Source organism: Rhodococcus sp. PBTS 1, from assembly GCF_001620025.1.
GTDB classification, from domain to species: Bacteria; Actinomycetota; Actinomycetes; order Mycobacteriales; family Mycobacteriaceae; genus Rhodococcoides; species Rhodococcoides kroppenstedtii.
Window position 1 is genome coordinate 681384 of the sequence record NZ_CP015219.1, and the last position, 57671, is coordinate 739054.

Sequence of the window (57671 nt, forward strand, 5' to 3'; positions counted from 1 at the left end):
CTTCACCGCGGTGATCGCCAAGGCCGCCGACGTCGGCTACAAGTTCGTCATCGTTCTCTCCGGCATCCACAACGGCCTCCGTAAGCAGACGCAGGAACGCCTGGACGAGCAGCTCCACCAGCTGACACCCGCCAAGTGGAAGCAACTGACCAACGCGGGCGGCGACTTCGAGGCTCCGACGATGCAGTCCACGTCACTGCTGCACGTCGACGACAGCGGTGTGATCCTGGCCGTGGTGAAGAAGAACGCCGCGGTACTGAAGCGCCTGGACAAGTGGCTTCAGCCCGCCGTGAAACAACGCGCACTCGGGGACGTCCCGACCTTGGTTATCGACGACGAAGCGGATCAGGCGAGCGTCGAGACTCGCATCATCAATCCGCTCATCAGGGGCATCATTGCCAAGCTGCCGAAGAGCACCTACATCGGATACACTGCGACGCCCTTCGCCAACGTGCTGATCGACCCGGGTGCCGGTGACCTCTATCCGAAGGACTTCATCCTCAATCTGCCCGAGCCGGACGGCTACTTCGGTACCGAGAGAATCTTCGGCAGAGACGTGGTCGAAGGCGACGAGGCGAACGGGGTCGAACTCGACGGGTCAAATATGGTCCGAATCATTCCGGACGAGGATGTCGACGACGTCCGCCCGTCGGGCAAGAGTGCTGCGAAGGCGTTCATCCCGTCGATACCGCCCACTCTCGACGACGCCCTGACGTGGTTCGTCCTGGCGACCGCCGCTCGACGTGCCCGCGGCGACGAGGGCCACGCGACGATGCTGATCCACACGTCGGTGAAGACCGACATCCACGATCACTTCCGGGGACCCCTCGGCGCCTTCGTCTCCGGACTCGCGAAGAAGTGGGAGACCGGAGATTCCGCCACGGTGGAACGACTGACATCACACTGGGACAGGGAAATCGCGCTGGTGACGGCCGGAACGTTCGGGCTGGCCCCCCTGGCGTTCGACGATCTTCGTCCGTTCGTCGGTGACGTCCTGGGTCGATGCCGCATCGTCATCGACAACTTCCGCAGTGACGACCGTCTGGACTATTCCGAGGACGGTCAGGTGGCGATCGCGGTAGGCGGCAACACCCTGAGCCGAGGGTTGACTCTGGAGGGGCTGACCGTCAGCTACTTCGTTCGGGCAGCGGGAGCGTACGACACCCTGTTGCAGATGGCTCGGTGGTTCGGCTTCCGGTTCGGGTACGAGGATTTACCCCGTATCTGGATGACCGAGGAGCTGCGGCAATGGTTCCGGCATCTCGCGACCGTCGAACGAGAAATCAGGCTCGACATCGAACGGTACGAATCCGAAGACCTGACACCCACCGAGTTCGGTGTTCGGATCCGGACGCATCCCACACTGCGGATCACCGCCAAGATGGGTGCCGCCATTCCTGCATACGCCTCGTACGGCGGGCGGCGGGTGCAGACCCGGTATTTTCGCACGCAGGACGAAGACTGGCTGCTGCGTAACGTCGACGCTGCAGACGGTCTACTGTCTCGCGTCAGGACCAAGGGAATCGAGCCCAGAACAGTCGACTCGGGGGCTGTGTTGTTCGAGGGTGTCGACGCCGACGACGTGCTGAGCTTCCTGAACAGCTATGTCGTGCATCCCGATTCGCCGGATCTCGATGCAGACTTGATCGGCAAGTACGTTGCCAAGCAGCGCCGTCGAGGGAGTCTCGACACGTGGAACCTCGCCGTGATGGCGGCCAAACCGGGCTCGGAGCGTGGAATGGTGCGTCTCGGCGGCATGGAGTTCGGCCGCATCGTGCGATCGCAACTGAAGGTGGACGGGGTCGAACGCGCCGACATCAAGACGCTGATGTCCAAGGACCATCGTGCGGTCGACTTCCTCGACCAATCGGTGGCCCGGAAGATGAGTGAGAACGCGCTGATGGACGCGCGTGACAAGCATGCGGAGGTCAAGTCGAAGGGGCTGATACTCCTGTATCCCATCGACCCCACGTCGGAGCCGGACAAGGCGAACAAGGACTCGAGGAATCCCCTGAACGCGGCTGCCGATGTCATCGGCATCGCGCTGGTGTTCCCCGGGTCGGCGAACGACGACAGCAAGGTCAGCCAGACGTATGTCAGCGTCGATCTCACGGATGCCGAGATCGAATCCGACGACGGCGAACTGGTTGCGTTGACGGGATCCGACGGGTGAGTTCGATGACCGCCTCGACCGGGGCCACATGGTGGTCGCAGCGTGTCGCTGCAGAGGGATCGACCGCGTCCGAGGGCATTCGTCGTCAATTGGGAAAGCCGAAACTCGATCCGCTGACGGTGCTGGTTCGCGAGGCAGCGCAGAACAGTTGCGACGCAGCGTTGCCCGGTCACGATGTCGAGTTCAACGTCCAGATCCGTCAGCTGTCCGGCAGGAGGCTCGAGGGCTGGCGGAACTTCCTGCTGCCCGGTCCCGACGGTGCCGACCTGGGTTTGTCCCAGGCCATGACCACCGATCCGACCGTGCTCATCATTTCCGATCGTGGCACGACCGGCCTCGGGGGACCGCTCCGGGCGGACGAGCCTCCGCTCGATGGTGAGCGGGGTGATTTCGTCAAGTTCATACGGAACGTGGGGGAGCGGAAGGGTGTCGACCTCGGCGGAGGCTCCTACGGCTTCGGTAAGGGGATCCTCTACAACGTGAGCAAGTGTCACGTCATCGTCGCGGACAGCCAGTGTGTGTTTCGGGGCAAGATGCAACGCCGACTGATCGGCGCCGCTATGGGCGATGGGTTCCAGCACGATGGCGTGCGCTACACCGGTCGTCACTGGCTGGGAGTACGGGACGGGGATATCGCGCAGGCGCTGATCGACCGCGACGCCGAGGACATGGCGAATGCTCTCGGTCTGCCCAGATTCGCCGAAGGACAGACGGGCACGACCGTGGCCATCATTGCTGCCGATCTCGGGGCGGTGAGAACGGGAGAGTCCGAGGAACCCCGCACACCTCAGTCGGCCGCGGAGTACATGGCGTCGACGATGATGTGGAATCTTTGGCCCAAGATGCTGGACGGCGTGGAGAACCGGTTGCGATGCTCGGTGAAGTTCGAGGGCTTCGCGGTCGAACTTCCCGCGCCGGAGTCCACCATCGAGTTGAGACCGTTCGTCGACGCGTTTCGCAAGTTGTCCCGCGACGGTGAGTACGACGTTCCTCCGCGTCGTGCGAAACCGACCGAGATCGGGCGATTCGCGAAAGTGGAGACGATGGCTCCGTTGTCACGGCATCCGCTGCTCGCGCTGGCCGCGCCGTTCACCGGGTCGGCACGTCACTGCGCGCGGATGCGGCAAGCGAACCTCGTCGTCGACTACGTTGCCGGTGAACCACACTCGAACGAGGCGGTCCAGTACGGCGCCGTGTTCAAGTCGGCGGTCGAGGCGGACCGGTACTTCGCGGACGCCGAACCGCCGACGCACGACGATTGGGTCACCAGTGGGCTGCACGGAACAGCGTTGGGGGTCATCCGCCTGGCCGCCCGCTTCGTGAACGCCAATCTCAAGCCGATCTCCGTGGAAGCCGGTCCCGAGTCGCAACACGACGCCGCGCTCGCGCCGTTGGCGGGTCGATTGGCCGGCCTTGTCGGTGGCGTCGCGGAGGGTCGCTCGGCGTCCGGCGGGTCGGGTCGTGAAGGCGGTCATCGCGCCGGCCGGTCGCCCGGTTCCCGGATGCCCAGGCCGAAGGTGGTCGACGGTCCCGCACTGGTTGTCGAGGATGGTGTCGCTCTGGTGAAGGCGACCGTCGAAATGCCGGCGTGGTCCACCACCACCACGGTGACCGCCGAACCGTCCGTGGTGATCGACGGCGGGGTCGAGAGCCACGAGTTGTTGGACGCGCCCGTCGTGGTCGGCTGGACGAGCCCGGGAACGAAGGAGTTCCGACGGGGCGAGGATCTGAGAGTGGGTCCGCGGGACGAGCGTCTGTGGGTCGTCTCGGTGCAGCCTCCGCTCGATGCCGTCGTTCGTCTGGCCGTCTCGGTAGCCGCGGAGGGATGACGAGATGACGGATGTGAGGCCGTATTTCGTTCCCGGCGCCGATGCCGTGACGGTGTCGGACTGGTCGCAGCTCGTGGACGGTACGTGGGAGTCGCTCGGCGAGGAGGTCGAGAACTGGGATTACCGCACGGATCTCCGTCTTCGCTGCGCGGTCGAGGCCGACGTCGCTCGCATCAGGGCAGACACACATCTGACCGATGGCTCTCCTCTGGCATTTCACTTCGGTTGGCGTGCATCCGATACGTACCTCGTCGGACCCAGCACGCGGGTTCCCCTGGTGAACAGGCAATTCGACGTCGAGATCGAGATCGACCCCCAGTTCGCCGGAGCGTCGATCGTCCTGACCCGTCGGCTGGTCCTCGAGCGCGATCGGTTCAGTCCCCGAGCGGGGGAGGCCTCCCGCGCCGGGTCGATCCTGTGGAGCCATGAGCAGCCGCTCCGACTGATGGGTCAAGAGGCGTTGTTTCCCACCGAGGTGGTGGACTTCGAAGCCTTCGGCATCGATCCCGGGGCGAGCTGGCACCTCGTGATGCCCGCGTCCCCGGACGAGCCGGCCATGGGCGCGTTGCTCCTCCTGCTGAACCCTCTCGACACCAAGCTGGTGAAGGCAGTGCAACGGGTCAAGAACCATTCGGACGAGCAGTTGGCTCTGATCGAGGGTATGGAGGAGGGCGTGGTCGACGAGATGGTGCGGTGGTCGTTGGCGCACTGGGACGAGCTGGGAGAGTGCGATCCCGAATCGTTCGGTGCGGCGGCGCGCACCCTGACCTCACGTGTTCTCGACGAGCCTGCAGCATGGGCATCCGACGCTGTGCTGCGGTCGTCCATGGATCTCCGGAGCTCCATCGCCGCCGGTACCCGCGCCATCGGCTTCGGGAGGTCGCTGTCGTGACGGAGCTGTGGCCACGTCTCGGTCTCGCGCCCGCGACTGTGGCCTACCGCGTGCTGGAGGGCGAGCCTGCACAGCTGGCTGTCGCGGCCCGGACCAAACATCCTCAGATGACGTACGCGGCGACGGGTGGCCGACGCATCGGCGAAACCGGGGTCCGGCAGTTGGCGGAGGCGGTGCGTGCCAACGCCGAGGACTTCGGGTACCCGTACGAGGTCGACACCGCCGATCTGGTTCGGTTCGACCGGGTTGCGGCGGAGACCGTCCACAAGACGATGAATATCACGGCAGTGGAGGCCGGGACCCGCGGCGTGTGGTCGTTCCTGTCGGTGGTCGCGATGCCGGACATCACACAGTGGCGGTTCCCGAACCGGAACGTCGAGCGATGGATCGCCACGGACCTGACCCGGCACATGTTCGCCCGATTGTGGTGGCAAGCGACGACTTTCGTGGTGGTCACCGAGGCCGGGCACGACTACTCGCTACTGCGAAGCCTCTCGGAAAGCGACCTCAATCAGATCACCGAGCGACGGTCCATCGCCGGGGTCACACCCCTCGCTCGATCCATTGCCCGCGTCGCACTCGACCTGGGTTCGACCGACAGCCGACGTGCGGTTTTCCGCGAAGCGGTCCCGCGGCTGCGGCGACTGATGGCATTCGTCGACTTCGCCACCCTGTCGGACGATCAGCTCGACGACCGGGTGAGATCGGTGTTCGGTGCAGCAGCGTCGGCGGTCCGTGGACCGGCCTGATGCGTCCGTGTCAGGACGCGTCGGAGGCAGCCGGCGGGGCTCCGACGGTGTCGTAGACTCCGCCATCATGACCGACACCATCCACGAAGCATTCGATGGTGCGGGTCATGCGGTGGTGGACCTCTTCGCCGGCCCTGGCGGACTGGATGTGGCCGCGACCTGGCTCGGTCTGCCGGTACACGGTATCGAGTGGGACGCCAACGCCAATGCCACCCGCCGGAACGCCGGTCTCGACACCTCCGAAGGGGACGTGCGCGATCATGGTCCGGCTCGGTTTCCCGGCGCGACCATTCTGACCGGCGGCCCCCCTTGCCAGACCTTCACGGTGGCCGGCTCGGGTAGCGGGCGGGCTGCCCTCACCGAGCTCCGAGGTTTGGTCGGCCGCATGGCCGAGCAGGAGGACGTCAGCGCGTCGTTGACGATGCTGGAGGACGAGCGGTCGGGGCTGGTGCTCGAACCGCTACGTTGGATCCTCGAGGCCCTGCGTGAGGAGCACCCGTTCGAGGCCGTGGTGCTGGAGCAGGTGCAAGCGGCACTCCCGGTGTGGCGGGCGATGGAACCGGTCCTCGCTGCAGTGGGCTACGACGTGGAGTGTGCGGTCCTGCGCACCGAGGAGTTCGGTGTTCCCCAGACCCGACGACGAGCAGTCCTCCTGGCGAACCGGGTCAGGCCACCGCAGATGCCGACGCCGACCCATCAGCGCTACCGACGGGGTGTTCCGCGGCTGTCCGCCGGCAGCGATCCGCAACCGTGGGTGTCGATGGGGGACGTGCTGTCGCGACCGGAGCCGTTCGAGGTCATCTCCAACTACGGCACCGGTGGCGATCCGTCGCTCCGCGGACGGCGAAGGTCGTCCGAACCCGCAGCCACGGTGACGGGAAAGGTCTCGCGTAATCGAATCGTGAACGCGCGCGGCGAATTCCTGTCCAGGTTCACAGAGAAAGAGGCCGGGATTCTCCAGACGTTCCCCGCGAACTACCCGTGGGCGTCGGCCGGGTGGGCACAGCAGGTGGGGAACGCGGTGCCTCCGCGTTTGGGTGCCCACCTTCTCGCCGGGGCACTCGGGCACTCCCTCGATCCGGCCGTTCTCGACGCCGAAGCGAGTCGTCCCTGGGTGATTCCTCGTCGAGAAGCCGTCGACCTGGACGCGGTCGAACGGAGCCAGGTTGTGATCGGGGTGTCCTAGGTCCCTTCGGTGAAGTCCTTCACGATGGCCGACACACTCCGGCCCGCGTACGTCCACACGTCCCCGCCAGGTATCGATGCCGGTTCCGGCCGACCGGCCGACGTGATGATGTGCTTGGCGAGCCGGGTTAGTGAAAAGCGTTTGTCGGGATCGCCCGGCCACGCCAGAGGTTTCGCAGGATCATCTCCCCATACCGCGTAACTCAACTCGGGGTTGTTTCTCTTCCACTCCTCGACCGCGGCCACGACGTCACCGCCGATATATTTGTTCAAGTTCAGCGTCACTTCCGCGCCGACCGGTATGAGTCCGTTCCGAACGGCGATGGATGCCACGCGCGGTCCGCGACTCCGCTCCGCGATATCCTCGCGCGCCTCACGTTCTTCGGCGATGCGGGGCGCCAGCAGTCGGTCGTCCAGATCGTCGACCGGCCAGATGCGGGAGAAGCCGACCGACAGAGTGTTCGACGGTTCGCCGCTGGTGAACAGCGAGTACTGGACGCACTCGACGGTGACGAGGGTCGCTGATCGGTCGTTCAGCCACGACACGGTGGTGAGCACCTGTGAGGGGAAGTGCTCGGCGACGAGCACAATGCGCGGCCGCGCCAGTGCCTTGGGGTCCCAATTTCCGTCGACGTGCTCGAAGAGGCGTGCGTATCCCTCGGCGGGTGTGGGTTCTGATTCCGACGTTCTCAAGTAGGCAGCGTGGACCGCTCCGAGGTCCTCGGCTGTAAATCGCGCCACCAAGGCTGCATACGTGAGGGCTTGCAGATGCACCCGTTTGTCGCCTCCCCGCTTCAGCTCCACGACGACAGGCGTGCCCTGCGAATCGAGCCCGAGGATGTCCAATCGCTCGGACGCGAGATCCCCCGCAGCCGATTGCCATCGCGCGAACTGCGTCGAAACGATCATCACGTCGTCGCCCAGGATTTCCGGGTGCGCCACGATCCACTGCTCGAGGTGGTCCACTTCGCGCAAGCCTTCGGCCTGCATGGTGGTCGAGCGCTGCGGAACGGCATCCGATCCACTGACGGTGAAGTACTGGGTCATTGGTGATCCTGGTGGTTCGCGGGGGCAGTGCATCGACCGTACCGAACGGTCATCCCGGATGCGCGTGGCCGTTACGGTGATCGGGTGGGTGCGGGGCTTCCGCGCCGAGAACGGCGACGTGATGACAGGATCGGTGTGTGACAGCGAGCGTTGACGGTTCCACCACTCCTTTCACCGCGGCCCCCGGGTCGATCGTCGAGGTGCGAGACGAAGAATGGCTGGTGACGAGAGTCGAGCCGGCCTCCGACGGGTTCATCGTGGACGTCATCGGTCTGAGTGAACTGGTTCGCGACACGTCGGCGCGGTTCGCGACGGGTCTGGACGACATCGTTGAGGTCGCGCCGACCGACGTCACGGTGGTCGCCGATACGTCGGAGAAGTTTCGGCGGTCGCGCGTGTGGCTCGATGCGATGGTGCGCAAGACACCTGTCCCCATCTCCGAGCCCGCGTTGACCACGGCGCATCGTGGTGTGGCGCGCCCACTGGCGTACCAGCACAAGGCTGTTCGGCAGGCCCTGAACCCCGACAAGCTGAGGCCGCGCATCCTGTTGGCCGACGCTGTGGGCCTGGGGAAGACGCTGGAAATCGGCATGATCCTCTCGGAGCTGGCCCGACGCGGCCGCGGCGACCGCATCCTTGTGGTCACCCCGAAGCACGTTCTCGAGCAGATGCAGATGGAACTATGGACGCGCTTCGCGCTGCCGTTCGTCCGGCTGGATTCGGCAGGCATTCAGCGCATCCGCCAAATACTCCCCGCGACCCGCAATCCCTTCACGTACTACAAGCGGGTCATCATTTCCATCGACACGCTGAAGAGCGATCGTTACCTGGAACATCTTCGCTCCCAGGACTGGGATGCAGTGGTCATCGACGAGTCGCACAACGTCACCAACACGGCGGCCCAGAACAATCGGTTGGCTCGCCTGCTGGCGTCGCGCACCGATGCCCTCATCCTCGCGTCCGCGACGCCCCACAACGGGCGCGCGGAGTCGTTCGCGGAATTGGTCCGCATGCTGGACCCGAGCGCGGTGTCTCCCACGGGTGAACTGGATCTGACCCAGGTCGAGAAGCTCGTGATCCGACGTCATCGTCACCACCCCGATGTCGCCGCCGAGGTGGGGTCCGATTGGGCGGAGCGCATGAAGCCGCGCAACATCACGGTGCCGGCGACGCCGAACGAAGACGCTGTCGCGCGAGAGCTCGAGGACGTGTGGCTCTGGCCGGGTGAAGGCGGGTCACCGTCGTCGAACCGGTCGCGGTTGTTCCCGTGGGTGCTCGCCAAGGCGTTTCTGTCCTCCCCGGAAGCATTCCGGCAGTCGGTGGGGCAACGGCGCCGGAACGTCGACACCACCGACCCGTCCGCCACGCGAGAAGCGGCGGCCCTGGATTCCCTTCTCGAGTTGACCGAGCACCACACGGTGCGCACCTCGTCGAAGTATCAGGCGCTGCTCAAGCACTTGCGCGAGATCGGAGTATCCGCATCGTCGAGCACACGAGTGGTCGTGTTCGCCGAGCGGGTGGCGACGCTGAATGCGCTGCAGGCGGCACTGGCGGTCGACTTGTCGATGACGACGTCGAACGGTGACGACATCGGTCAGGTCGCGGTGCTCCACGGCGGTCTCAGCGATGTCGATCAGCAGCGGATCGTGGGGGCCTTCAAGCTGGCCTCGTCGCCCGTGCGGGTGCTCGTCACGGGTGACGTCGCGTCGGAAGGCGTCAATCTTCATTCACAGTGCCACCACCTGGTGCATTTCGACATCCCGTGGAGCCTCATTCGCATCGAGCAACGCAACGGTCGCATCGATCGGTTCGGACAACGCGAACGGCCGCAGATCGTGACCCTGCTGCTGACACCGTCGACGCCGCATTTCGCGGGCGACCTGCGGGTGCTGACCCGTCTGGTGGAGCGGGAGCACGAGGCCCACCGAGCACTGGGCGAATCATCCTCTCTCATGGGCCGATACGACGTGAAGGCCGAGGAGGAGGAGATCCGACGGGTCCTGGCCGGCGAGATCGCACTCGAGGACGCAGTGAAGACGGTCGGCGCGGTCACGCAGGGTGGCGGCATCGACGGTCTCCTTGCGCAATTGGCGGCCGGTGCCGCGAGGACCGATGTCGACTCGGCGACGCGACCGGACGAAGCGACGGACGGGACATCGGGGCTCTTCGACCGCGACGTGGACTTTCTGTCGTCCGCCCTCGAACAGGTGTTGTCGACCCCCGGCAAGCCACCGCCGAACGGGGTGTCCTGGGACATGCAGTCGGTGACCGTGGCGAGCCTGGTGCCCCCGACCGACCTGACGCAGCGCCTCCGGGTGCTGCCACAGTCCTACCTGCGGGCGCGCCGAGTGGACGAGAAGTTTCGGTTGGCGCTCACCGCAGCCAAGGCCGAGGACGAATTGCTGGCAGCGCGCTCCGGTACGTCGACGTCGGACTGGCCGGAAGCTCATTACCTCGCGCCACTGCACCCGGTTCTCGAGTGGGCCGCCGACCGCGTGCTGGCCGAACTCGGTCGGCGGAGCATCTATGCCGTCCGCGGTGACGTTCCCTGGGTGACCGTGGTCGTGCAGAGCACGCTGACCAACAACCGAGGTCAAGTGGTGGGAGCGTCGTGGTACACGGTCGGCTTCGGTGACACGACGATGCTGGATGCCGCCATGACGGCACCGCACCCCACGTTCTCGGATGTCGTCGCAGCGATAGGCCTGTCACAGATCAATGCGGGCGACCTCGGTGATGTGTCGGTTCTGCAGCCTGTGGTGGCCGCGGCAGTGAGGGCTGCAGACGCGGCGGCGGAACTACAGTCGCAGGCCATCCGGGACGACACACGAGCCCGTGTGGACGAGTGGGTGACGCGCATGGATGACTGGGAGGCGAAGCGTCGAGGCGTCCGGACCGTCGGCGACCTCGTGGCACGCACCACGGCTGTCTCGCGTGAGAAAGAAACGGCGCTCAGTATGAATCCGGATAGACGACTGGTGCGCCCGCTGATGGTCGTCCTCCCCAACGTCGACGGGACACCCGCCTGATGAGTTCTGCAACAGACGCATTCGTCCTCGGCGAGGAGTTCGTCAGCGAGCACTACTTCACCACGGACGCGACATCGCAGTCATTTCATGCTCGCGTTCTCGGCATGCGCAAGGAGTGGGACGCGCAGCGTGCGGAGGGTCACGCCACGCCTCGGACACGATTCTCCGATCACCGGGGGGCGTTGCTACGCACGATGTTGCAGCTCGGGGAGAACTCGGACGCGTCGATCCTCGACGGGTTGTACGGCGATCTGCTGGATGTTCTCGGTTACACCGGTGCCGGTTCGGGTCGGTTCGAGATCGATCGCGTCGGATCGACGATCGATGACCCCGGGCCCGTGCGGACGGTCACCTCACGCGGTCTCACCGGCCCCGCACCCTTGGCGATCATCGAAGCAGCGCCGAATCTGACCGTCGAGCAACTGCTGTCGCGCGACGAGAAGACCCTGCTGTCGACGTTCCGGCCGGATCCGGAGGGGTCGGACTCGTTCGAATCGGTGGCACGGGTGCTGTCGCGGTTGTTCACCGACGAGGACGGACCCCGGTTCGCCTTGGTGCTCGCGGGTTCGCTGGCCCTGCTGACCGAACGTGGTCGCTGGCCCGAAGGCCGCTACCTCGTCGTGGACCTACGACTGGTTGCCGAGCGTGCCGACGACAAGCGAGGTGGCGAAACCGACCGCGCGCTTGCCAGTCTGTCCGCGGACACCCTCGCCCCGAACGCCGAGGGCGACGTGTGGTGGGCGTCGGTCATCGACGAGTCGGCCAAGCACACGGTCGGGGTGTCGAAAGACCTCCGCGAGGGTGTGCGACTGTCCATCGAGATCATTGCCAACGATGTGGTGAAGCGTCGCGCCGACGCCGAACTCCCGGCATTGACGTCGGATCAGGCGCGGGAACTCGGAAGCCAGTCGCTCCGCCTGCTCTATCGCGTCCTCTTCCTTCTCTACGCGGAGGCCAAGCCCGAGCTGGGCGTGCTCCCGGTGGGCGATCCGACCTACTCGGCCGGATACAGCCTCGACCGGCTTCGCGAACTGCTACTCGTCGACCTGGTAACACCGCGGTCGGAGAGCGGAACCCACCTGTTCGATTCGCTCGGCCTGTTGTGCCGGCGGGTCGACCAGGGGTACGACGGTCGCGGCGAGGGGCCGAGCGCTGCGGAGGGTCTGGTGTTCCGTCGTCTCGAGGCAGACCTGTTCTCGCCCCGGGCCGTTGCGCTGATCGACGAGGTGCGGTTGAGCAACCTCGCGATGCAGCGCGTCCTGCGACACCTGTTGCTCAGCAAGGAGTCGAAAGGTCGAGACCGCGGGTTCATCTCGTACGCAGAACTTGGCATCAACCAGCTCGGCGCGGTCTACGAGGGGTTGATGAGTTACACCGGATTTCTCGCGGAGGAACCTCTGTACGAGGTGGCGAAGAACGGTGACCCGTCCAAGGGGACGTGGGTGGTGCCCGAGCGCCGCATCGAAGGAGTGGCGGCTGCGGACTACGTGCGCACTGTCGACGGGAGGACCGGTGAATCGGTGCCCGTCCGTCACGAGACGGGCACGTTCGTCTTCCGGTTGGCGGGGCGTGAACGTCAGCAGTCGGCGTCGTACTACACGCCCGAGGTACTCACCCGATTCACGGTGGGGCAGGCTCTCGCCGAGCTCCTCGATCAGAACGGTGAAACCACCTCCGCTGCCGACATTCTGCGGCTGACAGTGTGTGAGCCTGCTCTGGGTTCCGGTGCCTTCGCGATCGAGGCCGTACGTCAACTCGCCCGCGAATACCTGACGCGGAGTGAGAAGGAACGCGGCGAAAAGATCGATCCCGAGCGGTACCCCATCGAGTTGCAGAAGGTGAAGGCGTCGATCGCCCTCCACCAGGTCTACGGGGTCGACCTCAACGCGACGGCCGTGGAATTTGCCGAAATTTCGCTGTGGCTCGACTTGATGGTGCGTGATCTCGAAGCGCCGTGGTTCGGTTTGCGGCTGCGCCGGGGGAACTCCTTGATCGGTGCTCGCCGTTCGCTCATCCCGGGGGCAGAGCTGCGAGCGCGGGGATGGTTGGACGCCACCCCGGTCGACGTCCGCCTGGACGAGGTCGCGCCGGGCCATCCACTGAGTGCTCCCAAGAACGGCATCCACCACTTCCTCGTGCCGACGAGTGGATGGGGATCGACCACCGCGGCGAAAGACGCGAAGGACCTTGCGCCGACGCAGCTCGCTCGGGTTATCGAGTGGAGAAAATCGCTCCGGCCGTCGCTCACCGCGGCGCAGCTGTCGGCGCTGGCCGGTCTCGCAGCGCGGGTGGAAACGTTGTGGCTCCTGGCCACGCGGCGCTTCGAGATTGCGGAGGCGCAGGTCGCGCGAAACCTCGATCTGTGGGGTGCAGAACCCCGTGCCACGGACCGCGGCGCCGTGGTCACGAGGTCGGAGATCGAGGCGAGTCTCGCCGACCAGGACGGCGCTTATCGACGACTCCGACGCGTCATGGACGCGTGGTGCGCTCTGTGGTTCTGGCCGCTGGTCGACGGAGATGTCAGGGTCGACGGCAAGATCGTTGCGCCGCCCACGACGGCGGAGTGGATCGCCACCCTGACCGACCTTCTCGGCAGCCCGATCAACCGGACTGCCCGTGAGAAGCGAGACGGTCAGCTGGACCTGTTCGACATCCGCAGTTGGAATGATCTCGAGACCGCGGAGGGTTTCGACCGCACCTTGTCCGGCGCGAAGGCGATGCAGGACGTCAAGAAGTACCACCCCTGGCTCATCGTGGCCGAGCGCATCGCCGACAGGCAGGGGTTCTTCCACTGGGAACTCGACTTCGCTTCTGTCTTTCGGCGCGGCGGTTTCGACCTGCAGGTGGGAAACCCGCCGTGGGTCCGTCCGCGATCCGACGTCGACGCGTTGCTGTCCGAGGGCGATCCGTGGTTCTCGCTTGCGACCAAAAGTACCCAGGCCGAGTACAAGTCACGTCGCGCGGCCGTGCTGGAGGAGCCAGGTGTCCGAGACCTCGCCGTGTCGGGCACATCCGAGGTCGCTGCCGTCGCGGCATTCGTCGGTGATCGTCGGCAGTACCCCCACCTGGAAGGCCTGCAGCCCGATCTTTACCGCTGTTTCATGGAACGCACATGGCAGCATCGAACCGCAGCCGGTGTGGTCACTCTCGTGCATCCCGAATCGCACTTCACCGACGAGAAGGCCGGTGCCCTGCGCCAGGCCACGTACGAGCGGCTCAGGCGGCATTGGCACTTCGTCAATGAGCTCGTGCTGTACGAGATTGATCATCACAACTCCTACGGCATCCACGTCTACGGCGACGTCGGCCCGATTCGGTTCAAGTCGGCGTCCTCGGTGTATCACCCCGACACCATCGAACGGTCCCTGGTCCATGACGGCAGCGGAGCCGAGCCGGGCCTCAAGGATCCCGACGGAAACTGGGATCTTCGGCCGCACGCGGGTCGCATCATCACCGTTGATGACGAGATGTTGGAGTCGTGGAAGAGCGTCCTCGAGGACGACGAAGTCCCGGCCCGCCGAAGCCGCATGGTCTACACCGTCAACTCTGCGTCGGCTGCGGTACTCGAAAAGCTCGCCGCCGCGCCGCGTCTGGGGGACCTCGGGCTGCTGTTCTCCGCCGGCTGGCATGAGAAAAATGATCGAACCAAGGGCTTCCTCGACGCCGGGTGGGGTGTGCCCGATTCTTGGGATGACGTCATCCTGCAGGGCCCGCACATCCACGTGGGCAATCCCGCGTACAAGACGCCCAACCCCACCATGCGGAACAACCAGGACTGGTCGCCGGTCGACCTGGAGGCCCTCCCGCCCAACTGGATTCCCGCCACGTCCTACAAGCCTGCGGGCGACCGGGCCCGCTACGACGCGGCCTACACCACCTGGGAGGTGCCCGACGAAAACGGTGTTCTCCGTACCGTCCGGGCGCGGGAATGCTATCGAATCGTTTGGCGTGCGATGGCGGCCAACACGGGTGAGCGGACACTAATACCCGCCTTAGCGCCACCGGGTGCAACTCACGTGGACGGGGTATTCTCGGCATCGGTTGCCGGACAATCGCTTATTGGCCTGGCTGTAGCGTTGGGTTCCATGTCCTCGCTTATCTCCGATTTTGCAATCAGGTCGGCGCCCAAGAAGCATATTCGTGCTAATACGGCTGTGAGGCTTCCGTATTTAGCTGAGAGTGCCTTACAAGCGGCGGTCGCTCGACGAGTAGCTTCGCTTGTTTGCGTGACGGAACGGTTCTCGTCATTTTGGAGTGCGATCTCTCATAAAGCTGGTCTCGATGACCATTGGGCCCTTGCCTCATCATGGGAGCCCGTGGTGTCGAGGGTGATGCCAGCAGCGAACTGGGATCCCCGGGAATTTCTTCGTCTGAGTTCTGCGCGCCGCCGCGCGCTGGTCGAGATAGACGCTCTGGTGGCGCTGGGCCTCGGCCTCACCGCCGACGAGTTGTGCACCATCTACCGCACGCAGTTCCCGGTGCTGTACGGCTACGACCGCAAGACCTACCTATACGACGCCAACGGACGTCTGGTGCCTCAGTCCGTGCTCGTCGAGTGGCGGAGGAAAGGCGACCGATTGACGGTCGACCAGCGGACGGCGACGAATGCGTCAGGCAACACCTACGTGTACGAGCTGCCCTTCCAGTTCCTCGACCGTGAGAAGGATATGCGCGAGGCCTACGCCGAATTCGAACGCCGCTTCGGCATCGTCGGCGGGACCCCGCCGGAGCGGAGCACCACCGACATCGGGGCGCACTGATGGCGGAGTTGCTGCCTCTGGCGCAAGCAGATCGGATCGCGGCGAGTCTGATCGACTACCTCGGGACGACGTTCGCATTGTCCGACCCGGATGCGCGGCGCGCGCTCGACGACTTCCTGTCGGACGCGGAGCACGGAATGTTCCGAGGACCCTATGTGCGGCTGCGTCTTCCGTTCCGCCCGGCGGCGGACGGGTGGCGTGATCACCTGGAGTGGTACGAGGGCTTCACGCCGTACGGGCACCAGGCCGCCGCCTTCGAGCGGCTCAGCTCCCGCCGTCCCGACGGGAAAGACGTGCGGCCGCAACCGACGCTCGTCACCACGGGCACCGGTTCCGGCAAGACGGAAGCGTTTTCGTACCCGATTCTCGACCACGTGCAGCGCGCCAAGAGGCGAGGCGTCACCGGCACGAAGGCCATCGTTCTGTACCCGATGAACGCCCTGGCCAACGACCAGGCCGGCAGGCTCGCGCGGCTGATCGCGTCGAGTCCCGCTCTCGCCGGCGTGACCGCCGCCCTCTACACGGGCGAGAGCGGTGAGAAGCGGACGATCGTCACGGCGGACGGTCTCATCACCGACCGTGAGGTCATTCGTAGCGTCGCCCCGGACATCCTCCTCACCAACTACAAGATGCTCGACCAACTACTGCTCCGCAGCGCGGACGCGGGACTGTGGAAGCAGAGCGCCGACAGCCTGCAATACCTCGTCCTCGACGAGTTCCATACCTACGACGGCGCGCAAGGCACCGATGTGTCCATGCTGCTGCGTCGCCTGGGCATGACGCTTCGAGCCAACCGCGCGAACGCTGTTGTCACGACCGGATCGGGCCCGCTGGGCACGGTCACCCCTGTCGCAACCTCGGCCACGCTGGGCGATGGTGGCGATCCGACTGCCATGCTGGACTTCGCCGAGACCGTCTTCGGCGAAGCGTTCGGCCCAGACTGCGTCGTGACGGAGTCCCGCCTTAGCATCGACGAGTGGTCCCGACTGGGTGACGTCACCGCCGGCCACCCACCCATGACCCGAGCTTCCATCGACGACAGCTTGGTGTTCGCGCTTGCCGAGGCCGCCGAGGGTGACGGCCCCGCGGACGTCACCTCCCGCGTCTGCGCCGCCCTGTCGGGACCGGGGCGATCCAGCGCGGACGGCGCAACACCACTCGACATCGTCCGCTCCCACCCGCTGATAGCACGACTCGTCGCCTCGACGACGAACGCGACGGCTCTCGACGAGCTTGTCGACTCGGGGGTCTTCGAGCCCACTGCCCTCGAGGGCTCGACCGAGCTTCGGTCGCCCGTCGATCCGGTCACCCGTGGACCGGACGGGAACGATCGTCGCCGTCGACGCTTGGCCCTCGGCGCTGTGATCACGGCCCTCAGCCACATCCGCGCGGACGGACCCAACCGCGATGCCGTCTCCGTCGACGTGCACCTCTGGGTCCGCGAACTCACCCGACTCGACCGAGCCGTAGCCGGCGCGCCGTCCTTCGTGTGGAGCGACGACGGAGTCGCGGTCGACCCGCTCGACGGCGAATCGGACGCGCCGCCGACACTTCCCGCCGTGTACTGCCGGCTGTGCAACCGGTCGGGATGGGGCGTCGTCCTGGCGCCGACCGGCGCCGACCTCGACGGCGACGAAACGACCATCCGTCGTCGTCGGGCCGCCAATGACGATCGCTTCCGCGCTTTGATCCACGCCCCTGCGGAGGGCGACCTCCCGCTCGAATCGGTCAGCGCAGAAGCAGCAGCCGACGCCCCCGGTGACGCACGGGTGGGATGGCTCGTGATTGCCGAGCGACGTATCGTCACTCAGCGACCCGATGACGCCACCATCGCCGAGGGTGGGGCCGTACCGGTGCTCGTCGACCTCGGTGCGGACGCGGGCACGAACTCCGTACGCGACGTCTGTCCGTCGTGCGGCCAGAGGGACGGCATCCGGTTTCTCGGTTCTGCGATCGCCACGATGCTGTCCGTCTCGCTGTCGACGATGTTCGGTACCCCCGATCTCGACTCGGCGGAGAAGCGCGCCCTCGTCTTCACCGACAGCGTCCAAGACGCCGCGCACCGGGCCGGCTTCGTTCAAGCTCGATCACGGTCGCTCACACTCCGGGCGCTCATCCGGCAGTCGATCCCGGGGTCGGGCATCGATCTCGAATCCCTGTCGCAGAGCATGATCACCGACGCCGGAGACGACAAGCACGCCCGGTACCGACTGCTGCCGCCGGATCTGGCGGATCGACCCGAGTTCTCGACGTTCTGGAGCCGGCCGCGGCTCCATCAGGTGGGGGACTCCCGTGCCCGCGTGGCGAAACGGCTTCTGCTCGACCTGTCCCTCGAGTTCGGCCTCCGGTCGACCGTCGGACGCACCCTGAGCCGAACCGGTACGGCCGTGGCCGAAGTCGCCGTCCCGGTGGCCGCGTTGCGCACTGTCGGCCGCGCGGCAACGGAATCGGCCGGCATCCAGCTGGCGTTCGGTGATGCCGCCTCGGACGAGCAGGTCGTCCGTTGGGTTCGTGGAGTGCTCGAGCACATGCGGCTGCGCGGGGCCATTGCCCACGTCTGGTTCGACAAATTCCGCTTCGAGGACGGCTCGCGTTGGCGGGTGACCGGGGGGCGCCCGCGCAGTGAGGGCATGCCCGCCTTCGGCCGCGGAAACTCCGCACCCGGTTTTCCCTTGATCGGGACTCCGAGCAAGTCGGATTCCGACCTCGAACCGGTGGCGTCCCAGCGGGGATGGCACGCGCAGTGGGCCGCGAAGAACCTCGGACTGACGCGTGCCGAAGGTGCCGTGGCGGCCAGGACGGTGATGGAACGCCTCGCGCGCGACGGGTGGATCGGGGAGTCGGCGACCGAAAGCGGCAACAGGACGTTCGCACTCGCACCCAGCGCCGTCGTCGTGTTCCCTCTGTCGGACAGTGCGATCGCGACGCCCTCGGCCTCGCTGGTGTGTTCGCTGTGCGGGGACGTCACAGTCCTGGGTCGAACGGCCACGGAGCAACTCGCCCACGGGCCGTGTTTCCTCGATCGATGCGTCGGCACGATGCAACCGCACGCGATCGCCGACAACTTCTACCGAGACATGTATCGCGACAACGATGTTCGACGCGTTGTCGCCCGCGAGCACACGTCGTTGCTCGACGACGAAACCCGGTTGACCTACGAATCGGAGTTCAAGTCGCGTGACCCGGAGCCCGATGCACCGAACGTGCTTGTCGCGACACCCACGCTCGAGATGGGTATCGACATCGGTGACCTTTCGGCCGTCATGTTGTCGTCACTCCCGCGATCTGTGGCGTCCTACGTCCAGCGCGTGGGGCGTGCCGGGCGTCTCACCGGTAACGCCGTGGCGCTGGCGTTCGTGACGGGACGGGGCGATCAGCTGCCTCGGTTCAGCAGACCGACCACCACCATCAACGGAGCAGTCCGGCCACCCGCAACATACCTGGACGCAGAGGAGATACTCCGGCGACAGTTCGTGGCGTCGGTGGCCGACCGGTCGGCACGCCGCTCCGATCGCGTCCACCCACGAAGCATCTCGGAGGCGCTCGCCGCGACCGGCCCGGACTCGTACCTCGGACAGCTCATCGCGGATGCCGAGACCAACGGGGACGCGTTCGTCGCGGAATTCCTGTCCGGCTTCTCGGGGCTCGATGCGCAGGTGACGGAGCGCCTCGAGGCGTTCCCCCGCCCCGTCGATGGCCCCGGGACCAGCGACCTGGCCAAGCGGTGCCACCGGGCGTCCGCCGAGTGGAAGCACCGCGTCGAGACGCTCGTGCACCGCAGCGCCGCCATTCAGGCGAGCCTCCCCGAACTCGGCGCGAAGGCTCGGTCCAGTGCAGCCACCGAGGACGACAAGGCCGCCGACCGTACTGCCCGTGTCGCGGTCGGATTGGTGGCCAAGCAACTCGCGTCCCTACGGTCGCAGTACTGGATCAGCGCGCTCGAGACGTTCGGCCTTTTGCCGAACTACACCTTGCTCGACGACTCGGTCACGCTTGCAGTCGCCGTCCATTGGATCGATCCGACGTCGGCGGACTGGCGCCAGACGGACTTCGAACTGACGCGTTCGTCTGCTCAGGCATTGCGTGACTTCGCCCCCGGTTCGACGTTCTACGCAGGGGGTTACGCGATCGACATCGACGCCGTCGACCTCGGTATCGACAACGACGCCGTCCGAACGTGGACGTGTTGCCCTGCATGCGGATACGTCGCGGAGCCCGCCGCCGGTCCTACCGCGCCGAGCTCGTGCCCTCGCTGCGGCACAGCGGCACTCGCCGACACAGGCCAGTCGTTGGCGGTCGTCGAACTGACCAATGTGTCCGCCGTCATTCGCCGGGACGAGGCGGCCATCGACGACGCTAGAGACGAGCGGCAACGAACTCCGTTCACGATCGTGACCGCCGCGGACATCGACCCGACGCGTTTCGTCACACGATGGTTCGTCGAGTCGCTCGGATTCGGCGTCACCCACCGACGCGACATGACCATCCGGTGGATCAACACCGGAGGTAGCCGCGTGGGTGGGTCGACGCGGCAACTGGCGGGTCACGACGTCGAAGCCACCATGTTCAGAGTGTGCTCGGAGTGCGGGAAGCTCGATACCGACACGCGGCGCAACCACCCCCAGGAGCATCGGCCGTGGTGCTCCCTCCGCAAGGCGCCCACCGAGTCGACCGTGTCCATCGCCCTGGCACGCTCGCTGACCACGGAGGGGCTGGTGTTGCGTCTTCCCGCGTCGGTGACCTGGGGTGACGCGTTCGCCATTCCCTCACTCTCGTCCGCGCTTCTGGTCGGTCTCCGCGAGCGCATCGGCGGCGACCCCGACCACCTTCAGGTGGTCGTCGTGCACGACCCGACGTCATCGGGGACCACGGTGCCGAGCCTTCTCGTCCACGATGTCGTACCGGGGGGCACGGGATACCTCGCCGATCTCGCGACACCGGAGAACATCTGGGACGTCCTGGCTCGTGCCTATCGGGTGGTGGCAACGTGCCCCTGTGCAGGTGATGGCAAACTCGCCTGCGACAAATGCCTTCTCCCCTTCGCCGCGCCGGCCGAGGTGCGGTACACCTCTCGGAGTGCCGCCCAGCGACACCTGCGGACGATTCTGACCGGGCAGGAAACGCCGACCGACGACGGCGACCTGCCGACAGCGATGACCTGGACGGTCGTGGACGACGAGCCCGTCGACGACGATCCGGAATCCGCACTGGAGCGACGCTTCAGGGCCGAGTTCACCCGTCGTGTCGAGGCGCTGGGGGCACACGTCACACAAGCTCCGTCGGATCGCGGCATCGTCCTCGGCATCGCGCTCGGTCCCACGAACCGGTGGACGATGCGGCCCCAGGAGAACATCCTGGGCTCGAAACCGGATTTCCTGCTGACCTCGGTCAACCCGGGCGTTCCGCCCACGGCCATCTTCACCGACGGGCGCCGGTGGCATGCCACACCGGCGCACAACCGTCTAGCGGACGATGCCGAGAAGCGCCGAAACCTGCGCGACGGCGGCTATCAGGTGGTGGCGGTGACCCATCACGATCTGCTCGGAACACCGGTCGACAGCGCGGCGCTCGGACGCGAGCACGTCCCGAGCGTGCTCGGCTTCGCCGGCGACGGTCTCGCGAAAAGTTCGCTCGACCTCGTCTTCGGCACAGCTCTCGACCTCCTCGTCGCGTGGGTTCAGGCACCCACGGCTGTTCCCCGGCAGTCCCTCGCTCACTTCCTCCCCGTTTTGGCCCTCCCTGTCCTGGCGGCGTCCGGTGCGCGGACAGGCGGAGCACGTGTGGAGTTGCTGGCGCTCGCCGCGCTCGATGGGGCGACGACGCACGTGGAGAACTCCGACACCGTGGTCTGGAGGTCGTCGACCGTTGCAGTTGCCGTGCGTGTTCCGTCGTCGGGATTCCATGACTGCGAGATCGCAGTCGTGCTTGACGACGCCGACGAGGCGTTGGGCGACAACGCCGCCGATGCGTGGCGCGAATGGCTGCTGTGGTCGAACCTCCTCCAGCTCCGGCAGCGACCGGCCGTGCTCACCACTCGTCGCCATCTGGAGTCCGCGTCGATGAGCGTGGCAGCGCCGACTCCCCCCGCGGCCCCGTCCACGGGGGTTGGGGACGGAGCGGTGAGTCTGCCCGCGGACTGGCAGTCCGTGTTCGACGAGGTGACCGACGCAGTCAAGGGTGTCGTCGTTCGACTCGCGGATGCGGGTTTGCCCGCTCCCGTGGTCGGCGAAGAGGTGGACGGTCTTCCTGTCGAGCTGTCGTGGCCGGCCGTGCGGGTCGTCTGCGATGTCGAACTGACCGACTCCGACCGCGTGAGTTTGCAGACTGCAGGCTGGACCGTATGCGCGCCCGACCGTGAGTCTGCGCTTGCCGCACTCGATCTCGATTCGTTCAGGAACAGGGGAAGCTAGTGCCGCAAATCGTGCTGGGCGACATCAACAATATCGACGGGAGCGTGCAGAGGAAGGTATTCGCCTTTCTGCAGAAGTTGATGCAGTCCCATGAACGGTCGGGCTTGCACATCGAGCCGATGGTCGGCTCGGCCGACTCCCGCGCCCGAACCGGCCGTGTCGACAGTTTCTGGCGCGCCGTCCTGTTCGAGATCACCGATCCGGACCGGGATCGCATTTTCGTGTTCGTTGGTGCGTACCCGCATGACGAGGCGATCGAGATCGCGCGCACCCGTCGTTTGACGATCAATCCCCGCAACGGCGTCGCCGAGCTCTCCCACGCCCCTGCCGCGGTGGCGAATCCTGTTCCGCCCGCGGCCGTTCGCGAGGCTCCCGCCAGTGAGGATCCGCGCACCCTGCGAGCTCGGGGTTTCACCCTCGACGATCTCACCGACATCGGAATGGATGCGGACTTCGCCGGCGGCGCACTGGATGTGGGCGACGAGGACCAGGTCATTGCGTACGCGCAGACCGCGCCCGCCACCTGGCAGGGCGAAGCGTTCATGGACCTGGCCACTGGCACCGGTCTGTCCACCGTCCGGGAGCGCTACGCACTCCGCGACGAGGTACCCACCGAGGGAACCGATGACGAGCAGCTGATCGCGGCTCTGAAGCACCCGGCCGCACGAATGCAATTCGCGTTCGTGGACGACAACGAAGAACTGCGAGCAGCGATCGAAGCTGCGGACTTCGCGGCCTGGCGGGTCTTCCTGCATCCGGAACAGCGCAAGTGGGTGGAGAAGGACCAGGCCGGAGGATCGTTCCGATTGACAGGGGGTGCGGGAACCGGCAAGACCGTCGTTCTCGTTCACCGGGCGCGTCATCTGATGAAGCAGAGCCCGACAGCACGCGTGGTGCTGACGACGTTCAACCGGACGCTCGCCGACAGCCTGACGGAGCAGCTTCGCCTTCTCGACCCGACTCTCGCTTTGGCGTCGGATGTCGGGGAGCCCGGCGTCTTCGTGGCCAGCGTCGACAGCATCGCCGCCCGCTTGCTCCACCGCCATCGGTCCAGTCTCGACAGCACCGCAGACCAGGTCGGACCGGTGGGCCGCGTTCTGGGTCCGCGGACTTCGGAGGTGTTCGGCCGTCGAGTCGATGATGCGTGGAAGAACGCCATCGCGGTGGGCGGGGCCGCGCTCCCGCCGGACCTGGCCGTCCCGTCCTTCTTCGAGACCGAGTACAGCATGGTGGTGTTACCCCAGCGCATTCGCGAGCGTGACGAGTACCTCCGAGTACGCCGGGGAGGCCGAGGAGTCGCGCTGAATCGTGCCCGTCGCAACGCCGTGTGGGATGTCGTCGAAAGCTACCGGGCTGCTGCCGCAGCCGCCGGCAGCGCGGATTTCGAAGAGAAAGCCGCCATCGCCGCCGAAGTCCTCACCAGCGAGGGCCGCAGCGTCGCCGATCACGTTCTCGTGGACGAGGCACAGGATCTGACCTCGACGCGGTTCCAATTGTTGCGTGCTCTGGTCGAGCCCGGACCCAACGATCTCTTCCTCGCCGAGGACGCGCATCAGCGAATCTACGGGCAGAAGATCGTGCTTAAGAACGTCGGAATCGCCATCGTCGGTCGCTCGCGCCGTCTCACACTCAATTACCGCACCACGCAACAGAACCTGCACTACGCTCTCGCCGTCCTGAGCGGGGACGACTTCGTCGACCTCGACGGCGAGCCCGAGAACGCCACCGGATACCGATCCGCCCGAACGGGCCCGTCGCCGTCGATGATTCGCGCAAGTAGCGTGACGGACCTCTACGACAAGCTCGCCGAACAGATCGACGAATGGGGTGGCGGGAAGACGTCGTCCATCGGATTGCTCACGCCTGCGAACAAGGAGGCATCGACGCTGCCACGAGTTCTCGGAGAGCGCGGCATCACGGCGACGTTCGTCGACAATGCGGGCACAGCTGCGTCGACCGGTGTCCAGACGATGACGATGTACCGAGCCAAAGGCATGGAATTCGCGGACGTGATCCTGGTCGGCGCCAGCGCCGCCTCGATGCCGCGCGACTACGTCATCGCGCAATTGCCCGAGGGCGACCGAGAAGACGCAGTGCAACGAGAACGGTCACTCGTCTACGTCGCGGCTACCCGTGCGCGCGACAGACTTGCGCTCATGTGGGTGGGTGAGCCGAGCAGCCTGGTACCAATGCCGGATCCGGACAGTACGTCGTGACGGTGTGCCGCACGTCGAGGCACAGGCGCAATACTTTTCGTGGGATGAGGATTCGATACGAATTGCCGGAATCGCGCCTCGGCGGGCACATCGCCTAGTAGACATGGAGGTACGCCAGGAGCGGACGGTGTCGGGGTCGTCTTTCCTTCATTTCGGGAGGTTGCCTCGTGTCCGACACGCCGACGAGCGAAGTGCTCGCCACCGTGGCTCGACTGTCGGAGTTGGCGTTGGGGACGTACGCCTACAACCCCGGTCGCGTCGAAGAGGACGCCAACGGGGAGCGCCGCATCCACCAAGGGGGCTACGGCGACAGGCAAGTCTTCGAGTTGGTGCAGAACGCCGCCGATGAGCTACGTGGCCCCGAACATTCCGGTGGTCGCATCCAGGTAGTGCTCACGGACACTGCCTTGTACTGCGCCAACGAAGGGGCGCCGATCACCGCGGACGGCGCGGACACCATTCTGCGAATGGGCGTGTCGAAGAAGCGGTCGGGGCAGATCGGCCGATTCGGTGTCGGAATCAAGTCGGTGCTGTCCATCAGCACTGCACCCCAATTCTTCAGCACCAGCGGCTCGTTCGGTTTCGACGCGCAGTGGTCTCGAGTCGAGATCGACCGCGCTGTGAGGGACGGACAACAGAAACGCGGTGAACCTACCGTGGGCATCGCCGGCGACACACCGGTGTTGCGTCTGGCGCGGCCGCTGGACTGGGCGCGCGAGTGTGCCGCTGATGCCGTGTTGTCCGACCTGTCGAAGTGGGCAGCCACCGTGGTCCGACTACCTCTCCGGGAGAATACGGCGGATGCGCTCGCCGGAGACATCGACCGGTCGGCTACCCCGTCCAGTTCCAATCGAGAGTTTCCGCACCTCTTTCTCCTGTTTTCCCCACACGTCGGGCACGTGGTCCTCGAGGACCGCCGGCTCATGCCGGTACTGCGCCGCACCATGCGCAGCGAGGTGCGCGCCGACGGTGAGGTCGTCATTCACCAGACGCGGACCGGGGACCGAGCCTTCGAAGAGGCCCACCGCGTGTTCGTCCGTGCACACGAGGTGTCGGACAGAGTCCGTGCGCAGGCCGGTGAGCTTCACGACCGCGCCACCATCGATGTCTCGTGGGCGGTGCCGTGTTACCTGATCGACAAGTCGACCGGCCGTGACATCTACACGGTTCCGGTGGGACGGGGCACGTTCTGGTCCTATTTCCCGACCAAGTACCCGACCACCCTCAGCGGGGTTGTGAACGCGGCGTGGAAGACCAACGAGGACCGGCAGAACCTGCTGGACAGCAGTGAGCTCAACCGCGAATTACTCTCGGTTACCGCAGAACTCGTGGTGGCGTCGCTCGTCGCCCTCTCGCCTGCCGACGATCCCGCCGCATATCTGCAGCTGCTACCAGGACGAACGCAGGAGTCGCCCAACTGGGCCTGTAAGGAATTGACAGGTGCTGTCTGGAAGTTGATGGTCGATTCCCCGTCACTACCGGATCAGAACGGCACGTTGCGGCGCCCATCCGAACTGCGAATTCGGCCCGAAGGACTGCCCTACTCCGCTCTTGAGATGTGGTCGAAATGCGAGGACGCGCCGGTCGACTGGCTTCACCCGAGCGTGGACTCGACGAAGCTGCGTCGAGGAAAGCTGTCCCATGTCCTCGACGCCGGTCCGAATCGTCAGTCGGAGACAGTGACGACGTGGTTGGAAGCGCTGGTGACCAGCCGATCCGCAGAATCGTCGCGTGCTGCCTTGGGCCTGCTCGCGCACCTGCTCACCAGCGGGGCGCTGGACGACAAGCAGAAGGCCGCGGCACTACAAGCCCGGATAGTCATGGTGGAGGGCGGCGCTTTCGTGTCGGCGACGCCCGGCCAGGTCTATCGGCGATCGTCCAACGACGGGCTTATCGACGACCTCGTCTACGTCCACGGTTTGCTGTTCAGCGACAGGGCCACCGCCCAACTGTTGGAAAGCCTGGGCATTCGAGAGGCCGATGCCGAAGGACGGTTCAAGGGCGTTCTTGATCAGGGTTTCGAGGACTACACGCCGGAATCCTGGCAACGGTTCTGGGAGCTGTTGCGCTCGTCCGGCGGGGCCGCGCAGACTTCGTTGATTCAACGAACGGTGCCGCAATACGCGTCGACACTGCGGTTGCGGACAGTTCGCGGACTGTGGGTGACGTTGGAGAACGCGTTCCTCCCTGGCCCCGTCGTTCCTGCCGACGGTTCGCGCGACTCCGGGACAGCCGTCGACACTACTTTCCATTCCGACGACTTGTCCGTGCTCAGGGCGCTCGGCGTGTCCGACAGGCCGGACAAGAGCAGCAAGCCCCTCCACGACAAGTGGTTCATCGAATATCAGACAGCCATGTACGAGGACTACTGCGCTGCGCTTTCTCGCACGGACCGTAGAGTGAACTTCGGAACGCTCAAATACGACGGAGCGCCGATGGCGGGGAAATTGGACTTGTTCGTTCGTCTCAGCGCCGAAGGGCGCGCTCGGTTCCTTGAGACGTTGAGCGTGGATGACGTTCCGAGATCGTGGACACGGCAGGTCGGCAATCAGACCAGTACCAGAGTTCACATTCCCTCGCCGGTTTGTTGGCTCATCCGAGACCGCGGCACGGTGCGGACGTCGCAGGGCGTCAAAGCGGTTGCCGAGGTTGTGGGTCCTCAGCTGAGCGAATTCGCGGACTATCTGCCTGTCGCGCAGATTTCGAGCCCGTTGGCGGTACGACTCGAGATCCCGGGGGCAATTGCCGATGTGCCGGCTGCCATGTGGGCCGATCTCCTGCGTGCCCTGGAACGGAGCGAGGACGACGCGTTCGTCGGCCGTACCTATGCGCTACTGATTCGCGTGGCGCCCGACATCGTGAACGCAGCGGTCAGCGTTCGATGCCGTGTCGGCGGGGTCTGGGAGATGCGTCCTGACAATGAGGTCGCGGTCGCGCGTACCCGCGGCGACTACGACGAGTTGGTACGCGAGAAGCATCCCGCCCTGCTCGTCGATCGGCCCGAGGACCAAACGCAAGCGGACTACATGGTCGCCGAATGGGGGATGTACGAGAAAGCTGATGTCATCGCACGTGAGCTGCGGCATGTCCCGGTAGGCCCGTCGGTGGACGTGCTGTCCGCACATCCGTCGCTTCGAGCCCGCTTCGCCGGCCACGTGAGCGGATACGAGCTCCAGCGATGCCAGCAGATCGAGGAAGTCTTTCGCACACCGAACGGCACGAGTGCCGAAGCCCTGCACAGTGCCTGCGACGGGTCGACGATTCTGGTTCCGGAGGGCCTGGATGCGCTCGCGGAATTGATGGTCGTGGACTACGAGTTGGGTCTCGACCTCGGACGTTCCGGATGTGAGCGCGTCATCTCGGAGCACCACCGACAAATGGCCGATCGCGAGGTCCGAGGCCGCATCGACAGCGTGCGCCAGGCCGACTCCATCACCACGAAGCTGGCGCGCCTCGTCGGCCGTACCGAGCTGTTACGAGGCTTGCCCCCGGGACTCAACGACCAGGGGGTGGAGGCGCTGGATGACGTGTCCGCAGAACGCGCAGCAGAGATGGCGTACAACTCGTACGACGATCGTGTGCTGCGCGAATACCTGGCTGTCATTCGATCCGTCATTCCCGATGCGCCCCAACGGCTGGACGGCAGCCACGCCGCACTCCGATTCGTCACCCGAATGGGGTTCCCCGACACCTTCGGTGGAACTCGAGTCAAGGCCCCGCCCGCACGGATAGCGGTCGCGGGCCCGACCGACTACCCCGCTCTGCACTCCTACCAGGAAGCCATCGCGGAGCGTTTCGTCAACCTGCTGCAGGAGCGCCCCGCGGGACGAGCGATGCTGAGCCTGCCCACCGGCGCCGGCAAGACACGCGTGGCCGCCGAAGGCGTCATCCGCTGGGTCAGGCAGAACGGGGCCCCACGGGGACCGATCGTGTGGATAGCGCAGACCGCTGAACTCTGTGAGCAAGCGGTGCAGTCCTGGAAGTTCGTGTGGGAGAAGGTGGGGGCCGACGAGGATCTCGTGATCGATCGACTCTGGTCGTCCAACAGTGCGACTCCGACTGCGGGCCGGAACCAGCTCGTCGTCGCGACCGATGCAAAACTTGCGTCGTGCCTGGATGCAGAGGAGTACGAATGGCTGCGTGCCGCATCGCTGGTCATCGTCGACGAAGCGCACGTCGCGATCTCGAAGGAATACACGAGAATCCTGGATCTGTTCGGCTTGACCCACCGAACGACGAGTAGGCCGCTGATCGGACTGACGGCGACGCCCTTCAGGAACGACACCGAGCTGACGCGCCGATTGGTGCAGCGCTTCGGTGACCGACGACTCGACAAGGGACTCCTGGGCGACGATCCGATCGAGGCGTTGCAGGACATGGGGGTTCTGTCGCGCGTCGAACATCGCCAGATGAAGGGGACACGCATGTCGTTGCACCCCGACGAACTTCGCCAAGCGGAGCAGATGAACGGGATGTTGCCGCGAAGCGCTGAGCAGCGACTGGCGCGTGACGAGGCGAGGAACTCGGATCTGCTCAACGAGATCGCGGCGTTGGACCCGAGTTGGCCGGTACTCGTGTTCGCCACGTCGGTCGATCACGCCAAGGTCCTTGCCGCCCGTCTCAACGAGCGCAGAATTCGGTCCGTCGCGATCGACTCCGGTACCAGCGCGGCCGACCGACGCCAGAGCATCGAGAAGTTCCGACGTGGCGATGTACGCGTGATCACGAACTACGGCGTGCTGTCGCAGGGTTTCGACGCGCCGGCCACCCGAGTCGTCATCGTGGCCCGACCGGTGTACAGCGCCAACATCTACCAGCAGATGGTCGGGCGGGGGCTTCGAGGTATTCGCAACGGGGGTAAGGACACCTGCCTCATCCTCGACGTGGCCGACAACATCACCAACTTCGATCAGAAGCTGGCGTTCACGAAGTTCGAGCACCTGTGGGGCTGAGGGCTGCCCGGGCCGGCAGCCGACGGGCCGACACGACGAGGAGAGGATCGCTGCGTTGACATCAAAAACCAAGAGCTTCTTCGTTCTGTGGAATGGAAGCGACGACACGATGCCACGGGACGAGCGGAAGTCGCTCATCGACGCCACCGCGAACGGCCTCGTGGAACCCGGCAGCTGGAGTTTCGGCAGAGGTTACGGAGACCCCGAGCGCGGCGATCGTGTCTACCTTCTCCGGACGGGTAACGATCGTGGCCTCATCGGCAGTGCCACCATCGTGGAAGACGGTGTCTACGAGGATCACCACTGGTCGGGAGAGGGCGTGGCGTACTACGTCGAGCTGCTCTGGGATGTGATGCTCGACGACGAAGACCGCATCCCCACCGACGTCCTCGACGTGGCACTGCCCGAACACCACTTTCCCGTGCTGGGTTCCGGAACGAGGATCAAAGAACCATCGGCGTCCGACCTCGCCGAGCTGTGGGAACAGCACCTGTCCGACCTGTCACGCAGGACCGGCAATCCATGGATGGGTGGCCGACCCACCACGGCCGAGCGACGGTCGGGGCCGATTCCGCTTCAACGAAGTCATGTACGTCATTACGATGTGACCGGCTTCGCCGGCGGTTCTGCTGCCCGTGCGGAAGCCGAAGCGGTAGAACGGCTCGCGGAGTTCCTGAGACACAGTGGTTCCGAGCTGAGTGGCTACCGAATGGTGCCGGGGCCGGGCCTCGCCCCACTTCTGGCGGACTTGTACGACAGGACGAACAACGTCCTTTACGAAGCCAAGGCGTCCTCCTCGCGTGAGGCCGTGAGAATGGCCCTCGGTCAACTGATGGATTACCGACGTTTCGTCATCGAGGATCCCGAACTGGCTGTACTGCTTCCCGATCGACCGAGCGCTGACCTTGTCGAGCTCCTCGCGGAGCATCGAGTGCGGTGCGTCGTACCTACGTCGTCGGGCACATTCGAGGACGTCGAGCCCGCGCCATCGACCGATGAGGGTCGGCTGGTCGCGGCATGTAGGAACCTGGGCGATCCTGCTCACTGGTTCCGGCCTTTGCGTTACCGAGATGGTCTTGCGTTGGCCATCATCGACTCGATTCAGTCGACCGGTGCGCACTACACCAGCGTGCGGAACGTGCTCGACCGGTATCGCGCCGTGCGCGGCGAGGCTGCAGCTACCGATGGCACCGAAAAACTCCTCGAGACGTTCGATGCTGCAGGAGGCGCTGACCAGTGGGCGACGACCATCGGAAACCGGAAGCCGGCGTCCACACGGGCGGGTGCGTCATTGAAGGCGACTGTCATCGAGCAGGTCGCACGCGCGCTCACGGCGGTGGGTGTGCGGACCGCGGAAGACCTCCGAGACGCGGTGGCGGACAGGGGGGACGGGGGTGAGCGATATGCGCGAGTCAAGAACGCATGGACGTCCGTAGAGGCTCAGTCGTCCGGAATCACCTGGAACTACGCTCTGATGCTGATCGGGATTCCGGGCGTCAAGGCGGATCGGATGGTGTTGAAGTTTGTCAGCGACGCACTCGGCCGCACCGTGACGGCGACCGAGGCAGCCGCGCTTGTCTCGGGGGCGGCGTCGTCGATGGGCGTCGACGTAATCGACTTGGACCACGCGATGTGGCGCTTCGCGTCCGGTCGTCTCGTCGAGAATTTCACGGAACCGGGGGAACCTAATCGGGCTTGACAATGAGACGCCCTGGTTGCAGCGTGACTCGGAACGCGGAAGTTGCCTGACGTGCTTGGGCGGCTCCGTTATAGCTCGGATCGCTCATGAACCGGCCATTCCCCGAACAAGGACCGGTAGCTCATGACAGTCTCGTCACGTGACCGATCACATGCGGCAACGTCGATGGTGCGCCAACCTGGCTTGGAGGGATTCGGTCGAACAGTGTTTGCGGTAAGGTACCGATGAGGCAAAGCGTTTCCGACACGGACCGCCGAGGGGACGTTGTCGAAGAAGTCGCCGCGGCGAGGGCAGCGATACCTGCGAACGTCGAGATCACGGCACCAGGTCATCCGGGTGGCGATCGGCCGGCATGGCCGTTTCGCGGCGAACGCACGTACACGAGGCTGTCTAGGAGGACTCTGTAAGAGCGCTCGAACCGACACCTTGGGACTAGCCCCGGGGCGCTAGCGTTCTGTAAATGGGCCACGTGGCCCCTCTACCGTCGTGACCCGCCCGTGCGAGAAAACCGGCAAACACCACGAATAGCACGTATCGATGTGTCTAAAAAACAGGCTTGGAATTTATTTGCACGAAAGGACAGTTCTCGTGAAGGCAAATCCATCTTATTTACTGGATTCACTATCCAACAACGACGTAACCTTTTACATTCCTCCGTATCAGCGCAACTATGAATGGTCAATGGATAATTGCCGAGTGCTCTTAGCCGACGTCGTCAAAGTAGCGTCCGCCAATAGCGCCAAACGAAACACCGAGCATTTCTTCGGGAGTATTGTTTATGTGGTTGAGGAGGTCGGGTTCGGAATACCTGCTAAATATGTGCTTACCGACGGGCAACAACGGATCACCACGACCATGCTGTTGCTGATGGCGCTGCGAGATTGTATCGACGATACAAACTATAAGGCCGAAATCCAGCGCCGCTATTTAGAAAACGATCGAGCCGACAATAGTGTCGAGTACAAGATCAAGCTCAAGCAGGTGGAAACTGACTGGGAGGCGTACAAGCTGCTCGTTCTCGGACGAGACGTCCCGGAAGGTTCCAAAAATTCTTCTGTTTTCCAAAATTACACATTTTTTAAAAAAGCGTTGGAAAGCGTCGGTGATTCTGAACGGAAGAGTCTCTTAGAGAAGGGGTTGATGAAGTTCAGTATCATCGCTATACAGCTGGAGCCTGACCGCAATCCCTGGGAGAATCCCCAGGAAATCTTTGAATCAATGAATTCGCTTGGAAAGCCCCTTTCCCTTGCGGACCTAGTCCGAAACTATCTGCTAATGGGCAAGAATACCTCGCAGCAGTCTGTTTTATACAACGACTACTGGCTGGCGCTTGAGAATCAATTGCCTGGGAAATTGTCCGAATTTATTCGAGACTGGATGCAGGCAGATCAGCATCGAAGCTTCAAGGTTGCGCGTGAAGCAAACTACAAAGAGCTATACGGCGCTTTTAAGGAGATCGCACGAGAGCGAAATGCGGAGGTGTTATTTCAGAGCTTCGTGGAATTTGCGCACCCGTATTCGGTGGTGTGCGGCCTTCAGGAATCCGGTGTGAAGGAAATCGACAAACTTATCTCGGATTTGAATGTAATTGGCATCGCGCCCGCTTACTCGTACATAGCTCAGCTGTTACTCCGATGGGATGCTGGCCGATTGTCGAGCCCTGACCTGGCAGCCGTTCTTACCGGCATACGGACTTATCTCCTTCGGCGGCGAGTTCTCGGAATAACGCAAGCCGAAAATAAATTCTACCCGGTTCTTGGTAAGCGTTTGGGAGAACTTGCCGATTCTGAGGACAAGACTGCGACGCTCTTCGCTCAATTATCTTCTCAAGAGTACGCCCTCAGGCTACCCAATGACGATGAAATGATCTCGCGTCTCCGAACGCTGAACTTCTACAATTTGGGCCGTTCCCGAAATTACCCCAGGCTGTTGCTCTGCATGGCTGAGGAGCACCTTACGAAATCGCGGCCTTCCTGGGATGATCCAGTACTGCAGCTAGAGCATATAATGCCGCAGAAATTAAATGAGGCATGGCGCACTATGCTCGGCAATGACGCCGAGCGGGTGCACCAAGAATTTGTTAACAATGTGGGCAATATCACCCTCATCCGGCACAATCAGGAATTGGGCAACAAAGCGTTTAGTGAAAAGATTGCTGTTTACGCCAGTCGGTCGGGCCTTCAAGTGGCTCAGAACATGATTTTAGATCGTAAAACATGGGATGAGGAAGCAATACTCCGAAGACAAGATTTTATCATCGACATGATAGTCTCGCGCCTGCTAGAGGTGCCCTCTTCATTCAGGCGTGCGAGCAATTGGAGCAAAGATGAACGCGACGCAGGCGTCTTCGATCAACGGGCTACGCTGAACCCTCTCATCGGCGAAACTATTGAGTTCATAGAAAACGCAAGTATCACAGCGGAGGTGATCAGCGACACCAAGGTCCAATTCGAGGGTGGTGAATGGGCACTAGGGCCCCTCACCAAGATGCTGAAACAGCGTGGCGGCGCTCACGTCAGTAGGTCAAGTAATTTTCACGGTGCATCGTATTGGAGCTGGGATGGAGTTAAACTCGTGGACCTCGAAATCTAAATTCGGGGAGCGCAGCGATTGACTCATTGGTTCGGGAGGAACGCACTGCCCCGCCGCAGCTCAAGTTGATCCTTCGTTCTCCGCTGTAAACCCCAGCAGAAGTCTCGACGGGCAAGGCATCCTCCTGCTCGCCGCCTTCGTCGTGGTCGAGTCGCGCTCACCCAATCCGCTTCTCCCGCTCGGCGTCCTGCTCGATCGTGACCGTGGGTCGGCATACCTCGGATCGGCGATCGTGGGTGCCGCGCTCCTCGGCGGAACCCTCTATCTCACCTTCTACTTCCAGATCGTCCTCGGATTCAGCCCCGTCATCGCCGGTGTCGCGTCGCTCCCCATGACCGGCGGCATCATGATGACCGCCGCCGCGGCGTCGGCGCTGATGCCTCGGGTAGGACCGAAGCCGTTGATGGCCGCCGGACCCGTTGTCTCGGCTATCGGGCTGCTCCTGCTCACCCAGATCGGCGTGGACACCTCCTACTGGACGCACGTGCTTCCCGGAGTCGTGCTTCTTGGGCTCGGGCTGGGCCTGCTCATGGTGCCGATGCAGAACGTCGCCCTCATCGGCGTCGCCGATCACGACGCCGGCGCCGCCAGCGCGCTGGTCAACGCGGCCCTGCAGATCGGTGGCGCCCTGGGAACCGCCGTCTTCACCACGATCTACACGTCCGCCAAGTCGTCGTACCTGTCGTCCAACACCGCGCCCGTGCCGCCCGCCGGAGTGCCTCCGGAGGCCCTGGCCTCGCAGACGGTGCCGTCCGACTCCGAGCTCGCGGCCTTGCCGGAACCGATCCGCACCTTCGTCACCTCGACGATCGATTACATGTTCTCCGCAGAGGCCTCCGGGTACGCCCATGCGTTCGCGGCAGCGGCGATCATGGTCGTCCTGATCTCGCCGATCGTGCTGGTGCTGGTCCGGGCCCGCAAGACCGACCTGCCGGCGGGTGACACCCCGGTCCACATGGGCTAATGCGAGTCGTCGTCACGACCGACAGGCGTGAGACCGGCCGTGCATCCATTGCGGGGTGGTGATCGCCAAAGGTGAACTGGCCGCGCGCGTGTGCGCGGTTCGCTGACGCTCAGGCCCCGCCCAGGGCGTCCGCGAGCATGTGCATCGCGACGGTGACCGACAGCGCCCGGACACTCGCACGGTCACCGGGTAGACGCAGCGTCCGCGTGACGGTCGGTCGGCCCGCAACAGCGATGCCGAAGCACACGGTGCCGACGGGCTTGCTCTCCGTTCCGCCGCCCGGCCCCGCGACGCCGCTGGTCGAGACGGCGACATCGGCACCGACGCGGTTGAGTGCCCCCTCCGCCATGCGGGCCGCCACCGGTTCGCTGACGGCGCCGAGCTCGTCGATCAAGGCGGCGGGGACGTCGAGTGAGCCGATCTTCACTTCGTTGGCGTAAGAGACCACGCCGCCGACCACGTAGGCCGACGAGCCGGCTCGATCGGTGAGCCGTGCGGCGATCATGCCACCGGTGCACGATTCAGCCGTCGCGATGCGGCGGCCACCGGCTCGGGTCGCCACGATGTCGTCGATGGTGGAACCGTCGGTCGAGAAGAGCTGCGCGCCGTGGTGCTTGTCGATGAGCGTCAACACCTCGGAGTACGCGGCGGCTGCGGACTCCTCGTACCGCGTGACCATCTCGAGCTCACCGCGCGACAGGCAGGTGGTGATCGCCAGTTCGCCGAACCCGGTGATCGACTTCTCTGCGGTGCGTAACGTTGCGGCGAGGTCGGCCTCGGACAATCCGTAGGCCCGAATGGTGGCTTCGACCACGGACTCTCGCCGCTCGAGCACTGCGGCGACGCATGCGCTCTCGATCGCGTCCGGCCACATTGCCTGCAGTTCGGAGGGTGGGCCCGGCAGAATGAGGACCGCGGGGAGTGTCCCCGAGTCGTCGGCCATCGCCACACCCGGCGCAGTGCCTGTCGGCGAGATCGACTGCGCTCCGGCAGGAACCATCGCCTGCTTGCGCACCCCTGCGCTCAGAGGTTCGGAATCGGCGACGCTTCCGAGCCTGCTGCGCCAGCGCTCGACGATCGCCGTGATGCGGCGTTCGAGTTCGACGTCGAGATGCAACTCGCGGCCATACAGCGCGGCGACGGTCTCGACCGTGAGGTCGTCGGCAGTCGGGCCGAGGCCGCCGGTGGTGATGATCAGGTCGACGTCCTGGTCGGCGAGGAACTGGATCTGGGCCGTGAGGTCGGCCGGCCGATCGCCGCACACCGTCAAGTGAGCGACGTCGACGCCCATCTGTAGGAGTTGCCGAGCCACCCAGGGGCCGTTGCGATCGCTGACCCGCCCGGCCAGAACTTCGCTACCCGTGACCACCACACCCGCGCGTACTGCCATGTTTCGACCATACGGCGGACCGACAGCGGAGCTCGGCCCAAACAGCAGAAAGCCCCGCGACCACCGGTAGCGGGGCTTCTTACCGAGACTCAGTCCGCGCTCGTCGTCGCCCCGAGCAGGTCGCGCACGGTGTTGGCGACGGAGATGAATTCCGGCCGCTCCACCGTCGCGCTGTACTCCCGATGTGCCGGCAGATCCACGTCGAGGATGTCGACGATCCGCCCGGGCCGCGGGCTCATGACCACCACCCGATTGGCGAGGTAGACCGCCTCGGCGACGGGGTGGGTGACCAGCATAACCGTCGTGCCGGTCTCGCGCCAGATGCGGTGCAGTTCGACGTTCATCTTCTCGCGGGTGAGGGCGTCGAGTGCTTGCGGCAAGAAGTTGGACCTGGGCGGTAAGGTCGGTGGCAGGTCGCCGTCCGCCGTTAGTTGAGCGGCGTCGACCCCGTTCTGCAAGAGTCGTCAAGCCAGCGTTGGCTACCTTCGAATTGTCGACAACGCCATTATTCGTTCTCCGAGAGCAACAATCTCTGGATTCAAGAACTCGATGCTACTGGCCGCTGACTCAGCTGCGCTAACGACCAAGTCGTCAACCTCGTGCGGGTCCTGTGGAAGAAATCCGGATTTCTTCAGAAACCCTTTTATATTTGAAGGCTTGTTATTCATTTTTGCGGTCCATTCTAGAATTATCTCCGACCAAGGGGGCGCAGACGTACCCAAGACTGCAGCAGTTGGGAGGTAGCAAATCACGTCGGGTTGCGAGAGTCCAAATACCTCTATGCGGTCCAGGGTGCCGAATTCCAAAGCAGCCGTAGCGAGCTCTCCGAGAAATTTTCCTTCGTCCTTTCCAAGGGTGGCCATCCTGGCAACCTCAATTCGTGCCAACTCAAGGTCGCCGGATGCCGCAGCCACGGTGATTTCAGACCACATGCTGGCGAGCTCACTATTCTGAACGTTGTCAACGACTACCAGGATCTTCGCATCGGTAGCCAAGAAAAGTAGTCTCGCCTCGGCCAACGACCTGAGCCGTGAGGCACCACGGATAGGAAATAGGCCTGCGTGCGCAGCGTCCAGTTGGGGTTGGAGTAAACGCCCAAAGACGATTTCGTCGTGGAGTCCCTCGACGACCACCGCCACCCGCATCAGCTGGAGAATGTCGCCGAAAGATAGGCCGGCATCTGTTCCAATTAGAGCGGACACCAGGTTGCCCGAGAAGTCTAGGCTGAGCCGACGGTTACGAATTGCCCCTGTCTTAGGCTCGCGTGTGATCAGGACCTTGCTTATTTCTGGCTGGTCTAGTATCTGAGGGGAGTGTGTCGCGGCCACAATATTTAAACTATTTAGACTCGAAATATCTACCAAGCCCCGTGCGAGAGCTCTTTCGGCCAGGCGATGCAATCCAGCTTCGGGTTCGTCGCACAAGAAGACGACCGGACGATCGGAAAATTCGGCCAGGGCAATACTGACGGAAGCGAGGGCCCAGCGAAGCTGAGCTTTCGACAAGTGCTTAACGGGTCGGCGGGTAAGTTGCCCTGAGACTGGCAGATTAAATTCCCAACATGGACGTAAGCCGAAAAGCAGGCCCTCGTGGTTTCTGAGATTGAATCTGAGCTGTGCGGACCCCGGTAAAAGGGCGGAAAGAAACGTGTTCGCTCTATCTTCGACTTGTCCGATGACTTCTTCTATCTCTTCGAAGATTTTACTATCTTTGCCGCTTGCAGATTCCGCATTTGCGTCGTGTTGCAGAATTGCACTCTTCAGCACCTGAAGGGTATGCTGATCGAGGTCGTCTACCGTGCTTTTCTCGTTAATGGTCACAACGGCGGCGGTGGAAAATCCATCACCCAAGTGAACTAGCGGAACCTGCAACCATCTCGGGAGATCGCTGTGCACTTCCATTTTCCTGCCGAGTGCTGCCGGCCGGATGAAATATAACAGGGCGGCCTGTACTTCCTGGATCATGTCGGTCTCCCACTCGACAATCTGGTCCGGAGGCGCTGGATCCCGCAAGTATTTTTCGACTATAAGCTCCAGGTTTTCAAAATGCTCGCTTATCTGGCGTGCGTCGTCCGGCCGTCCCGCAATCCAAACTGACCATGTTCCATCACCGGTAGCTTTGAGGGTTAGGCGGCAGTGTGACGCGACGGACTCCAGGAGGTCAATGTGACGGCCAATGAGCCTGTTTTTTACTGCGTACAATTCAATGAACTTCTTCAACTTGTCTGGAAACGAAAGATCGGCACTATTTCGTCCGGGGTCGTCTCCGACAAAATATAGGTCGGTGTCCGACCGCCCACCGTCCCCTGTGTACCAGCCGGCATCGTCGATGCTTCCGGGAGAAAACACTTCGCCGTAAACTCTTGAGACGGATTCGTCAATGAAGGTGGACAGTTCGTCGAGGAACGAGTTCGACCGATTTCGACCAACATCGGTCACTCGAATGTGCAGATCATTGAGTGCGCCGGCATGGGCGCCGTGGCCGCCAGTCAAGGCGGTTCGGGCAGATTGAAGAACGGAGGTTTTTCCTGAACCGTTAAGGCCGTAGAGCGCACTCACGCCTTCATGGAACTCGAAATGTACTGACTCTTTGGGTGAAGTCTCTGGTCGCGCCGATACACCTGTCACCAGGTAGCCTTGGCTCATAAAGGGCATCGATAGATCCTACCCAATGCAGCAGCGTTGTGCCCCACGATTCCGCGGGTCGTGCCCGGAGCGGGAGGTTCCCGCGGACGGTCCACCGATTCAACAGCGCGGCGCGCTGGAAGGCGTAGCCGATGTTACGAAACGGCCCCTTCACCGGCTGGCTGGCGCGTTGCACCTGCCCACGGGAGGCGCCGCTGAATCCGGCGAATACCTTAAGCAACGTCGACTTGTCGTAGCCAGACGGGCAGGGGATAGAGACGAACTCTTCCCCGCCACCGTCAGGTCAACGTCGTAAGGGCGGCGACGCCGTCATCTCTGGGCGAGACACGGACGTCGGAGTCATCGACGGAATCTGCGGTGTTAGTGAGCGTCGCGGTTTCGCTCAAGGGTGGGGCGTTCGTTCTCTCGCTGGTTCCTTCCGCGCGGCATGATGGGCGACGGAGTGATCGACTTCGGCACCATCGGCCGCTGGGTGCACGACGCTGGCTACCGCGGTGACGTCGAGGTCGAGATCTTCAACGCGGCGGTGTGGGCGACGGATGGGGACCAGGTGATCGAGACGATGAAGCAGCGGTACCGCGATCTGGTGCTGCCGGCGCCGGTCGGATGAGAGTGCTCTTCGCCCCCGATTCGTTCAAGGGGGCCATCGGATCCGTCGACGCCGCAACGGCATTGATGGAGGGGTGGGCCTCGGTGCGGGGCGACGACAACCTGGTCGCGATGCCCCAGGCCGACGGGGGCGAAGGGACGCTCGACGTGCTGGCGGCGTGTTCGCCGGACTCGTCGTGGTCGGTGGCGTCGAGCGTGTGCGGGCCCGACGGGCGGCCCGTCGACGCGCGGTGGCTGACCCTGGCCGACGGTCGCGCGGTGGTGGAGCTGGCGGAATCGTCGGGGATTGCGCTGATGGGGAAGCTGGATCCGTTCGGGGCGACGACGCGCGGGCTCGGCGAGGTGCTGCGGGCATGCGAGAGCGACCGCGTGTCGGTGGCGCTGGGGGGTTCGGCCTCGACGGACGGCGGGCTCGGGGTGCTGCGGGTGTTGGGGGTTCGCGTGCTGGACGCCAATGGCGCCGACGTGCCGGAGGGTGCGGCGGGACTCGTTGCTGCGCGGGCGGTCGACGTGTCCGAACTCGCCTGGGTGCCGTCGGACGTCGAGGTGCTGACCGACACGCGTGCCGTGCTGTGCGGAACCGACGGCGCGGCGCAGGTGTTCGGGCCGCAGAAGGGCGCGTCGGGCGACGACATCGCGGTGTTGGACGAGGCGCTCGCGCGGTGGGCGGGGTTGCTCGCCGACGCCGGCTTGCCGGCCGATCCGGGGTTGCCGGGCACCGGTGCGGCTGGCGGCACGGGCTTCGGGTTGGTCGCGCTAGGGGCCCGGATAGCCGGTGGAGCGGAGCGGGTATCAGAACTCACCGGCTTGGTCGCGGCGGTCCCGTCCGCCGACCTGGTGGTGACGGGCGAGGGGAAGTTCGACCGGACATCGCTGACGGGGAAGTTGGTGGGGCACGTCGTTCAGATATGCTCGCACGCAAGCGTTCCCGTCGTCGTGGTGGCCGGGGCGGTGGACGTGGAGTCCGACGTGCCGTCGGTGTCCCTGACCGACCTGGCCGGTGGGTCGGACGCGGCGATGGCCGATGCGCGGGGGTGGTTGGTGGAGGCCGGGAGAGCGGTCGCGATGCGCGATTGATTTCCAAAGATCGACGGGCGGAAGTTGCGCGTCACATCAGTAGTTCGCGAGAACAAGCTGGCCGGTCCACTTGCCCATTGGCCGTGGACCGGCGTTGCTCCGACTCGATCGCGCACGTAGGGACGTCGAGCTTCAGTCGCAGGCCGAAATCTCCTCCGGTGTGTCCGCGTTCTCGATACAGTTCGAGTAGTTCTCGAAGTCATCGCCGATGTTGTTCAGGTCCGTGCCGAGTTGATCGACAGCGGTGAAGACGATGACCATGCCCCAGATGCCTCCGGCGATGGCCAGAGCGCCCAGGATGGTGCCCGCGATAGATGTTTTCTTGTTCGTTGCCTTGTTTTTTCGGACTCGGCTGATTCCTGCGATGCCGAAGATGAGAGCGATCACGCCGCAAATGAAGCCAATGAACCCGGTAAGGGGAACCAGGCAAAACAACAAGCCGACAATGCCCAGAATGAGAGCGGTGAGACCGAAGCCGTTCTTTTCCGGGTTCGGTGGTGGCCCATAGTTCCCGTATCCTGCGGGTTGGTAGCCGTAAGGCGGTTGTCCCTGGCCACCCGGGAAGTTGGCGCCGTACGGCTGTGACGCGTCCTGGGGGCCAGGTCCGTGGGGCTGCCCCTGCCCGTACTGCTCGGGGTGGGGGCCCGGTCGCTCGCCGCTGGGTGGGTATGTCATATCGGTTCCTTCTGTCCGGTTGGCTACTCTCACATCTAAACGCCGACCGCACCTGTTACAAGCCACGTGTAGCAGCTAGCGTGGGGACGCTGACGGTCGTCAGCCGCAGGCGGCAAGGAACGTGAGATGGGGCCAGCTCGTCTCCATCGACCTCACTAGTTCAGCTACTTTCAGAAATCGGGAAACAAGGAGAGCCACGTCGTGCGCATCAAGCGAGAAATTGCCCATGGCATGGTTGTGATGGTTCCACTGGCTGCGGTATTGATCGGATGTAGCGAGCGTGTCGCCGGGACTGCAGAATCGGAACCCAGCGCGAGCGCCACGATGCAGAGCGAGGCGGATGAAGAGGCGCAGAGTGTGCCGATCGGTGCCAGTCAGAACGTCGCCGATGGGCGTCGCGTAGTCACACGGGTGACGGTGGAGAGTCTCGTGCCGGCAACGCCGACGCAGTTCGGTCTGTCACCCGCGGGTGACTTGCAGCAGATATCGGTGACTCTGGAGGGTCTGAAGGGCACTACGAACGTCAACCCGCTGTACTTCACGGCCCGCGCGGCGGACGGAACGACGTATCAGGCGGCCCTCGCATCGGTCGACGGGCAGTTGCCCGCAGGAACTGTGTCGGTTGGTGACCGGATCAAAGGGATTGTTGCGTTCGAAGTGACGGGACCCCCGATTGCGTCTATCCGCTACAACGGTGCACTTGGGGAAGAATTGGCAAGATGGGACGGAGAATTGACGCCGGGTGAGCGAACCGATGACGAGCAAACGGGCCCCACGGGCGAAATAGTCAACGGCGACCTGGGCCTGGACACAGAGATCTCGGTTCCGGCCTGCGACGGTACAGGTGTTGTCATTCTGTATTCGGCGACCGCCCCGGGGTCCTATGAGCAGGAGATTGCAACGCAGCTATTGCGAAATCCGGGCGCGTCCTACTTGAGGACCGACAACTCGTGCCCTTCCCTGCGGCAGGAATCTGCGGAGGGCAATCCCATCTATGCCGTATACCGCGTCGCTGGTCGCAACGAAGGCGAAGTTTGCGCTGCAGTGAACGCATCGCCCGCCGGATCTTATGGTAAGTGGTTGGACCGAACCACTGATCCGGCCTACATCATTCCGTGCTGAAAAAACTTGCCTGGTCGGAGCAGAGTGCAACTGGATAGAACACGCCTGGAGCCGCCGCCAACCGTGGATCGGCGGGTGGTAAAGGGACGGCGAGAGCTTGGCCGGGTGCTGAGTCGACCGGCGTCGCACGGGGTCGGCTTGTTGCAAGCTCCGCGCGGTGATGGCGTCGTTGAGGCCACTGCATTGGACAGCCCCCTGCCGTCAGAGACGGTTGCGATCGAGTCTTATCAATTCTGCGGCCTCCGCGGAATCGAGGCGTCCCCCGGAGCGCCTACCGACGCGCGCCATGACCCTTGCGAGACTCAAACGTAAAAGGACGTCGCCCGGCTATTCGAAAATTCCTTTGACGGCGACCGGCACCCGGACCTGTCCGTCTTGGATTGCGGCACTGTCGACCCGTGGCAACGGTAATTGAGCCTGCGCCAGGCGCTTGTCAACCATCCACCATGTGACCAGCATTTTGTGAGTCCCGGCAGCTTGCTCCGATCAGTGTCGCCGCGGCAATTCGTCAGCGAAGTCGAACGAGCACCCGAGCCGATTGGCCGCCTCCACCCCACCCGCATCCCGCACCCACGCGACGCAGGCGCTGGCGGCGAGGACGTGATCGCGGGTGAAGAGGTAGCCGTTGGTGCAGTCGTCGAACGTCTCGTCGTGATGCCACTGATCGAGTGCCAGTCCGTCGACGGCATGGTCGACCAGCCGCAGCTGCCGCAGGATGCGGTGCGAGCGTCGCACCATCACCACGCCGTCGTCGAGGACGTGGAGTTGAGCGTTGACCAGCTCGATGTCGTCGACCTCGTCCTCCGGGATCTCGGTGTTCGGCCCCAGGTCGATGATGAGGCCCGCCGGCTCGTCGCGCATCGACTCCACCAGCCACGTCGTCATCGCATCCCACTGGTCGACCGCGAGGATGCGGCCCTCCGGCGAGACGAAGCTGTCGAGCAACGCTGCCGCTTCGATGGTGGCGGCCCACAGCTGGGTGTCACCGTCGTCGTCGAACACGAAGTCGTCGGGCGGCTCGACCCGCACCGACACCGGCGCGAAGGGCGACGAATCCGGCAGGCCCTCGACGTGGCGGTAGTGAATCGACCACCCGGTCATGTCGACCCGTGCGTCGGTCACCACGACGTAGCGGGTCAGGAGGTCGTCCGAGGCGAAGGTCCACGACGGAACGCCGTCCGGAGCTGAGGTCATGCCTGTGGTTCGAGGCGACGCCCGTCGAGGATCGACCCCGGCCGCAGGCGTTATCCCTGCGGCGGGTGAATGTACCGGCCGTCCACCGGGAAGTGCCCGTGCGTACCGAACTGGTTGCCCTGCAGGAACGCTTGGTTCTGCGCGTGCGCGCTGGCAATCAGCCGCATCTGCTCCTGGCGCGCGAGCTCTTGACCGGCCTCGCGCTTCCGGTACGACCGGACGCCCAGCCAGACAGCAGCGCCGAGCAGCGCGAGCCACCAGTACTCCACGATGAACCCGAGCGCGAAGAACCCGAGAATGAGGGTGAGGATCGGGTGACGACGAGGCCACGAGCGCTGAGGCACCATGTACCCGACGGTCGTCTGGTGGATATTGATGGTCCCGTAGTTCGGGCTGTTGTGGAAGTTGTTCGTCATGACCCTGGTCCGTTCTCGCGTGGGAGCGACACTGTGACACAGGGGTCCGACACTCACGGAGCGCGAGCCGGTTCCCGGTGCAGCACGGCCGGCCCCCACCCCCGTCGCAACCCGGTCAGCAGCACCGCGCACCCCACCCCGGACAGCACCAACCCCGTCCCGAACATCACGGCGTAGCCGAAGAATTCACCGATCACCCCGGCGGCCAACCCGGCCGCACCCTGCGAGAACACGACGGCGCAGGCCAGCAGGGTGTAGTCGGTGCCGGCGAAGGCGCGCTCGGACGCGTCCATCATCAGCGCGAACAGCACCACCGTCGCGGCACCGCCGAAGACGTGTTCGCTCACGTTGGCGGTGACCACCATCGCGAACCCGCCCACCCCGAGCGCGGCGGCGACGTAGGAGCCGAGGGCCAGGGTCTGGGTGATGCCCGCGACCAGCAGCGCTCGGCGTCGTCCGAACCGCGTGGCGTACCAGGCACCCAGCGCCGCGCCGACGAGTGCGGAGGCCGACGCGAGGCCGCCCTCCAGCAGCGCGATCTGCCCCAGCGACAACCCGAGATCCGACAGGAACGGCCCCACCAACGCCGAGCCCATCGAGTTCCCGAACTTGTACGCCACGATCAGCCCGACGAACGCCACGACACCTGGCCGTCGCAACCGCGCCCACCACGCCCCGGCCAGCCGCACCGCGGAGGAGTCGACAACGGGGGTGGCGTCGGCCGATTCGAGGGTCCGTCGCATCGCCAGTACGGGCACCGTCGACACCAGAATCAGCACGGCCATGACGACGAACAGCGCCCGCCACCCGGCGAGCGAGAACAGCCAGAGCAAAACGCCCCCGCCGACGATCATGCCAATGCGATACGCGCCCAGCTGAATCCCGTTGCCCACGCCGCGATCTCGGGCCGACAGCAACCGCACGGCCAGGCCGTCGGTCACGACGTCCTGCGTCGCGGACAACAGGTTGATCACCGCGATGCCGACGAACAGCCACGCCAGACCCGACGACAGATCGAGCGACGCCAGCACCAGCGCCACGACGGCCGCCCCGCACTGCAACGAGACCAGCCACCGTCGCCGCGTCCCGTAGCGGTCGACGTACGGCGCCCAGAGGAACTTCAGCGCCCACGGCGCGAACAGAACCCCGGTCGCGCTGATGGTCACCAACGAATAACCGGATTGCCGCAGCACCACCGGGAGCGCCTGGGTGAAGAAGCCGAACGGCAGGCCCTGCGCGAAGTAAAGCCCGGCCAGGAGGGCGAACACGCCGCCGACGCGGATCACGCATCGCCTCCCGGTGTCCGAAAACCTCGGAACACGACCCGCCGCCGCAGGACGAACCCGAGCCGCTCATACACCCTCAACGCCGCCGTGTTCGCCTCCGCGAGATGGAGGAACGGCCGATCTCCGCGGGCGTGGATGCGTCGGACGAGTTCGCCAACGAGCGCTCCGGCCAACCCCTGACCCCGCGCAGACGGGAGCGTGCAGACCGCGCTGATTTCCGTCCATCCCGGCGGTTGCAGACGTTCGCCGGCCATAGCGATCAGCGTGCCGTCGTCGTCACGCACACCGAGGTACGTCCCCAGCTCCGGCGTTCGCGGCCAGAACGGGCCGGGCCGGGTGGCGTCGATCAACGCCCTTACGGCGGGGTAGTCGGCCTCGCCGAGGTCGACGATCGGAACCGACGAAGCCCCGGGCGCGTCGCCCGCGAAGATCAGCTGCAGACCGGCAAGCTCGAACATTGGCTCCCAGTCCGCGGGCGGCGTCGCCTCGGAGGAGAAGAGGTCGGCCATCCGGCCGGGCCCGAGCAACTCCGCCAGGGCTGCCCAGTCGGTGCCGACGTCGGCGAAGGTGGCGACGTCCGCGTCGTACGTGACCGCGTCGCCGAGGCGACGAGCGAGGTGCGCGTGGCGGGTGCGGAGCGATTCGGCGACCGGATGGTCGAGGGATGTCTCGGGCGTGACCACGACGTCAGTATGGCCGGTGCGCCGAGTCTTCCCGCCGGTCACGGTCGGTTACCGGCCAGTAGGAAATCTGCGTCCTCAGCGGGCGGCGTCGTCGCTGGTCAGGTATGTCGCGAGCCACATCGGGCGGGTCCGACCGCAGTCGCCACAGCACGAACGAAGACGACTAAAGTTGTCATCGAACCCACAAGGAACAGACGACGTCGAACCGACGGAAAACGAGGCAAGTCCTGACATGAGCGACAAGCAGCCGACCATCATCTACACCCTGACCGACGAGGCGCCCATGCTCGCCACGCATGCGTTCCTTCCGGTCATCCGCACCTTCGCGGGTGCGGCCGGCATCAACGTCGAGCCCTCCGACATCTCGGTCGCGGCTCGCATCCTGGCCGAGTTCTCCGACCTGCTCCCCGAGGATCAGCGGGTTCCGGACAACCTGGCCGAGCTGGGTCGGCTGACTCAGAACCCCGACACCAACATCATCAAGCTCCCCAACATCTCCGCCTCCGTGCCGCAGCTGCGCGCCGCGATCAAGGAGCTGCAGGACAAGGGGTACGAGCTCCCCGAATTCCCCGGCAACCCGAAGACCGAGGAAGAGGAGGAGATTCGCAAGCGCTACACCAAGTGTCTCGGTAGCGCCGTGAATCCTGTTCTGCGTGAGGGCAACTCGGACCGTCGTGCGCCGAAGGCCGTCAAGGAGTACGCCCGCAAGCACCCGCACAGCATGGGTGAGTGGTCGCCGGCGTCGCGCACGCACGTCGCTCACATGCGCCACGGCGACTTCTACCACGGCGAGAAGTCGACGGTGGTCGAGGGCGATCGCAAGGTCAAGATGGAGCTGATCACCGACGACGGCGAGACCATGGTGCTCAAGCCCGAGGTCGAGCTCACGCACGGCGACGTCATCGACAGCATGTTCATGAGCAAGAAGGCGCTCATCGAGTTCTACGAGGCCGAGATGCAGGACGCCTACGAGACCGGCGTCATGTTCTCGCTGCACGTCAAGGCCACGATGATGCGCGTCTCGCACCCCATCGTCTTCGGTCACGCAGTGCGGGTCTTCTACAAGGACGCCTTCGCCAAGCACAACGACCTCTTCGAAGAGCTCGGCGTCAACGTCAACAACGGCCTGTCGGACCTGTACAGCAAGATCGAGTCGCTGCCCGCCACCAAGCGCGACGAGATCATCGAGGATCTGCACAAGTGCCACGAGACCCGGCCCGAGCTGGCCATGGTCGACTCGGCCCGCGGCATCTCCAACTTCCATTCGCCGTCCGACGTCATCGTCGACGCGTCGATGCCCGCCATGATTCGCGCCGGCGGCAAGATGTGGGGCGCCGACGGTCGGCCAAAGGACACCAAGGCCGTCAACCCCGAGTCGACGTTCTCCCGGATCTACCAGGAGATCATCAACTTCTGCAAGACCAACGGGCAGTTCGACCCGCGCACCATGGGCACCGTTCCCAACGTCGGTCTGATGGCGCAGAAGGCCGAGGAGTACGGCTCGCACGACAAGACCTTCGAGGTCTCCAAGGGCGGCACCGCCAACATCACCGACATCGAGACGGGCGAGGTGCTCCTCACCCAGACCGTCGAGGAAGGTGACATCTGGCGCCTCTGCATCGTCAAGGACGCACCGATCCAGGACTGGGTCAAGTTGGCCGTCAACCGAGCTCGTGATTCCGGCATGCCGGTGCTCTTCTGGTTGGACCCGTACCGGCCGCACGAGAACGAGCTCATCAAGAAGGTCCGCACCTACCTGAAGGACCACGACACCGAGGGCCTGGACATCCAGATCATGTCCCAGGTGCGTGCCATGCGGTACACCCTCGAGCGCGTGATCCGTGGCCTGGACACCATTTCGGCGACCGGCAACATCCTGCGTGACTACCTCACCGACCTGTTCCCGATCCTCGAGCTGGGCACCTCCGCGAAGATGCTTTCCATCGTTCCGCTGATGGCGGGCGGCGGCCTCTACGAGACGGGCGCCGGCGGTTCCGCGCCGAAGCACGTCAAGCAGCTTCTCGAGGAGAACCACCTGCGCTGGGACTCGCTGGGCGAATTCCTCGCTCTCGCAGTCAGTCTCGAGGATCTCGGCAAGAAGACCGGTGGCAAGGCCAACGTCCTGGGCAAGGCCCTCGACGCCGCCACCGGCAAGCTGCTCGAGAACAACAAGGGACCCTCGCGCGCCGCCGGTGAGCTGGACAACCGCGGCAGCCAGTTCTACCTCTCCCTGTACTGGGCGCAGGAGCTGGCGAACCAGACCGAGGACACCGAGCTGGCCGAGTACTTCGCGCCGCTCGCGAAGTCGTTGGCGGACAACGAGGACGCGATCGTCAAGGAGATGAACGACGCCCAGGGCGAGCCCGTGGACATCGGCGGCTACTACTACCCCGACTGGGACCTGACCGCCAAGGTCATGCGCCCCAGCGAGACCTTCAACAAGGCGTTGGAGTCGGCAGGGAAGTAGACAGCTTCACGACGCGGCCCGTCCCCACCTTGGTGGGGGCGGGCCGTTGTCGTGGGTGGGGCGAATCGTGGAATCGGGCCCCCGGAAAGCGGGTCCCAGATTCCACGGTCGGGGTCAAGTGAGTGCGACCGCCTCTCCCGCCGACGCCGGGGTGTCGAGACGAACGCGATCGAGCGCGTCGAGAAGGGCCGGCGCGTGGGAGTCCGGAACACACATCTGCCCGTTCACCGGGACGATCAGTCCGAGGTCGATCATGGTGGACAGTCGCACGGACAGCCACGCTCTCACATTCCTGCCGTCGGTGCCGTCACCCGTGGCGAAGGCTTCGCCGTTGTACGCAGCGTCGCCGACCAAGGAACGAACGAGGACCATCCACAGCGCGTCGCAGGCGGCGGCCACCTCCTGCTTCTCCCGGGCGTCGTCGAGCGCGACCACCGGTCGCATGCATTCGACATAGGCCTCCACGAGACTGCGGCGCCCCCACTCCTCGCTCGGCTCTGCGAGCCAGTGATCGAACGCGTCGCCGGCTCGGAGTGCGCGGTCCTCGCGGCGGAGGACGCCAGCTCCCAGCGCGGTCTGGACCACGACGTAGTACTTCAGCGTCGACAGCAGTCCGCTGACGACGTCGTTCTCGTCGTCCTGCGCCGGGTAGATCGCATCGCGAACCTGCCTGCTCGCGCTGGGCTGTGCGAAGCGAGGGTCGGGGACGCTGCCGTTGTCCTCACACCAGGCCGCGACCCGTCGAACATGCGATGTCAGGGTGGTCGGACCGAGGGGTGCCGATCCCCGATGCGGGGCAGGTGCCGTCCGTGGCGGGACCAGCGGGTCGAAGTCGACCAACTCCGTCAACAGGACCTCTTGCTCGGGCGACATGCGTTCGGCAACAACGAATCGCGCGAACAAGGCGAGAGCATCGGCGGTGTCGTCGGGTGACCACGGTGTGTGCAGGCAGTCCTCGGCGTACAAGTCCCTGTGGAACAACTCCAACGGTAGGTCCGCCCCCGCGATGACGATTCGGCGATCGGCGCTGGATCGGTCGACTGCCATCGCTGTCGAATAGGCCGCCAACGGATCCGCGGTGCAGCCCGAGTGCAGCAACCACTCGGCGAATCGTTTCAGCACCGTGGGCCAGGACAGTGCCGGTCGTTGCTTCGGTCGGCCTGCCGCGATGCGCTTCGCGGCCTTGGCCCGACGTTGACTCTTGCTCATAGGTTCCCCCCCAGGATGGTGTGTGCGCAGAGTAGGGGAGGGCTCTGACAAGAGCCGATCGTGGATTTTCAGTCCCGGAATGCGGGGTTCGGATTCCACGATCCCGAGTCGCACGCTGCGGTCATCGAGTCGTTGTCCTCGCCAGCGCCGAGTACGTCGCCCGCAGGTACTGCTCGGCCCGGTCGGACCCGATGATGCCGCTGCCCATTTTGTTCATCGCGTAGGAGAAGGTCAGCCGCGACTCGGGGTGCATCACGATCATCGACCCGCCCCAGCCGCCCCAGAAGCAGATGCGGCCGTCCGGGATGTAGGGAACCGTCTCGGGGTGGGGCAGGGCGAATCCCATGCCGAAGCGCAGGGGGATGCCCAGCACCAGGTCCATTCCGTCGGTCTGCGGCTCGAAAGCCAGGTCGACGGCGCCTTGACTCAGCAGGCGAACGCCGTCCACCTCCCCGCCGCGCGAGATCGCCGACAGCATTCGCGCGACGGACCGCGCGTTGCCGTGCCCGTTCAGAGCACCCATGTCGGCGGCGCGCCACTCGTCGGTGTTGGCGGCATCCGGGGCCACGACCGGGCCACCGAAGGTTCTGATGCGGATCTTGTCCGGGTCGGGCACGTCGACCCGCGGCGGGGGAGGCGGGGCGATGACGTCGGCCACGCGGTCACGATCCTCGGGGCGCAACCCGATCTGGAAGTCCGCGCCGAGCGGGCCGGCGATCTCGTCGGCGACGAACTCGCGCAGCGTCTTTCCGGTGACGCGGCGGATCAGTTCGGCGAGCAGATGCCCCTGCGAGGCAGCGTGATAGCCCGACGTGGTGCGGGAGTCCCACCACGGCGGCTGCGTGGCGAGCTTCGCGACGGCGGACTCGTGGTCGTACAGGTCCTGCACGGCGATCGGGCGATCCCAGCCCGAGACGCCCGACGCGTGCGACAGGATGTGCCGCACCTCGATCCGGTCCTTGCCCGCCGCGGCGAACTCCGGCCAGGACCGCGCCACCGGGGCAAAAGGGTCGAGGAGGCCGCGGTCGATTACCATGAGGGTGGCCAGCGCGGTCACCGTCTTCGTGGTGGACCAGACGTTGACGACGGTGTCCTCGGTCCAGGGCGCCGTGCGCTCGGCGTCGCGGTGCCCACCCCAGAGGTCGACCACCGTCTCGCCGTCGAGGTCGACCACGACCGACGCGCCGACCTCGGCACCGGAAGCGAGGTTCGCCTGCAGCGCCTCGGCCACGTCGTGAAACGCTGCGTCGCAACGTCCTTCGACCGACGAATCACCGCTCACGCGGAACACCACCCAGGAGTCGACGCACGGCGAGATCGACGTACGCATCGCTGACCTCGTCGATACCCAGGTCGCCGTCGTCGTGGTACCAGGCACTGATGCCGTTGAGCATGTCCACCAGAGCGAACGCGGCAATCCGGGCGTCGGGCACCCCGAACTCGCCCGTGCGCATGCCGGCGGCGACCACGTCGCGCACGCGTCGCTGATAGTGGCGTCGGTAGTCCTCGACAACCGCGCGGTGTTCGGGGAGCAGCGACGCCAGCTCGTGCAGTCCGACGACGTACTCGACCCGCCGCCGGGTCAGGTGGTGCAGATGCGCGCGGACCAGGGCCGACAGTCGCTCGGTGGGGGTGCCCGGCGCATCGAGCAGCGGCAGGTTCTCTTCCACCGGCTCGCGGGTGACGGTCAGGCAGATCGCGAAGAGAATCTCTTCCTTCGACGGAAAGTGGTGGTAGAGACTGGCTCCCCGGATTCCGACCGCGTCCGCGATGTCGCGCATCCCGACGTTGGCATAGCCGTCCCGCGCGAAGATCCTGGCGGCCTGGGACGCGATGTCCTCCTTGCGCCGCAGGGTCCGCACCGCGCGCGGGACTGCGGCGGCATCGTCGGGAGTGCTCACGCCGGTTCCGGCGCTACCGCCAGCGTGCGGAGCTCCCGCTTGAGGATCTTGCCCTGCGCGTCGACGGGTAGTTCCGCGACCACGTGCACCGACTTAGGTGCCTTGTACGAGGCGAGCTCGGTCCGGCAGAACTCGATGACGGCGTCGGGATCCGGGTGGACGCCGTCGGCCGCGATGACGAAGGCGGTGACGGCTTCGGACCAGTAGGGATCGGGCATGCCGACGACGGCCGCACGGGCGATGTCGGGGTGGCTGTGCAGCACCCGCTCCACCTCCTGGCTCGACACGTTCATTCCGCCGGACTTGATCATGTCCTTCTTGCGATCGTAGAAGAACAGGTTGCCGTCCGCGTCGCGACGCACCATGTCGCCGGTGTGGACCCAGCCGTCGCGAAACACCTCCGCGGTTCGCTCGTCGTCCTTGAAGTAGCCGAGCATCACCGACGGTGTCCGGCAGAGCAATTCGCCGACCTCGGCGTCGTTGCCGTCGGCGTCGACCACGCGCACCTCGAGGTGGGTGACGGGCTTGCCGATCCAGGATGGATCCCCGTCCGGGATGTCGTCGAGCGTGGTGAACCAGCCGACCGAGCCGAGCTGGGACAGCTCCGACTGTCCCCAGTACGTGCCCCAGATCGCCTCGGGCGCAGCGTCCGCCCAGGCGGTAATGGTGTGCGGGGAGACCTGACCGCCGTAGGTCAGGCAACGACGCACCTGGCCGACGGCGTCGGGACCGAACGTGGCCTCCCGCGCGAGCGCGAAGTAGAACGTGGGCGTCTGCGCGATGACCGAGACCTTCTCGTCGGCGATGATCTGCAGCGACCGCGCCGGTTCCACGCTCGACGGCAGCACCAGCGTGGCGCCCATCAGGGTCAGGGTGGTCATCGATCCCAGGCCGGCGATGGTGTGGAACGGCATGACGAACAGCCAGGTGTCCTCCGGACCGGTACGCAGACCCCAACTCCACGCCGGCGCCGTCGAGATCAGGAAGTTGCGATGCGGGATCATCACGCCCTTCGGCGCCGCCTCGGTGCCGGAGGTGTAGACCATCATCGCGATGTCGTTCTCGTCCATCTCGACATCGGGTTCGGTGTCGGACGCGTCCGCCATCGCCGTCGTGCAGTCGTCCCCGTACGTGAGCAGCGTGGTGCCGTCGGGCAGGACCCGGCGCACCGTGTCGGCGAACTCGGGACCGGCCACCACGACGGTCGGCTCGGCGTGCTCGAGTTGATGACGGACCTCGGCGTCGCGGTAGAGGACGTTGATGCCCGTGAAGGCGGCCCCGACCTTGAGGGTGCCGTAGTAGGCGACGACGACGTCGATGCTGTTGCGCGCCATGGACGCCACGCGATCACCGGGCGTCACGCCGAGGCCGAGCAGGACGTTCGCGAAGCGGTTGGCCGCGCTGTCCAATTGGCCGTAGGTGGTGACGACTCTCGTGCCGTCGGCATCGTAGGAAATGAACGCGGTCTTGGTCGGCTGCGTCCGGGCGTGACGACGGAGTTGGTCACCGATCGTGGCGCGGCCGGTGAGAGAGCGATGCTGGGGGGCGAGTCCGGGCACGAGAGTCCTTGTCGGGTAGCAGGAAATCAGACGGTGGCGGCGAACATGGGGCGGTCGAACGATTCGAGCGCCACGATCTCCTCGACGGGGCTGCGCGTCAGCTTGGTGGGGAACGCGCGCTCCGGATAGCCGACCGCGATGTGGGCGGCGGTGATGTACTCGTCCGGGATGGACAGCATCTCTCGCACGGCGGGCTCCTCGTGGCAGAGCAGGGTGGTCACCGCGGTGGCCACGCCCTGGTCGCGGAGGGCGAGGCAGAGGTTCTGCATGGTGGGGTAGATGGAGGCGCCGCCGACCACCGACAGTCGACCGAGTTCGTGGTCGGTGGGGTGCAGACCGTCGAGTGCGGCACATACGACGATGATCGCGGGGACCTCTGCGAGGTGGCGTGCGAAGTAGTCGGCGTCCTGCACCGTCTTGGGCAGCGCGCCCACGGAGACCGTGCCGCCGGTGATGCCCTGGAAGTAGGCGTCCCACATCGGGAGGTAGAGGTCCTGGAGCGCCTGCTTGCGCTCCGCGTCTCGGACGACGATCCATCGTACGGGCTGGCGGTTGCCGCCCTGGGGGCCGAACCGTGCGTGGTCGAAGGCGGTGCGCAGAACCTCGTCCGGAACGGGGTCCTTCGTGTATCGCCGACACGTCCCCGTGGTCCGCATCGCCTCGGTGAGTTCCATCGCTGTCCCCTTGCCTGTCCGCCGTTAGGTTGCGTTCGCAGCATGCTGTGGCGTGGAACACATTGTCAAGGGTGTTCGAGCTGCGAATCGCATTGCCCGCAGACCCTTGCCCGCAAATGCCTAACTGTGGTTAGTTTCGATGAGGTCCGGCCCGGACCGACGAGGGAGGCACCATGTCGACACCCACGGTCACCGTCGACCGCGAGCGACTCACGCGTGCGGTCGAGTCGGCGAACATGCCCACGCTCGTCGCCGTGCTGCACCAGCTCACCGGCGACCGCACCTGGCTTACCGATCCCCATCGGCCCACCCGCAGCCGCGGTATGGACGACAACGACAGTGGCGGCTTCGCTCCCGACGTGGCCGAGCGCATTCGCGCCGCGGCGGTCGACGCCATCGAGGCGTGGGTGAACGGCCGACCCGTCGCGATACCCGCCCCGTCCGGCGAGCAGCTCATCGAGATGATCAGCGCTGCGGTCGGTGAGCCCGTGCCGCCCGAGTTCGCCGAGATGATCGCCGAGGACATGGGTTTCGCGGTGCCGGCTCCGCGCGAGGTCCGACCGTCGCACCTGTCGGTGATCGTCATCGGCGCCGGCGTCTCGGGCATGCTGGCCTCGATCCGCCTGAGCGAGGCCGGCATCGACCATGTCGTCCTGGAGAAGAACTCGGACGTCGGTGGTGGCTGGTTCGAGAACACCTACCCGGGCGCAGGTGTCGACACGCCGAGTCACCTGTACTCGTATTCCTTCGCGCCACGGGCCTGGACCTCGCACTTCGGCAAGCGGGACGAGGTGTGGCAGTACCTCGCGGACGTCGCCGACGAGCACGACCTGCGGTCGAGGATCAGGTTCGACACCGAGGTGTCAACGGCCGAGTACGACGCCGACCGCCAGGCCTGGACCGTGCGGACGGCGGCGGGGGAGGTGCTGACGGCCGACGTCGTCGTCACGGCGACCGGGCAGCTGAATCGACCCAAGGTCCCGCCCATCCCGGGCCTCGCGGACTTCGCCGGCCCGATCTTTCACACCGCGCAGTGGCCGGCCGACCTCGACCTGACGGGGAAGCGTGTGGCCATCGTGGGCAGCGGCGCGAGTGCGATGCAGGTGCTCCCGGCCATCGCGTCGACCGTCGCCCACGCGACCGTCTTCCAACGCTCGCCCCAGTGGGTGGCGCCCAGCGACGTGTACTTCGAGCCCATCGTGGACGACGTCAACTACCTCATGGAACTCGTTCCGCTGTACCGACTCTGGTACCGCGCGCGGCTGGCGTGGAACTTCAACGACCGAGTCCACCCGTCGCTGCAGAAGGACCCCGAGTGGGACAACCCCGCCGTGTCCATCAACGCGATGAACGACGCCCACCGCCGGGTGTTCACCCGGTACCTCGAGAAGGAACTCGAGGGTCGACCGGACCTGATCGAGAAGGCGCTGCCCGACTACCCGCCCTTCGGCAAGCGAATGCTGCTCGACAACGGGTGGTACGCGGCGCTCCGGCGCGACAACGTCACGCTGGTTCCCGAAGCAGTGGCGTCCATCGACGCGCACCACGTCCGCGGGGCGCGCGGCACGGTCGCCGAGGTGGACGTCGTGATCCTGGCGACGGGCTTCGAGACTCACAAGCTGTTGACGCCCATCGACGTTCGCGGCCGGTCGGGTCGCTCGATCCGGGAGGCGTGGGGCGAGGAGGACGCGCACGCTTATCTCGGGGTCACCGTGCCCGACTACCCCAATCTTTTCATCACCTGCGGGCCGGGAACCGTGCTGGGACACGGCGGCAGCTACATCACCATCGCCGAGTGCCAGGTGCGCTACATCCTCGACGTACTGGCCACCATGGCCGAGCGCGACCTGGGCGCCGTCGAGGTCAAGGCCGACGTGGAGCAGGACTACGTCGCGCGTCACGACGACGCCCACGCGCGCATGATCTGGACGCACGAGGGCATGGACAACTGGTACCGAAACGGCGCGGGCCGGGTGGTCTCGACCCTGCCCTGGCGCATCGTCGACTACTGGCAGATGACGCGGAGCGCCGATCTGGACGATTTCGTGGTGGAGCCCCGGCGGGGGTAGCGGGATTTTGGTCCGGTTGCGTCGGCTGCGGGCGGGATCCCGCGCGTCAGGAGTGCAACGGGAGCGTTAGACCCGGGTCTCGGTCGCTCCGGAGCATCGCGTAGACGGCCGTGTCCGTCCACTCGCCCTTGCTCCACCAATCCTGCCGGAAGTACGCCTCGCGCTGCATCCTCACACGCTCGGCCAACTTCGCCGACGACGTGTTGCGGCCGTCCATGCGTGCGGTGACGCGGTGGACGACGTCGTGGTCGAAGACGTGGTCGAGGAGCGCCCATACGGCCTCCGTGGCCAGGCCGCGTCCGCCGACCTCGGGCGAGAAGGTCCAGCCCAGCTCGACCAACGCGGGAGAGTCGTCGACGGTCCACGCATCCACGTTGCCGACGACTCGTCCATCGTGCTCCGCGACCAAGGCCACCGCACCGTCGGTCAGAGCTGTTCGTGCGGAACGCTTCTCGACGGTGGCCTCGGCATCGGACCTCGTCATCGGCTCGTGCAAGAGGTACCGGCAGACCCCGGGCCGGCTGTAGTACGCGAGCACGTCGTCGACGTCTGTTCTCGCGTACGGCCGCAGGGTCAGCCGCTCGGTGCGCAGGACGATCGGAGCCACTCCGCGAGGGTATCCCGACGCGTCAGCCGACCCGCGCGGCCAGGAAAGCCTCCGGATCGATGAGGTCCGCCTGACCGACGATCGACCCCAGATCGGCGATGCGCTCGACTCCCGTCAGCACCATCTCCTCCTCGACCGTGCCTTCGGCGTAGCCGTAGTAGCAGGTCGACGACGTGGGGTTGTGGTCCTGGTCGATGCGGTTCGCCCGCCCCTCGATCTGCCGGATCTCGATGGGCGTCCACCGTGGGTCGTGGATCAGGGTGACGCGGGGTGCGAGGGTCGACGACGTCCCCTCGGGGAGCAGCAATTCGTTGGTGTGCAGGTTGATCGCGCTCGTGGTGGTCGAGACGATCACCGGAGCCGCACCCGTCTGGAAGCGACGGATCGCCACTTCCTGCTCCGCGCTGCTCATGCTGCCGTCGACCACGGCGACCTCGAGTCCGCCGTCGCGAAGGTCGTCGGCCAGCGCGGCGACCGACTCGCGGTAGAACATGGACACGAACACCTGGTTGCCGGCCTTCACCCACGCCCGCACTTGATCAGCCGACGCCGGAATCCGCAGATACGAACACTTCTGGCGGAACCGCAACGTTGCCGCCCGCACGCTCGGGTTCTTCTGCAGCACCTGACGACCACCGGACGTCGTCCACACGGGGAGGCCGACCTCCTTGCGGTAGTCCACCCACGCGGCGTTGTAGAGACGCTTCTGGGCGGCGGTCAGTTCCTGGCCGAGCGGTTCCCGCGGCGTGGGCGGCGACGGACGCGAGATCGACCACGGCACAGCACCTCCCGAGAGCCACCGGTGCACGGCGTCGATGTCGCGGGCTCGCTGCGCGGCGTCGTCGGGATCCCAGCGCCATGTCGTCAATCCGGTCGACGCCTTGCCGGCCTTGACGGCGAAACCCGACTCCTCCAGGAAGTGCGCCCACCGAACGGTGAGGGCGTAGCCCAGCGCGCCGTCGTCACCCACGATGTCGACCCCGCGGGCCCGCTCGATCGCGCGCGCCATGTACGCGAAGTGGAGCGGCTGGTAGCCGGGCGTGGCCGACAGCCACACGACGGCGCTTGCCGCTTCCTGATAGCGCCAGACGATCTGCGACTGTTGCGATTCGATGTTCATCAGCGCATGCGCCTCGTCGGCGATCACCACGTCGATGTCGAAACGCAGGTCACCGAGCGCGATGGTCCGCTTGTTCTGCGTCCGTTTGCGTTTGCCCAGATCGGTGTCGGCGGGAACGGACAGCAGTTTCTTCGTCGACTGGTACGTCACCAGCAGCCATCGCTTGCGCTCGGCGGGGTCGAGATCGGCCTCGCTGTCGGCGATGGTGCGGCGCCAGCCGGGCAGCGCGCCCTTGGGCGCGACCACCAACACGGTGGCGACGTCGAGCATCCGCCGCACCGCCTCGCACACCGACAGGGTCTTGCCCAGACCCGTCGAATCCATCTGTGCGAAGTACGGAACGCCGCTCTCGATCGCTGCCAGCTGGCGGCGCACCGACTCGAGTTGAGTCTCCCGCGGGGTCATGGAGCGGGCGCGGATGGTGACCTCGTCATTGGAGGACTCGTTCGCGTCGTCCTCGAGCCACCGCTG

At 65.2% G+C, this 57671-nt stretch carries 35 protein-coding genes (2 of these 35 cut by a window edge); 18 read left to right on the forward strand and 17 right to left on the reverse strand.

The genetic code is table 11. The annotated features are described in order from the left end of the window. From A3Q40_RS03130 to A3Q40_RS03150, 5 genes are all read left to right on the forward strand, one after another. On the forward strand, positions 1-2173 hold the 3' portion of the coding sequence (locus tag A3Q40_RS03130; RefSeq protein WP_068099755.1) for a Z1 domain-containing protein. Its footprint begins 392 nt before the window's first position; 2173 of the gene's 2565 nt are visible here — the last part of the coding sequence; its start codon lies beyond the left edge, outside the window; the stop codon is at positions 2171-2173. A 5-nt stretch (positions 2174-2178) separates the two neighbouring features. After that, on the forward strand, positions 2179-4002 hold the full coding sequence (locus A3Q40_RS03135; RefSeq protein ID WP_157889482.1) for a hypothetical protein: 1824 nt from the start codon (positions 2179-2181) through the stop codon (positions 4000-4002). A 4-nt stretch (positions 4003-4006) separates the two neighbouring features. Continuing rightward, complete coding sequence (locus A3Q40_RS03140) at positions 4007-4894, forward strand: hypothetical protein (RefSeq protein ID WP_068099757.1); 888 nt, start codon at positions 4007-4009, stop codon at positions 4892-4894. Continuing rightward, the gene (locus tag A3Q40_RS03145; RefSeq protein ID WP_068099758.1) at positions 4891-5643 is read left to right on the forward strand and encodes a DUF6339 family protein; all 753 of its coding nucleotides are present in this window, start codon (positions 4891-4893) and stop codon (positions 5641-5643) included. The genes A3Q40_RS03140 and A3Q40_RS03145 overlap by 4 nt, the downstream gene beginning before the upstream one ends. 67 nt (positions 5644-5710) lie before the next feature. Continuing rightward, positions 5711-6829 (forward strand): DNA cytosine methyltransferase, encoded by a 1119-nt coding sequence (locus A3Q40_RS03150; RefSeq protein ID WP_068099759.1) that lies wholly within the window; start codon positions 5711-5713, stop codon positions 6827-6829. On the opposite strand, the gene A3Q40_RS03155 is transcribed toward A3Q40_RS03150, so the two are convergent. Further along, positions 6826-7875 carry a hypothetical protein gene (locus tag A3Q40_RS03155; RefSeq protein ID WP_068099760.1) on the reverse strand — a complete coding sequence of 350 codons (1050 nt, stop codon included), beginning with the start codon at positions 7873-7875 and terminating at the stop codon, positions 6826-6828. The genes A3Q40_RS03150 and A3Q40_RS03155 overlap by 4 nt on opposite strands. A 137-nt stretch (positions 7876-8012) precedes the next feature. On the opposite strand from A3Q40_RS03155, the gene A3Q40_RS03160 reads away from it, so the two are divergent. The 8 genes from A3Q40_RS03160 (at position 8013) to A3Q40_RS03190 (ending at position 34497) form a co-directional block, all read left to right on the forward strand. Next, entirely contained in the window at positions 8013-10904 is a 2892-nt protein-coding gene (locus tag A3Q40_RS03160; RefSeq protein ID WP_082833722.1) for a helicase-related protein, read from the forward strand. Then, the gene (locus tag A3Q40_RS03165; protein WP_068099761.1) at positions 10904-15664 is read left to right on the forward strand and encodes an Eco57I restriction-modification methylase domain-containing protein; all 4761 of its coding nucleotides are present in this window, start codon (positions 10904-10906) and stop codon (positions 15662-15664) included. Before A3Q40_RS03160 ends, A3Q40_RS03165 begins: the two co-directional genes overlap by 1 nt. Further along, on the forward strand, positions 15664-22074 hold the full coding sequence (locus A3Q40_RS03170) for a DEAD/DEAH box helicase (RefSeq protein WP_068099762.1): 6411 nt from the start codon (positions 15664-15666) through the stop codon (positions 22072-22074). The genes A3Q40_RS03165 and A3Q40_RS03170 overlap by 1 nt, the downstream gene beginning before the upstream one ends. Before the next feature lie 44 nt (positions 22075-22118). Beyond that, on the forward strand, positions 22119-24290 hold the full coding sequence (locus tag A3Q40_RS03175; protein WP_235606411.1) for a UvrD-helicase domain-containing protein: 2172 nt from the start codon (positions 22119-22121) through the stop codon (positions 24288-24290). A gap of 167 nt (positions 24291-24457) precedes the next feature. Next, the gene (locus A3Q40_RS03180) at positions 24458-29242 is read left to right on the forward strand and encodes a DEAD/DEAH box helicase (protein ID WP_068099764.1); all 4785 of its coding nucleotides are present in this window, start codon (positions 24458-24460) and stop codon (positions 29240-29242) included. A gap of 55 nt (positions 29243-29297) precedes the next feature. Then, complete coding sequence (locus tag A3Q40_RS20720) at positions 29298-30941, forward strand: hypothetical protein (RefSeq protein WP_235606413.1); 1644 nt, start codon at positions 29298-29300, stop codon at positions 30939-30941. A 588-nt stretch (positions 30942-31529) separates the two neighbouring features. After that, on the forward strand, positions 31530-33533 hold the full coding sequence (locus A3Q40_RS19665) for a DUF262 domain-containing protein (protein WP_162269838.1): 2004 nt from the start codon (positions 31530-31532) through the stop codon (positions 33531-33533). A gap of 142 nt (positions 33534-33675) precedes the next feature. Next, entirely contained in the window at positions 33676-34497 is an 822-nt protein-coding gene (locus tag A3Q40_RS03190) for an MFS transporter (protein WP_235606415.1), read from the forward strand. Between the two features lie 109 nt (positions 34498-34606). Here A3Q40_RS03190 and A3Q40_RS03195 read toward each other — a convergent pair whose 3' ends face one another. The 4 genes from A3Q40_RS03195 to A3Q40_RS20725 form a co-directional block, all read right to left on the reverse strand. Further along, entirely contained in the window at positions 34607-35887 is a 1281-nt protein-coding gene (locus tag A3Q40_RS03195; protein ID WP_068099765.1) for a competence/damage-inducible protein A, read from the reverse strand. 89 nt (positions 35888-35976) lie between these two features. Further along, a complete protein-coding gene (locus tag A3Q40_RS03200; protein WP_235606416.1) occupies positions 35977-36267 on the reverse strand; it encodes a hypothetical protein in 291 nt (96 codons plus the stop codon). 99 nt (positions 36268-36366) lie between these two features. Continuing rightward, positions 36367-38445 (reverse strand): AAA family ATPase, encoded by a 2079-nt coding sequence (locus A3Q40_RS20065; protein WP_157889483.1) that lies wholly within the window; start codon positions 38443-38445, stop codon positions 36367-36369. Positions 38446-38449: 4 nt separating this feature from the next. After that, positions 38450-38785: an ATP-binding cassette domain-containing protein gene (locus tag A3Q40_RS20725; protein WP_157889691.1), complete on the reverse strand. Its 336-nt coding sequence runs from the start codon at positions 38783-38785 to the stop codon at positions 38450-38452. A 135-nt stretch (positions 38786-38920) separates the two neighbouring features. Here A3Q40_RS20725 and A3Q40_RS03205 point away from each other — a divergent pair, with 135 nt between their 5' ends. Together A3Q40_RS03205 and A3Q40_RS03210 are read left to right on the forward strand one after the other, a co-directional pair. Then, positions 38921-39142 (forward strand): hypothetical protein, encoded by a 222-nt coding sequence (locus A3Q40_RS03205; protein ID WP_235606418.1) that lies wholly within the window; start codon positions 38921-38923, stop codon positions 39140-39142. Then, positions 39139-40218, forward strand: a complete 1080-nt coding sequence (locus A3Q40_RS03210) for a glycerate kinase family protein (RefSeq protein WP_068099767.1) — start codon at positions 39139-39141, stop codon at positions 40216-40218. The genes A3Q40_RS03205 and A3Q40_RS03210 overlap by 4 nt, the downstream gene beginning before the upstream one ends. Before the next feature lie 132 nt (positions 40219-40350). Here the strand turns inward: A3Q40_RS03210 and A3Q40_RS20560 are convergent, their stop codons facing one another. Then, entirely contained in the window at positions 40351-40893 is a 543-nt protein-coding gene (locus A3Q40_RS20560; protein ID WP_082833725.1) for a DUF4190 domain-containing protein, read from the reverse strand. Between the two features lie 201 nt (positions 40894-41094). On the opposite strand from A3Q40_RS20560, the gene A3Q40_RS19680 reads away from it, so the two are divergent. Then, complete coding sequence (locus A3Q40_RS19680) at positions 41095-42015, forward strand: DUF1942 domain-containing protein (protein ID WP_157889484.1); 921 nt, start codon at positions 41095-41097, stop codon at positions 42013-42015. A gap of 486 nt (positions 42016-42501) precedes the next feature. On the opposite strand, the gene A3Q40_RS20730 is transcribed toward A3Q40_RS19680, so the two are convergent. The 4 genes from A3Q40_RS20730 to A3Q40_RS03235 are packed head-to-tail and all read right to left on the reverse strand — an operon-like array spanning position 42502 to position 45594. Further along, complete coding sequence (locus A3Q40_RS20730) at positions 42502-43209, reverse strand: hypothetical protein (RefSeq protein ID WP_235606419.1); 708 nt, start codon at positions 43207-43209, stop codon at positions 42502-42504. Positions 43210-43259: 50 nt separating this feature from the next. Further along, positions 43260-43625 carry a hypothetical protein gene (locus tag A3Q40_RS03225; RefSeq protein ID WP_068099769.1) on the reverse strand — a complete coding sequence of 122 codons (366 nt, stop codon included), beginning with the start codon at positions 43623-43625 and terminating at the stop codon, positions 43260-43262. A 53-nt stretch (positions 43626-43678) separates the two neighbouring features. Continuing rightward, positions 43679-44911 carry an MFS transporter gene (locus tag A3Q40_RS03230; protein WP_068099770.1) on the reverse strand — a complete coding sequence of 411 codons (1233 nt, stop codon included), beginning with the start codon at positions 44909-44911 and terminating at the stop codon, positions 43679-43681. Then, entirely contained in the window at positions 44908-45594 is a 687-nt protein-coding gene (locus tag A3Q40_RS03235) for a GNAT family N-acetyltransferase (RefSeq protein ID WP_068105054.1), read from the reverse strand. Before A3Q40_RS03235 ends, A3Q40_RS03230 begins: the two co-directional genes overlap by 4 nt. 232 nt (positions 45595-45826) lie before the next feature. On the opposite strand from A3Q40_RS03235, the gene A3Q40_RS03240 reads away from it, so the two are divergent. Next, on the forward strand, positions 45827-48061 hold the full coding sequence (locus tag A3Q40_RS03240) for an NADP-dependent isocitrate dehydrogenase (protein WP_068099771.1): 2235 nt from the start codon (positions 45827-45829) through the stop codon (positions 48059-48061). A 114-nt stretch (positions 48062-48175) separates the two neighbouring features. Here A3Q40_RS03240 and A3Q40_RS03245 read toward each other — a convergent pair whose 3' ends face one another. The 5 genes from A3Q40_RS03245 to A3Q40_RS03265 form a co-directional block, all read right to left on the reverse strand. Beyond that, on the reverse strand, positions 48176-49270 hold the full coding sequence (locus A3Q40_RS03245) for a hypothetical protein (RefSeq protein ID WP_157889485.1): 1095 nt from the start codon (positions 49268-49270) through the stop codon (positions 48176-48178). A 121-nt stretch (positions 49271-49391) separates the two neighbouring features. Then, a complete protein-coding gene (locus A3Q40_RS03250) occupies positions 49392-50552 on the reverse strand; it encodes a serine hydrolase domain-containing protein (protein WP_235606421.1) in 1161 nt (386 codons plus the stop codon). Beyond that, complete coding sequence (locus tag A3Q40_RS03255) at positions 50542-51171, reverse strand: TetR/AcrR family transcriptional regulator (RefSeq protein ID WP_068099774.1); 630 nt, start codon at positions 51169-51171, stop codon at positions 50542-50544. Before A3Q40_RS03255 ends, A3Q40_RS03250 begins: the two co-directional genes overlap by 11 nt. Beyond that, positions 51168-52730, reverse strand: coding sequence for a class I adenylate-forming enzyme family protein (locus A3Q40_RS03260; protein WP_068099775.1), 1563 nt, complete (start codon positions 52728-52730; stop codon positions 51168-51170). Before A3Q40_RS03260 ends, A3Q40_RS03255 begins: the two co-directional genes overlap by 4 nt. A 26-nt stretch (positions 52731-52756) precedes the next feature. Then, entirely contained in the window at positions 52757-53404 is a 648-nt protein-coding gene (locus A3Q40_RS03265) for a nitroreductase family protein (RefSeq protein WP_068099776.1), read from the reverse strand. A 173-nt stretch (positions 53405-53577) separates the two neighbouring features. Between A3Q40_RS03265 and A3Q40_RS03270 the strand changes: the two genes are divergently transcribed. Beyond that, positions 53578-55473, forward strand: coding sequence for a flavin-containing monooxygenase (locus A3Q40_RS03270; protein ID WP_068099777.1), 1896 nt, complete (start codon positions 53578-53580; stop codon positions 55471-55473). A gap of 46 nt (positions 55474-55519) precedes the next feature. Here A3Q40_RS03270 and A3Q40_RS03275 read toward each other — a convergent pair whose 3' ends face one another. Both A3Q40_RS03275 and A3Q40_RS03280 read right to left on the reverse strand, forming a co-directional pair. Continuing rightward, positions 55520-56080, reverse strand: coding sequence for a GNAT family N-acetyltransferase (locus A3Q40_RS03275; protein WP_201132931.1), 561 nt, complete (start codon positions 56078-56080; stop codon positions 55520-55522). A 22-nt stretch (positions 56081-56102) separates the two neighbouring features. Beyond that, positions 56103-57671: the 3' portion of a helicase-related protein gene (locus tag A3Q40_RS03280; protein WP_235606423.1), read on the reverse strand. The gene runs 288 nt beyond the window's last position; the window shows 1569 of its 1857 coding nt (coding positions 289-1857); its start codon lies off the right edge, out of view — the gene reads right to left on this strand; its stop codon occupies positions 56103-56105.

Bases quoted from the DNA above. Each gene is read 5' to 3' on its own strand.
- A3Q40_RS03170 (WP_068099762.1), top strand. From the start codon at position 15,664: ATGGCGGAGTTGCTGCCTCTGGCGCAAGCAGATCGGATCGCGGCGAGT.
- A3Q40_RS03270 (WP_068099777.1), top strand. From the start codon at position 53,578: ATGTCGACACCCACGGTCACCGTCGACCGCGAGCGACTCACGCGTGCG.
- A3Q40_RS20730 (WP_235606419.1), bottom strand. From the start codon at position 43,209: ATGACCTCAGCTCCGGACGGCGTTCCGTCGTGGACCTTCGCCTCGGAC.
- A3Q40_RS03195 (WP_068099765.1), bottom strand. From the start codon at position 35,887: ATGGCAGTACGCGCGGGTGTGGTGGTCACGGGTAGCGAAGTTCTGGCC.
- A3Q40_RS03245 (WP_157889485.1), bottom strand. From the start codon at position 49,270: ATGAGCAAGAGTCAACGTCGGGCCAAGGCCGCGAAGCGCATCGCGGCA.
- A3Q40_RS03210 (WP_068099767.1), top strand. From the start codon at position 39,139: ATGAGAGTGCTCTTCGCCCCCGATTCGTTCAAGGGGGCCATCGGATCC.
- A3Q40_RS03265 (WP_068099776.1), bottom strand. From the start codon at position 53,404: ATGGAACTCACCGAGGCGATGCGGACCACGGGGACGTGTCGGCGATAC.
- A3Q40_RS03165 (WP_068099761.1), top strand. From the start codon at position 10,904: ATGAGTTCTGCAACAGACGCATTCGTCCTCGGCGAGGAGTTCGTCAGC.
- A3Q40_RS03155 (WP_068099760.1), bottom strand. From the start codon at position 7,875: ATGACCCAGTACTTCACCGTCAGTGGATCGGATGCCGTTCCGCAGCGC.
- A3Q40_RS03225 (WP_068099769.1), bottom strand. From the start codon at position 43,625: ATGACGAACAACTTCCACAACAGCCCGAACTACGGGACCATCAATATC.
- A3Q40_RS03240 (WP_068099771.1), top strand. From the start codon at position 45,827: ATGAGCGACAAGCAGCCGACCATCATCTACACCCTGACCGACGAGGCG.
- A3Q40_RS20560 (WP_082833725.1), bottom strand. From the start codon at position 40,893: ATGACATACCCACCCAGCGGCGAGCGACCGGGCCCCCACCCCGAGCAG.
- A3Q40_RS03140 (WP_068099757.1), top strand. From the start codon at position 4,007: ATGACGGATGTGAGGCCGTATTTCGTTCCCGGCGCCGATGCCGTGACG.
- A3Q40_RS03150 (WP_068099759.1), top strand. From the start codon at position 5,711: ATGACCGACACCATCCACGAAGCATTCGATGGTGCGGGTCATGCGGTG.
- A3Q40_RS03135 (WP_157889482.1), top strand. From the start codon at position 2,179: ATGACCGCCTCGACCGGGGCCACATGGTGGTCGCAGCGTGTCGCTGCA.